At 60.9% G+C, this 56,689-nt stretch carries 48 protein-coding genes and 3 pseudogenes (2 of these 51 running past the window's edge); 32 read left to right on the forward strand and 19 right to left on the reverse strand.

The window, feature by feature from the left end:
* Both egtB and ACSAMW_RS03485 read left to right on the forward strand, forming a co-directional pair.
* On the forward strand, window positions 1-1,185 hold the 3' portion of the coding sequence (gene egtB, locus ACSAMW_RS03480; protein WP_500592684.1) for an ergothioneine biosynthesis protein EgtB. The gene continues 1,032 nt to the left of window position 1, outside the view; only the last 1,185 of its 2,217 coding nucleotides appear in the window; the start codon falls outside the window, past its left edge; the stop codon is at window positions 1,183-1,185.
* Between the two features lie 118 nt (window positions 1,186-1,303).
* Window positions 1,304-1,525, forward strand: coding sequence for a DUF6555 family protein (locus ACSAMW_RS03485; RefSeq protein WP_500592685.1), 222 nt, complete (start codon window positions 1,304-1,306; stop codon window positions 1,523-1,525).
* Between the two features lie 45 nt (window positions 1,526-1,570).
* Here ACSAMW_RS03485 and ACSAMW_RS03490 read toward each other — a convergent pair whose 3' ends face one another.
* Both ACSAMW_RS03490 and ACSAMW_RS03495 read right to left on the reverse strand, forming a co-directional pair.
* Window positions 1,571-2,080 carry a hypothetical protein gene (locus ACSAMW_RS03490; protein ID WP_500592686.1) on the reverse strand — a complete coding sequence of 170 codons (510 nt, stop codon included), beginning with the start codon at window positions 2,078-2,080 and terminating at the stop codon, window positions 1,571-1,573.
* A gap of 166 nt (window positions 2,081-2,246) precedes the next feature.
* The gene (locus ACSAMW_RS03495) at window positions 2,247-2,702 is read right to left on the reverse strand and encodes a hypothetical protein (RefSeq protein WP_500592687.1); all 456 of its coding nucleotides are present in this window, start codon (window positions 2,700-2,702) and stop codon (window positions 2,247-2,249) included.
* Window positions 2,703-2,875: 173 nt separating this feature from the next.
* On the opposite strand from ACSAMW_RS03495, the gene ACSAMW_RS03500 reads away from it, so the two are divergent.
* Window positions 2,876-4,282 carry a hypothetical protein gene (locus ACSAMW_RS03500; RefSeq protein WP_500592688.1) on the forward strand — a complete coding sequence of 469 codons (1,407 nt, stop codon included), beginning with the start codon at window positions 2,876-2,878 and terminating at the stop codon, window positions 4,280-4,282.
* Window positions 4,283-4,290: 8 nt separating this feature from the next.
* Here the strand turns inward: ACSAMW_RS03500 and ACSAMW_RS03505 are convergent.
* Window positions 4,291-4,537 (reverse strand): annotated as a pseudogene (locus ACSAMW_RS03505) (IS91 family transposase); the annotation flags it as partial.
* Between the two features lie 310 nt (window positions 4,538-4,847).
* Between ACSAMW_RS03505 and ACSAMW_RS03510 the strand changes: the two are divergent.
* The 5 genes from ACSAMW_RS03510 to ACSAMW_RS03530 all read left to right on the forward strand — a co-directional run bounded on the left by ACSAMW_RS03510 (window position 4,848) and on the right by ACSAMW_RS03530 (window position 9,913).
* The gene (locus ACSAMW_RS03510) at window positions 4,848-6,554 is read left to right on the forward strand and encodes an amidase (RefSeq protein WP_500592689.1); all 1,707 of its coding nucleotides are present in this window, start codon (window positions 4,848-4,850) and stop codon (window positions 6,552-6,554) included.
* 13 nt (window positions 6,555-6,567) lie between these two features.
* Window positions 6,568-7,188 carry a LysE family translocator gene (locus tag ACSAMW_RS03515; RefSeq protein WP_500592690.1) on the forward strand — a complete coding sequence of 207 codons (621 nt, stop codon included), beginning with the start codon at window positions 6,568-6,570 and terminating at the stop codon, window positions 7,186-7,188.
* Window positions 7,189-7,395: 207 nt separating this feature from the next.
* Window positions 7,396-8,325, forward strand: a complete 930-nt coding sequence (locus ACSAMW_RS03520) for an aliphatic sulfonate ABC transporter substrate-binding protein (protein ID WP_500593961.1) — start codon at window positions 7,396-7,398, stop codon at window positions 8,323-8,325.
* Window positions 8,322-9,152, forward strand: coding sequence for an ABC transporter permease (locus ACSAMW_RS03525; RefSeq protein ID WP_500592691.1), 831 nt, complete (start codon window positions 8,322-8,324; stop codon window positions 9,150-9,152). Before ACSAMW_RS03520 ends, ACSAMW_RS03525 begins: the two co-directional genes overlap by 4 nt.
* Entirely contained in the window at window positions 9,149-9,913 is a 765-nt protein-coding gene (locus tag ACSAMW_RS03530; RefSeq protein WP_500592692.1) for an ABC transporter ATP-binding protein, read from the forward strand. Before ACSAMW_RS03525 ends, ACSAMW_RS03530 begins: the two co-directional genes overlap by 4 nt.
* On the opposite strand, the gene ACSAMW_RS03535 is transcribed toward ACSAMW_RS03530, so the two are convergent.
* The gene (locus ACSAMW_RS03535; RefSeq protein WP_500593962.1) at window positions 9,882-11,003 is read right to left on the reverse strand and encodes a glycoside hydrolase family 5 protein; all 1,122 of its coding nucleotides are present in this window, start codon (window positions 11,001-11,003) and stop codon (window positions 9,882-9,884) included. The two genes, ACSAMW_RS03530 and ACSAMW_RS03535, sit on opposite strands and share 32 nt — an antisense overlap.
* A gap of 318 nt (window positions 11,004-11,321) precedes the next feature.
* Here ACSAMW_RS03535 and ACSAMW_RS03540 point away from each other — a divergent pair, with 318 nt between their 5' ends.
* The 7 genes from ACSAMW_RS03540 (at window position 11,322) to ACSAMW_RS03570 (ending at window position 17,831) form a co-directional block, all read left to right on the forward strand.
* Window positions 11,322-12,311 (forward strand): LacI family DNA-binding transcriptional regulator, encoded by a 990-nt coding sequence (locus ACSAMW_RS03540; protein WP_500593963.1) that lies wholly within the window; start codon window positions 11,322-11,324, stop codon window positions 12,309-12,311.
* 85 nt (window positions 12,312-12,396) lie between these two features.
* On the forward strand, window positions 12,397-13,179 hold the full coding sequence (locus ACSAMW_RS03545; protein WP_500593964.1) for a sugar phosphate isomerase/epimerase family protein: 783 nt from the start codon (window positions 12,397-12,399) through the stop codon (window positions 13,177-13,179).
* Window positions 13,172-14,122, forward strand: coding sequence for a sugar kinase (locus ACSAMW_RS03550; protein WP_500592693.1), 951 nt, complete (start codon window positions 13,172-13,174; stop codon window positions 14,120-14,122). The genes ACSAMW_RS03545 and ACSAMW_RS03550 overlap by 8 nt, the downstream gene beginning before the upstream one ends.
* Before the next feature lie 33 nt (window positions 14,123-14,155).
* Window positions 14,156-15,445: an MFS transporter gene (locus tag ACSAMW_RS03555; RefSeq protein WP_500592694.1), complete on the forward strand. Its 1,290-nt coding sequence runs from the start codon at window positions 14,156-14,158 to the stop codon at window positions 15,443-15,445.
* 13 nt (window positions 15,446-15,458) lie between these two features.
* Window positions 15,459-16,427 carry an NAD(P)-dependent oxidoreductase gene (locus ACSAMW_RS03560; protein ID WP_500592696.1) on the forward strand — a complete coding sequence of 323 codons (969 nt, stop codon included), beginning with the start codon at window positions 15,459-15,461 and terminating at the stop codon, window positions 16,425-16,427.
* Between the two features lie 81 nt (window positions 16,428-16,508).
* Entirely contained in the window at window positions 16,509-17,354 is an 846-nt protein-coding gene (locus ACSAMW_RS03565) for a CopD family protein (protein WP_500592697.1), read from the forward strand.
* Window positions 17,355-17,375: 21 nt separating this feature from the next.
* Entirely contained in the window at window positions 17,376-17,831 is a 456-nt protein-coding gene (locus ACSAMW_RS03570; RefSeq protein WP_500592698.1) for a metallophosphoesterase family protein, read from the forward strand.
* On the opposite strand, the gene ACSAMW_RS03575 is transcribed toward ACSAMW_RS03570, so the two are convergent.
* Together ACSAMW_RS03575 and ACSAMW_RS03580 are read right to left on the reverse strand one after the other, a co-directional pair.
* Window positions 17,755-21,414 carry an ATP-binding protein gene (locus ACSAMW_RS03575; protein ID WP_500592699.1) on the reverse strand — a complete coding sequence of 1,220 codons (3,660 nt, stop codon included), beginning with the start codon at window positions 21,412-21,414 and terminating at the stop codon, window positions 17,755-17,757. The genes ACSAMW_RS03570 and ACSAMW_RS03575 overlap by 77 nt on opposite strands.
* A complete protein-coding gene (locus tag ACSAMW_RS03580; protein ID WP_500592700.1) occupies window positions 21,408-22,034 on the reverse strand; it encodes a response regulator in 627 nt (208 codons plus the stop codon). Before ACSAMW_RS03580 ends, ACSAMW_RS03575 begins: the two co-directional genes overlap by 7 nt.
* Window positions 22,035-22,207: 173 nt before the next feature.
* Here ACSAMW_RS03580 and ACSAMW_RS03585 point away from each other — a divergent pair, with 173 nt between their 5' ends.
* The gene (locus tag ACSAMW_RS03585) at window positions 22,208-23,251 is read left to right on the forward strand and encodes a DNA topoisomerase IB (protein ID WP_500592701.1); all 1,044 of its coding nucleotides are present in this window, start codon (window positions 22,208-22,210) and stop codon (window positions 23,249-23,251) included.
* A 45-nt stretch (window positions 23,252-23,296) separates the two neighbouring features.
* On the opposite strand, the gene ACSAMW_RS03590 is transcribed toward ACSAMW_RS03585, so the two are convergent.
* Window positions 23,297-23,449 carry a hypothetical protein gene (locus tag ACSAMW_RS03590; protein ID WP_500592702.1) on the reverse strand — a complete coding sequence of 51 codons (153 nt, stop codon included), beginning with the start codon at window positions 23,447-23,449 and terminating at the stop codon, window positions 23,297-23,299.
* Window positions 23,450-23,566: 117 nt separating this feature from the next.
* Between ACSAMW_RS03590 and ACSAMW_RS03595 the strand changes: the two genes are divergently transcribed.
* The 5 genes from ACSAMW_RS03595 (at window position 23,567) to ACSAMW_RS03615 (ending at window position 27,468) form a co-directional block, all read left to right on the forward strand.
* Window positions 23,567-24,367: a glucose 1-dehydrogenase gene (locus ACSAMW_RS03595; protein ID WP_500592703.1), complete on the forward strand. Its 801-nt coding sequence runs from the start codon at window positions 23,567-23,569 to the stop codon at window positions 24,365-24,367.
* Entirely contained in the window at window positions 24,360-26,183 is a 1,824-nt protein-coding gene (locus ACSAMW_RS03600; protein ID WP_500592704.1) for a glycoside hydrolase family 15 protein, read from the forward strand. The genes ACSAMW_RS03595 and ACSAMW_RS03600 overlap by 8 nt, the downstream gene beginning before the upstream one ends.
* A 13-nt stretch (window positions 26,184-26,196) precedes the next feature.
* Window positions 26,197-26,427 (forward strand): hypothetical protein, encoded by a 231-nt coding sequence (locus ACSAMW_RS03605; protein WP_500592705.1) that lies wholly within the window; start codon window positions 26,197-26,199, stop codon window positions 26,425-26,427.
* A 270-nt stretch (window positions 26,428-26,697) separates the two neighbouring features.
* Complete coding sequence (gene csrA / locus ACSAMW_RS03610; protein WP_500592706.1) at window positions 26,698-26,889, forward strand: carbon storage regulator CsrA; 192 nt, start codon at window positions 26,698-26,700, stop codon at window positions 26,887-26,889.
* Window positions 26,890-27,084: 195 nt separating this feature from the next.
* On the forward strand, window positions 27,085-27,468 hold the full coding sequence (locus ACSAMW_RS03615) for a hypothetical protein (RefSeq protein WP_500592707.1): 384 nt from the start codon (window positions 27,085-27,087) through the stop codon (window positions 27,466-27,468).
* Between the two features lie 38 nt (window positions 27,469-27,506).
* Here ACSAMW_RS03615 and ACSAMW_RS03620 read toward each other — a convergent pair whose 3' ends face one another.
* The gene (locus ACSAMW_RS03620; RefSeq protein ID WP_500592708.1) at window positions 27,507-28,409 is read right to left on the reverse strand and encodes a polyprenyl synthetase family protein; all 903 of its coding nucleotides are present in this window, start codon (window positions 28,407-28,409) and stop codon (window positions 27,507-27,509) included.
* Between the two features lie 264 nt (window positions 28,410-28,673).
* Between ACSAMW_RS03620 and fni the strand changes: the two genes are divergently transcribed.
* The 5 genes from fni to ACSAMW_RS03645 are packed head-to-tail and all read left to right on the forward strand — an operon-like array spanning window position 28,674 to window position 34,567.
* Window positions 28,674-29,717, forward strand: a complete 1,044-nt coding sequence (gene fni / locus ACSAMW_RS03625) for a type 2 isopentenyl-diphosphate Delta-isomerase (protein WP_500592709.1) — start codon at window positions 28,674-28,676, stop codon at window positions 29,715-29,717.
* Complete coding sequence (locus ACSAMW_RS03630; protein ID WP_500592710.1) at window positions 29,714-30,994, forward strand: glycosyltransferase; 1,281 nt, start codon at window positions 29,714-29,716, stop codon at window positions 30,992-30,994. Before fni ends, ACSAMW_RS03630 begins: the two co-directional genes overlap by 4 nt.
* Entirely contained in the window at window positions 30,991-32,160 is a 1,170-nt protein-coding gene (gene crtY / locus ACSAMW_RS03635) for a lycopene beta-cyclase CrtY (RefSeq protein WP_500592711.1), read from the forward strand. Before ACSAMW_RS03630 ends, crtY begins: the two co-directional genes overlap by 4 nt.
* Entirely contained in the window at window positions 32,157-33,647 is a 1,491-nt protein-coding gene (locus ACSAMW_RS03640) for a phytoene desaturase (RefSeq protein ID WP_500592712.1), read from the forward strand. The genes crtY and ACSAMW_RS03640 overlap by 4 nt, the downstream gene beginning before the upstream one ends.
* Window positions 33,644-34,567 (forward strand): phytoene/squalene synthase family protein, encoded by a 924-nt coding sequence (locus ACSAMW_RS03645; protein ID WP_500592713.1) that lies wholly within the window; start codon window positions 33,644-33,646, stop codon window positions 34,565-34,567. Before ACSAMW_RS03640 ends, ACSAMW_RS03645 begins: the two co-directional genes overlap by 4 nt.
* Here ACSAMW_RS03645 and ACSAMW_RS03650 read toward each other — a convergent pair.
* From ACSAMW_RS03650 to ACSAMW_RS03665, 4 genes are all read right to left on the reverse strand, one after another.
* Window positions 34,521-35,051, reverse strand: coding sequence for a sterol desaturase family protein (locus ACSAMW_RS03650; protein WP_500592714.1), 531 nt, complete (start codon window positions 35,049-35,051; stop codon window positions 34,521-34,523). The genes ACSAMW_RS03645 and ACSAMW_RS03650 overlap by 47 nt on opposite strands.
* 55 nt (window positions 35,052-35,106) lie before the next feature.
* Window positions 35,107-37,905, reverse strand: a complete 2,799-nt coding sequence (locus tag ACSAMW_RS03655; protein ID WP_500592715.1) for a sensor domain-containing phosphodiesterase — start codon at window positions 37,903-37,905, stop codon at window positions 35,107-35,109.
* A gap of 149 nt (window positions 37,906-38,054) precedes the next feature.
* On the reverse strand, window positions 38,055-38,759 hold the full coding sequence (locus ACSAMW_RS03660) for a FadR/GntR family transcriptional regulator (protein WP_500592716.1): 705 nt from the start codon (window positions 38,757-38,759) through the stop codon (window positions 38,055-38,057).
* A 125-nt stretch (window positions 38,760-38,884) separates the two neighbouring features.
* Window positions 38,885-40,681 carry a thiamine pyrophosphate-requiring protein gene (locus ACSAMW_RS03665; protein WP_500592717.1) on the reverse strand — a complete coding sequence of 599 codons (1,797 nt, stop codon included), beginning with the start codon at window positions 40,679-40,681 and terminating at the stop codon, window positions 38,885-38,887.
* Between the two features lie 137 nt (window positions 40,682-40,818).
* On the opposite strand from ACSAMW_RS03665, the gene ACSAMW_RS03670 reads away from it, so the two are divergent.
* Entirely contained in the window at window positions 40,819-41,754 is a 936-nt protein-coding gene (locus ACSAMW_RS03670; protein WP_500592719.1) for a class I SAM-dependent methyltransferase, read from the forward strand.
* 175 nt (window positions 41,755-41,929) lie between these two features.
* Window positions 41,930-44,116, forward strand: coding sequence for a putative bifunctional diguanylate cyclase/phosphodiesterase (locus ACSAMW_RS03675; protein WP_500592720.1), 2,187 nt, complete (start codon window positions 41,930-41,932; stop codon window positions 44,114-44,116).
* Here ACSAMW_RS03675 and ACSAMW_RS03680 read toward each other — a convergent pair.
* Window positions 44,084-44,812, reverse strand: coding sequence for a DUF72 domain-containing protein (locus ACSAMW_RS03680; RefSeq protein WP_500592721.1), 729 nt, complete (start codon window positions 44,810-44,812; stop codon window positions 44,084-44,086). The two genes, ACSAMW_RS03675 and ACSAMW_RS03680, sit on opposite strands and share 33 nt — an antisense overlap.
* Before the next feature lie 110 nt (window positions 44,813-44,922).
* Here ACSAMW_RS03680 and ACSAMW_RS03685 point away from each other — a divergent pair, with 110 nt between their 5' ends.
* Window positions 44,923-45,309 carry a DUF4124 domain-containing protein gene (locus tag ACSAMW_RS03685; protein WP_500592722.1) on the forward strand — a complete coding sequence of 129 codons (387 nt, stop codon included), beginning with the start codon at window positions 44,923-44,925 and terminating at the stop codon, window positions 45,307-45,309.
* A gap of 127 nt (window positions 45,310-45,436) precedes the next feature.
* Here ACSAMW_RS03685 and ACSAMW_RS03690 read toward each other — a convergent pair whose 3' ends face one another.
* From ACSAMW_RS03690 to pvdP, 5 genes and pseudogenes are all read right to left on the reverse strand, one after another.
* Window positions 45,437-46,276 (reverse strand): methyl-accepting chemotaxis protein, encoded by an 840-nt coding sequence (locus ACSAMW_RS03690; RefSeq protein WP_500593965.1) that lies wholly within the window; start codon window positions 46,274-46,276, stop codon window positions 45,437-45,439.
* A 15-nt stretch (window positions 46,277-46,291) separates the two neighbouring features.
* A pseudogene (locus tag ACSAMW_RS03695) lies at window positions 46,292-47,329 on the reverse strand (HAMP domain-containing protein); the annotation flags it as partial.
* Window positions 47,330-47,422: 93 nt separating this feature from the next.
* Window positions 47,423-48,289 carry a TIGR03915 family putative DNA repair protein gene (locus tag ACSAMW_RS03700; RefSeq protein ID WP_500593966.1) on the reverse strand — a complete coding sequence of 289 codons (867 nt, stop codon included), beginning with the start codon at window positions 48,287-48,289 and terminating at the stop codon, window positions 47,423-47,425.
* Complete coding sequence (locus ACSAMW_RS03705) at window positions 48,286-49,506, reverse strand: putative DNA modification/repair radical SAM protein (protein WP_500592723.1); 1,221 nt, start codon at window positions 49,504-49,506, stop codon at window positions 48,286-48,288. The genes ACSAMW_RS03700 and ACSAMW_RS03705 overlap by 4 nt, the downstream gene beginning before the upstream one ends.
* A 308-nt stretch (window positions 49,507-49,814) precedes the next feature.
* A complete protein-coding gene (gene pvdP / locus ACSAMW_RS03710; protein WP_500592724.1) occupies window positions 49,815-51,422 on the reverse strand; it encodes a pyoverdine maturation tyrosinase PvdP in 1,608 nt (535 codons plus the stop codon).
* 408 nt (window positions 51,423-51,830) lie between these two features.
* On the opposite strand from pvdP, the pseudogene ACSAMW_RS03715 reads away from it, so the two are divergent.
* Window positions 51,831-54,290 (forward strand): annotated as a pseudogene (locus ACSAMW_RS03715) (glycosyl hydrolase family 28-related protein); the annotation flags it as partial.
* A 158-nt stretch (window positions 54,291-54,448) separates the two neighbouring features.
* Here the strand turns inward: ACSAMW_RS03715 and ACSAMW_RS03720 are convergent.
* Complete coding sequence (locus ACSAMW_RS03720) at window positions 54,449-55,186, reverse strand: alpha/beta hydrolase (RefSeq protein WP_500592725.1); 738 nt, start codon at window positions 55,184-55,186, stop codon at window positions 54,449-54,451.
* Window positions 55,187-55,369: 183 nt separating this feature from the next.
* On the opposite strand from ACSAMW_RS03720, the gene modA reads away from it, so the two are divergent.
* Entirely contained in the window at window positions 55,370-56,143 is a 774-nt protein-coding gene (gene modA, locus ACSAMW_RS03725; protein ID WP_500592726.1) for a molybdate ABC transporter substrate-binding protein, read from the forward strand.
* A protein-coding gene (gene modB, locus ACSAMW_RS03730; RefSeq protein ID WP_500593967.1) for a molybdate ABC transporter permease subunit crosses the window boundary here: on the forward strand, window positions 56,139-56,689 show its 5' portion. Its footprint extends 130 nt past the window's final position; the window shows 551 of its 681 coding nt (coding positions 1-551); its start codon is at window positions 56,139-56,141; its stop codon lies off the right edge, out of view. Before modA ends, modB begins: the two co-directional genes overlap by 5 nt.

Below are 56,689 nucleotides of genomic sequence, written 5' to 3' on the forward strand. Positions count from 1 at the left end.
CCTTACACCGCTTACCCAGGGTTCCGGGCCGCCAACGGCGCGGTGGGTGAATACAATGGGAAGTTCATGGTGAACCAGCAGGTACTGCGCGGCGGTGCCAGCATTACCCCTACCGGGCATACCCGGCTGACGTACCGCAATTTCTTCCCGGCCAGCGCACGCTGGGCGTTTAGTAGCCTGCGCTTGGCCAGGGATGTGGACAGCACCCCTGGCAGCAAAGGCCGCGACACCCCTACCGAGCCAGCTAGCTCCATACCTGCTGCTGACGCGAATACCACGTTCACTGCAGATGTGCTGGCAGGGCTACGCGCGCATCCTCGCGCGCTTTCGCCGAAATATTTTTATGACGAGGCCGGCTCGCGGCTCTTCGAAGCTATCTGTCAGACAGCGGAGTACTACCCTACCCGTGCGGAAATGGCGCTGTTGAGACAGTGTGCAGGTGAGTTGGCCGCCCTGATGCCCGAAGGAACTGCCTTGGTGGAGTTCGGCAGTGGTGCCAGCGATAAGGTGAGGCTGTTGCTGGATGCAGCGCCTCATATTCAGGCTTACGTTCCTATCGATATCTGCGCGGACGCGTTGCAACGGGCTGGCCAGGCTTTGGGCAATGCCTATCCACAGGTGCAGATCATTCCACTGGTCGACGATTTCACCCAAGCCATGCACCTGCCTTCAGCAGTAGCCCGCGCACCAAAGGTTGGCTTTTTCCCCGGCTCGACCCTGGGCAATTTCACTGCTGACGACGCTGTGACCTTCCTGCGTAACGCACGGCGCCTGCTGGGGGGCGGTGCTCGCTTTATTGTAGGTGTGGACTTGGTCAAAGACCCGGCGGTACTGCGGGCAGCCTATGATGACGCTGCCCAAGCCACCGCAGGTTTTAACAAGAACCTGCTCACGCGGATGAACCGGGAACTGGGCGGTACCTTTGACCTGGACCGTTTCACCCATGAGGCACGTTGGAATGCCGATGCCAAACGTATTGAAATGCACTTGGTTAGTACCGTGCAACAACAGGTAACCGTCGCAGGCGAGACCTTTACCTTCCTGCCGGGGGAGTCTATTCATACCGAGAATTGCCACAAGTTCACGCCGGCTTCCATGATCGGCCTTGCAGCACAGGCCGGGTGGAAAGTGAGTCACCAATGGATCAGCACGTCGCCGGAGGTGGCGCTGTTCTGCCTCGCATAAGGCACTGGGGCTGGCCAACCAGGAGCGCCGGTCCCGTTTTATGTCAGCCGTCCGACAATCCAACTGAATTATTTGCCTAGCTGGCTTTCTGTTGGTCTTAGCGAAGGAGAAAATGACCATGAATGCCAAGCTCTTTGTGATTGATTACACCCAGCACGGGACCGCCAAATCTTTCATCATCCGCGCCAACGCCATGGACAACGCTGAGGCCTGGCATTGGGCCAGCTGTGATGCGGGCGTAGGCCGCATCGGCCGTTTTGGCCGTGAGAAAGTGCGCAAAACCAGTAAGCCGATGGCTGAGAAGTTCGGTATTGCTCAAGTGGCTTGGCGTCAGGCTTGAGAGCAGTAACCCGATTGCGCAAGCCGTTAGGAACCTAGCGGCTGCTCAAGCTAAATACGGGTGGTAGTCCGGCACCTTACCCGTTTCCAAAGCGATCAGTAACTGCTGGGGTTGCAGTACCCAAGCCCGCCGGTCAAACGCCTGCTGTAATTCGCGCCAGCGCGCCTTAGGGCCGCAACAGCAGAACTCCAGACAAGGCACTAGACAAGGCAATACGTGCATCCCTTTCTCAGCGGCCAGAAGCTCGAGGTGATAACGCTCCGTATTGCTAAACCCCTGGAAATAAATACGCGGGCTCGTGCCTCCATGGCACCGGCCAAGCGGGTCTGGCGCTGGGGGCGCCTCGTGGTGCTTGAGCCCCTCCTCCCCTGATACGAACGATACGATCCTGGCTTTGCTGAAACTGGCGAACACCCCTGTGATTTCCCTCCCTTGCACGGCCATGGCATTTTCCTGCCAGTACAGCAGGGTGTGCTGGCTGACCTCGTTCCGGTAGCTGCGGTAGGTGAAGGTAATAGGCGGCGCCTGACGGCGATTCTGATAGCGCATGTCCATGCTTTAGGGCTTTGAATAGGGGCCAGTTTTCAAGGTATAGAAAAGGCACCTTATTTCGCAAAGCCCAAGGAGCTTAAATGTATGTAGGAAACTTTACCGCGCTCGGTGAATCCAGCCAGTTCGCTTCTTTGTACCAGGCTGTGTGTGAAACGTGTTGACGCAAAGGTTAGGCCGTGCCGCGTAGCCAAGGCGAAAACAGCCCATGCCTACGTGGTCCCTCCTCGGCGGTCCCATTTGATTTGTAGCGTTCATGCGACAGCGACTGGCCCAGCAGCCGTTGGCCGTGAACAGATTCTTCGGCGGTTGGGGTGGGTAGGCAGACGGTACGGAAAGCACCTGAGGACGGGAACTCATCATCATCATGGTGAATGAGGGCGGTGATGGCGAACCCGCCTGGCCCTTCCCTCATTGAAATGCTTACGGAAGAAGCGTCGGGCAACAGGTAGTTCAGAGCCGCCGTCTCGCAGCAACTACAAAGGTCGCCATCACCCAAAGGATCGGCATCGAAAAAATAACCGGTATCGGCGACGAAGGATTTTTGCACCGCGCGCAGGAGGCGGGTCTGCTTTGCCTTGGCTTTTGCCCGGCTAGCCCGTTTACGTTTTTTAGTTTCTGACGCCACGGGTAGGGCTGTGTGGATGGGGGATCAACTCCTATTCGGGTTATCGTGACCGATTTCAAAATCCACAATTCAGTTTAAAATTGCCAGCCGCAGGCTGCCAGGCTTATTGGAGAACCCCTGGAACTTTTAATCCAAATGGCCCACTCATTTGGTTTTCCAGAGTATTTTGAATTATGCCCGCTCCTATTTCCAACCTGACGCATTCGCTGCACCCTCAGTTTGAAAACTCTACCAAACCAGTGGAATACGAAGATATTTCTGTTGCTCCGCATCTTGCGACTGGGACCAGGCTACGATTATCTGGTAACTGGTTAAATCAGCAAAAGGCACGTCTGAATGCAAATCAGCAACAACTTTTGAATGTCGCACTCGCTGCGTTGACTGGGCAGAACGCGGTTAACGACATACGCCAGGACCACTTAGGTGGCCAGTTCAATCTGGCCCGCCCCAGTTATACCGCAACAAATGTTTATTTTCAGCGAGATGAACAGGCACCGGATATTCTGGGTTTCATCAATGTGAAGGATCGCCAAGGCAATTCACTACTGAAGATAGGCCGTGAACGCTCGATCGCTTCGGCTCGCGCAGCCCATGCAACACTACAAGGTCGTGCTGATGAATCCAGCATCCTTGCCAACTCTCGTCATGACCCCAAGGCTGCCTGGCAGAGGGATATGTACATAGTGCAGTTTTTCACCGCTGGTGGTGAAAAAGCCAAGGTGGTAGGTGATTATGTGAAAGGGGATAAAATGCGCTTTGAAGTGAAGAACAGTAATAAAGATGGCTACGCTATTCTCAAGCGCTCTCAACTCGATAGCGGCGAGCCTGTATGGATGCTGCCTGAACATGTGTCTATTGCCGGTGGAGCAGAAGCGAGTTCCAGCCTTGGAGAAAGTCACCGTACCCAAAGTAGAGATGCGGTACTGAATGCGCTTGCCTTAATCCAATCCCAGGGGGCTTTGAGACTTAACGCAGTATTGCCGTCGTCGGCCAGGCATGCCATCGAGGTTGTGAATGCCGTGATAGAAATAATCAGGGAGAAAATTTATTTAAAACCGGGTAATTTGCAGTCTAGCAATAAATATAATCCAGGTTTGGCAGGGGATACAGATAGAGTTGATCAGGCAGCAGATGCGCTGGAGATTTCTAACAAAAACCCCGACCCGCTTGCTGCCGCATTAGAGGGGCGGGCCCATAACTGCGGAGCACTCGCGCATATCGCCCAAAAAATTCTCGCAGTGTTGGGCTTTCAGGCGGAGATATATGAGGAGTTTACCTCTGTCAATCATGCGGTAGTCATCTGCAAGGCAGGTCAGTTCTCCTCGAATTCTATGCCGCTTGATATGAAAGAATGGCCTGCTGATGTGTATGTTTGCGATGCGTATTTGTCAATCGGGTGCCCAGCGCCTGATTTTGCCCGTGAAGCTATAACCAAAATGAATACATGGGCCGCTGCTGGAGAAAAACTCTACGTGGAGTGCGACGATGAGTCTCACTCAGGCTGGATGGCAGCGAATGATTCACGCTGGATTAACGGCCTCTTGGCTCCCCGGGAAGATTGGAGCTCTTATGGTGATTGAAGGGTGAATGAGGGCCAGGCCCGGCAGTGACAGGTGTTGCTCAGGTATTTGACGTGGGGACAACGAGCGCTACCGCAGTGGTACTGCTTCATCCTTAGGATGAAGGTACCGCAGGCCGGCGTTTTGCTGACCGATTCCACTTCGATCTCGCGCAGACCGCCAGTCCCCAGCATCCAGCATGTCCGCCCAGCAGCCGTTGGCTGTGAACAGATCCTTCGAGGGTCGAGGTCGATGGGCGCCTGGTACGGCAGCCATGCCAGTACGGTAGCTCTTTCTCGCCTTGGCTTTTGCCCGGCTCGCGCGCTTGCGTATTTTTGTCTCTGACGCTATGGGTAAGCCTTTAAAGATGAGGTATCGACGCCGATGCGCCGATGCGGGCTATCGTAACCGATTTCCACATCCCACCATTTGCACCCGCAGGCTGCCTAGTTTGTTGTACGTTGCAGCCAGGTGAAGTCCCGGCCAGAATAAAGCCCTTCATCTTTCTGCTGTAGGCGTTGGCACTACCGGCACAAGCCGTTGCTGCTTTACGTCGCCTACACACCCTCATGCCACTGGGGCCAGCATGTTCGAAGTTACTGAAGTTTCCATTGCCCAACTGCGCGCTGCGCTCCACGCTGGGCACACCACGGCTGTCGAGTTGGTGCACGCCTACCAGGCGCGCATAGCAACCTACGATGCCCTGGGCACACCTACCGCCTTGAATGCGGTCGTGGTGCACAACCCTGAGGCGCTGGCTGAAGCACAAGCGTCAGATGCCCGCCGGGCCTCGGGAGCAACCCTTGGCCCGCTGGACGGCATTCCCTACACCGCCAAGGACAGTTACCTGGTCAAGGGGCTGACAGCGGCGTCAGGCAGCCCTGCCTTTGCTCATCTGATCGCCTACCGTGATGCGTTCACTATCGAGCGGTTGCGGGCAGCAGGGGCCATTTGCCTGGGCAAGACCAACATGCCCCCCATGGCCAACGGCGGCATGCAGCGTGGGGTCTATGGGCGCGCTGAAAGCCCCTACAACGGGCAGTACCTCACCGCACCGTTCGTCTCCGGGTCCTCCAATGGCGCGGGTACCGCCACCGCTGCCAGCTTTGCAGCCTTCGGGCTGGCCGAGGAAACCTGGTCCAGCGGTCGAGGGCCGGCGTCCAACAATGGCTTGTGTGCCTACACGCCTTCCCGAGGTGTGATTTCGGTCAGGGGCAACTGGCCCTTGACGCCTACCATGGACGTGGTTGTGCCCTTCGCCCGCACCATGGCTGACCTGCTCGATGTACTGGATGTAATCGTGGCCGAAGACCCTGACACCCGCGGCGACCTATGGCGCCTGCAACCCTGGGTGCCGATTCCAGCCGTACAAGATGTACGCCCCCCCTCCTACCCGGCCCTGGCCACCGGGCCCAAAGCGCTTGAGGGTAAGCGGCTGGGCGTGCCGCGCCTGTACATCAATGCGGACCCGGCAGCGGGGACCAGCGCCAACCCAGGTATCGGTGGGCCAACCGGCCAACGCATTCAGACCCGTGCATCAGTGATGGCGCTATGGGAACAGGCACGCCAAGCGCTTGAAGCCGCTGGGGCACAGGTCGTTGAGGTCGACTTTCCGCTGGTGTCCAACTGCGAAGGTGACCGGCCGGGTGCGCCGACGGTGTACAACCGCGGCCTGGTGTCCAAGGACTTTCTGCACCATGAACTCTGGGACCTGACCGCTTGGGCCTTCGACGATTTTCTGCAGGCCAATGGCGACCCGGCACTCAACCGCCTCAAGGACGTTGACGGCCCGCTGATTTTCCCCCACGACCCTGGCACCCTGCCCAACCGCGAAGGCGAGCTGGCAGCCGGCATGGATGAGTATGTGCGCATGGCCGAGCGTGGGATCACCGCCTGGGACCAGATCCCGACTGTACCGGATGGCTTGCGCGGCCTGGAAGCCACACGCCGCATAGACCTGGAGGACTGGATGACACAGCAGGGCCTGGATGCCGTGATCTTCCCCACCGTCGCAGATGTGGCCCCGGCCGATGCGGACGTCAACCCTGCGTCGGCAGACATCGCCTGGAGCAACGGGGTATGGGTGGCCAATGGAAACCTTGCCATTCGCCACCTGGGCGTACCCACGGTCACTGTGCCCATGGGCGTGATGGCGGACATCCATATGCCGGTCGGGCTCACGTTCGCCGGGCGTGCCTATGATGATTCGGGCTTGCTGACGCTTGCGGCAGCATTCGAGGCCACCGGCCAGCGCCGCCAGGTGCCTGGCCGTACACCGCCACTGGCCTCTTGAATCCGGTATCTTTATGACAGCCATGGAAAGCCTCGTCGCCTTTACACTCGCCGCTTCGCTGCTTACGGTCACACCTGGCCTGGACACCGCCTTGATACTGCGCACCGCCGCTGTCGAAGGGCCCCGCCAGGCGCTGCGCGCGGCACTGGGAATCAATGTGGGTTGCCTCCTCTGGGGGGCAGCGGTGGCGTTTGGCTTAGGTGCTGTGCTGCAAGTATCTGAATGGGCCTACAACCTGGTCAGGTACTGCGGGGCGGCCTACTTGTGCTGGCTGGGGATCACACTGCTTCTGCGGCCTCGCACCACGTTGGGTTCGCTTCCGGCAGCCGGCCAGCCACGCACTAATTGGTTTATACGGGGGGTGGTTGGCAACCTGCTCAACCCCAAGGTCGGCATCTTTTATGTTTCGTTTTTGCCACAGTTCATTCCCCAAGGGGCGGCCTTGGTGAGCTGGACCTTTGGGCTAGTGGCGATCCACGTTGCGTTGGGCGTGGTGTGGTCCGGGATACTGATAGCCCTTACAGGGCAGCTGGGTACGCTGCTGCAGCGCTCGGCTATCATTCGCTGGATGGACCGAGCCATGGGCGGGTTATTCCTGTGCTTTGCCGCAAAGCTCGCCCTAAGCAGACGTTGATTGGCAGGTGCTGGGGCGTGAAAGCATTCGTCTGAGCTAATACCCAAACGGTATTTCCGTGTGGGTAGCTAGATCATTTAGTTTTCAGGGCAGTGCCGCTTCGTTACCCCCCTCCCTGCCCTGATCTGGATGCCGATCATGCCTGCCTTGTCACGTTCCCGTATGTTGTCTCATATCGCACACGCCGTTGCAGGGCTGGCCCTTGCCATGGGCCTTGGCGCTGCTGCACAGGCAGACACAACGCCGCCTGAAGTCCGGCTCGACTACGCCTATTATTCACCCGTGAGCCTGGTACTCAAGCATTTGGGGCTGGTAGAAAAAGCCTTTCCGGCAGCCAAGGTGAGCTGGGTGTTCAGCCAAGGCAGCAACCGCTCATTGGAATACTTGAATACTGGCGGTGTGGATTTCGCGTCCTCCGCCAGCCTGGCGGCCGTGCTGGCCCGGGCCAACGGTAGCCCCGTAACGTCCGTGTATGTCTACAGCCGTGCCGAGTGGACTGCACTGGTAGTACCCAAGGATTCGCCGCTGGCTACTTTGGCAGACCTCAAAGGCAAGAAAATCGCCGCCACCAAGGGGACCGACCCTTACCTGTTTACCCTCCGTGCCCTGCAAACCGTGGGCTTGAACAAGAACGATATGGAGCTGGTGCACCTTCAACACCCCGATGGCCGTACCGCGCTTGAAAAGGGCGACGTTGACGCCTGGGCTGGGCTGGACCCGCACATGGCGGCCAGCGAGATCCAGGCAGGCTCACGCCTGCTGTACCGTAACAAGGCCTTCAACAGCTTCGGTGTCGTGAGCGTTACCGATGACTACGCTAAAGCCCATGCTGATACAGTACGTACGGTCCTCAACGCCTATGAACAGGCGCGACAGTGGGCGGTGGCACACCCTGAACAATTTACGCAATTGCTGGCCGAGGAGTCCAAACTGCCCTTGGAGGTAGCCAAGCTCCAATTGTCCCGTACCGACCTGAGCCAACCCTGGCTCACGGCCGCGGACATTGCTGCGTCCAAAGCCGCTGCGCCTGTGCTGGTGTCTGAAGCGTTGGTGCGCAAGGGCGTGGACGTGAACCAGGTGATCGATGGGCTCATCGACACGGGCTTTACACCCTCAGCAGCGCCAGCCAAGCCATGAGTAATGTGGGCACTGACCGGCACGTAGCCGCGCCCAACGTGCAAGCCCTCCGGCGCAGCTGGCGTAGCCGGGCGAAAGGTTGGGCAGTGCCTGCCGCGATTCTTTTGTTGCTGGAGACCGTGGCGCGAGCGGGCGTGCTTCCGGCTTACCAAATGCCGCCCCCTAGCGAAGTGGCCCTGACCTTGGCGGACCTGGCAGCTGGCCCTCTCTGGTCGCACATCGGCAGCAGCGTGGCGCGAGTGGCTGCAGGCTTCACCTTGGGTGCCAGCCTTGCGCTGGTGCTCAGTGCCTGGGTAGGCCTGAGCCGAGAAGCTGAGGCCTATCTTGAGCCCATGCTGTCCGCCCTACGGGCCATCCCCAGCCTGGCCTGGGTCCCTCTGTTACTGCTGTGGCTTGGCATCGGCGAAACGTCCAAGGTGGTGCTGATTGCCATCGGTGCCTTTTTCCCGGTGTACCTCAACGGGGTGGCGGCCCTGCGCAACATTGATCGCAAACTGATAGAGGTCGGGCAACAATATGGTTTCAGCCGTGGGCGATTGCTTCGCCGTATTCTGCTGCCGGCTGCGCTGCCTGGCCTGGTCACGGGGCTGCGTGGCGGCCTGAGCCTGGCCTGGATGTTTCTGGTAGCCGCAGAGTTGATTGCCGCCAGCAAAGGCCTTGGTTACCTGCTCAGTGATGGCCGGGAAACGTCGCGCCCTGACATTGTGCTGGCCGCCATTATCGTACTGGCACTGCTGGGGAAACTCAGCGATGGCCTGCTGGCGAAAGCCGAACGCCACTGGTTGAGCTGGCGCGACACCTTCACTGGGGAGGGCTCTGAGCCATGAGCACATCGTCTACGTTGCTGGATCTGAAACTGGTCGGCAAAGGGTTTGCAAGCGGTCCTGTGTTGGGGCGCCTGCACCTGCAACTGACCGAGGGGGAAATCGTGAGCCTGCTGGGCCAGAGCGGCTGTGGTAAAAGCACGTTGCTGAGGATTGCCGCCGGGCTGGACACCGACTATGAGGGCACCCTGCAACGGGCGCCAGGCCCTTTGGGCTTTGTGTTCCAGGAACCTCGCCTCATGCCATGGCTGAGCGTGGAAGCCAACATAGGGTTTGCCGACGACAAGGCCTACGACCGCATACGCGTGCGGCAATTGATCGCCGAAGTGGGGCTGGCGGGCTTCGAGCAGGCGCTGCCCAAGGCCTTGTCGGGCGGCATGGCCCAGCGTGTCGCCATTGCCCGAAGCCTGTATGGCCAGCCCCGTGTATTGCTGCTGGACGAGCCTTTCAGCGCAGTAGACCCCTTCACCCGGTTCAAACTACAGGACCTGCTACGGCAATTGGCCCGTCGCCACGGGATCACTGTGCTGCTGGTCACCCATGACATTGATGAAGCGCTTTACCTGAGCGACCGCGTGCTGATCATTGGCAACCGCCCCGGTACCCTTCGCCATACTCTGGCAATAGGCTTGCCGCACCCTCGAGAGCGTGGAAGCGAAACGCTGGCATCACTCAAAGCCCAGGCATTGGCTGAGCTGGAGATAGGCCAGGCCCATGCGCGCTCGCCTGTGGTCACGGCGCACCCTGCTGCAAGTAGCGCCTGATGATCTCGAACAGCGGGCTGCCCAGTCGAGGGACGGTGTCTGGCGCCCCGGCCTCCACAGCCTTCCAGTACGCCCAAGGCACCGGCGCCGTGCCCAACTCGTAGTCCATGCCATCCCAGCTGTCTTCCCGGAACGCATAGAACGCCCAGTGGAGGCCTGCCCGCTCTACCGAGCCCAGCACATCTTCAAGGTAGGCGCCACAGCCTGGCCATCGCCGTAGGCAGCCCAGTTCCCCCACTACCCTGCGGTTGGCCGGGATGCCCAAGGTATCGGCCCACCTGGTGAACGTGGCCACATACGTCGCTACCCGTTCTGCGTCCCATTGCTGGATCTCCCCTCCAAAGGGGGCCGGGCCGGGATAAGCCACCAGTGGCCGTTTGAACATGGCCGGGTCGCTGGTGGCTTGCCAGGGTTCGTACAGGTGAACGCTGTACAGCACCCGTGAATCCGGGGCAGGGGAAGGCCAATAGGCGAAGGCGTCGGCTGCCGCATACCAGCCAGCGTCCAGCATCACTGGGGTGTCAGGGTCCACGCTACGAATGGCGGCCAGCAGTTTGTTGTAGAACGCTGGCAGGTCCCGAGCGCTGCCCCGGTTGGCGGCATACCAGGCCTGAGCCACGGCTGGCGGGGCGTGCTCGGTCAGTTCGCTGTTGCGCTCGGGGGCCGGCTCATTGATCAGGTTGTAGGCCGCCACGGCGGGATGGTCCCGCAAGGCCAGGGCCAGTTCCCGCCAGAAGTCCGCTGGCTCACGCCAGGTGCGGAAGTCTGTCCACAGGCGGTCATCAAACCGGCCTTCGTTGTTCTGCGACCAACGCATCAGCGGTAGCGACAGCGGAACGACTACGACTTTCAGGCCTGCCTGGTGGGCACGGTCCAGGGTACCCACCAGGGTGTCCAGGTCGTCGGCCACAAGGCCGTCATAACCGTCCGCATCGCCCATGAGAAAATCGCGTTCTTCGCTGGGCCATTTGTCATAGGCCAGGCGTACCCAAGTTGCCCCGGTGGCTGCCAGTGCATCGAAATACGCCTGGCTTGGGGGCAGCCGATTGAAGCTGTTGGCGCCCCGCTGCGGTGTTGACCAGAAGGCCATCAGGTCTGCCGCCCACGTACTGGGCGTCACCAGCCCGCACAGCATGAGCACTAGAATACGTAGTGTGTACATCACAACCGCCTCCCGTTCTGTGGGCGCTCACCCTAGCCGGGCGCTAAGCCAGGGGATGCAGGGAGTATCTGAAAGCGCTGTAGGAAAGGTGGAATCTTTCCAACGCCTCGCCAGACCTGCTGGCAGCGACCAGTGGCAGCTTGACGAAAAGGCTGGAATGGGGTTTCCTGAAACCGGTTTCAGCTGTCAGATAATCATAAGGAAGACAGGCCCGTGAACAGTCCCTTCCTGGCGCCCCGCGCCACCATGGACGATGTTGCTCGCCACGCCGGGGTCTCAAAGGCCAGCGTGTCCCGCTTCATAGGTGAGGACCGCCACCTGCTGTCTGCAGGTATCGCCCAACGCATTGAAGCCGCCATCACTTCGCTGGGCTACCGCCCCAACCAGATGGCCCGAGGACTCAAGCGCGGGCGCACCCGCCTGATCGGGCTGCTTATGGCGGACATCCGCAACCCCTACTCCATCGCCGTGATGCATGGAATAGAAACCGCCTGCCGGCAGCATGGCTATAGCCTGGTAGTGTGCAATACCGACCGCGATCCGGAACAGGAAGACCGCCAGTTGCAGGCATTGCTGGCGTATAACATCGAAGGGCTGATCGTGAACACGCTAGGCCGGCACCCCGAGCAACTGCGCGCACTGCATGGCAAGGTCCCTGTTGTGCTGCTGGACCGCAAGGTCGAGGCTTTGGGGATGGACCTTGTGGGCCTGGACAACGCTGCTGCGGTAAGCCTGGCCCTAGAGCACCTTATTGCCCGCGGCTACCGAGACCTGGCCCTAATCACAGAGCCGCCGGAGGGCGCCAGTTCCCGAGGCGAGCGGTGTGCCGCCTTCGAGGCCTGTATCGGCCGGGTGCCCGGCATTCGCGGCCAGGTCATTGGCACCGGCGCTGGTCTGCCCGCTGCACTGGCAACCTTTCTGTCCGAGGAAAAACACGGCCCAAGGGCCTTGTTCTGCGCCAATGGTGTAGCTGCCCTCGCCGCGACTCACGCACTGCGAACTTCGGGCTGCCAGCTGTTCACAGACGTGGGCCTGATTGCCTTGGACGATCTGGATTGGTACCCCCTGGTGGGCAGCGGCATCACGGCCCTGGCCCAACCGACAGACGCCATAGGTCGGACGGCGTTCGACTGCCTGCTTCAGCGCTTGCGGGGCGACCTTAGCCCCAGCCGCCAGATTGATTTGCCGGGCGAACTGGTGGTGCGCGGCTCAACGCCGTCTCGCCAACTCGCCTAACACCCGTTAACCCGTTTGCTGCGCTATCACTGCACCAGGCATCTCACGCCACGCATTGAAATGAAACCGGTTTCAAAGGAGAACAATAATGAAGCAACCCGTTGCCATCAGCCTGTCCAGCTTCGGCGCGGACAACGTCCGCCGCCGCGGGCAAGCGTCTTATTTCGAGCAGGTGGCGCAGGCCGGTGCTACCCACATCGAACTGCGCGAAGAATTGCTGGAGCCCTCACCGGACCTGCAGGCCTACGCAGCCCTGGCCACGCGGCATCAGCTCAAGCTGGTGTATTCCTCTCCACTTGAACTCTGGAAGGCAGACACCCCCGGGCTCAACCCCTCGCTGCCAAAGGTCTTGGGCCAGGCCCATGCCGCCGGGGCGATCTGGCTCAAGGTGTCGCTGGGGCACTTCACAGCTGAGGCCGACCTTACGGCATTGGCCGCGCAGCTTGCCGAATCCCAAGTACACCTGTTGGTAGAAAACGACCAGACTCTCCAAGGCGGCCGTATCGAGCCCCTGGTGGCATTCTTCGCGGGTGCGCAGGCCCGCGCCGTGCCCGTGGGTATGACGTTCGACATCGGCAACTGGCTGTGGCAAGGGCAATCTGTACTAGGGGCCGCAGAGCAATTGGGGCACCTCGTGGAATACCTGCACTGCAAGGCCGTTCGGCTCAACGCTGCTGGCAAGCTGATTGCCCTCCCACCGCAGCCCTGTGACCTGGACGCCTGGTCCGACCTGCTTGGCCGCTTTCCCAAGGGTATTACCCGGGCCATCGAGTACCCGCTACAAGGCGATGACCTCAGCACTGAGGTCGGCCGTCGCGTAACAGAGTTGGCCTCTCTGCATACTAAGGAGGCTTGCACCCATGCCTGATTACGACATGCTCGGCTTCGGTGAAACCATGGCCATGTTCGTGGCCGAGGAATACGGCGACCTTGCCAAGGTAGGGCGTTTTCACAAACGCATCGCCGGGGCTGACAACAACGTGGCCATCGGGCTGGCACGCCTGGGCCTGAATGTCGCCTGGCTCAGCCGTGTGGGGGCCGACTCGCTGGGCCGGTTCGTACAGGACAGCCTGATACAGGAAGGGTTGGATTGCCGGTTCGTACGTACTGACCCACAGCGGCCCACCGGCTTTCAGTTGAAGTCCAGCGAAGAGGACGGGCGAGACCCCACGGTGGAATATTTCCGTCGCAACTCCGCCGCCAGCGCCCTGAGCATCAGCGACGTGGACCCTTCCCTGCTCACCGCTCGCCATTTACATGCCACCGGTATTCCGCCGGCGCTATCGGCCAGCGCCAAAGAGGTATCGAGCTACCTAATCGCCCAAATGCGTGCTGCCGGGCACAGTGTGTCCTTCGACCCCAACCTGCGCCCGTCGCTATGGCCCGATTCGCGCACTATGGTTGCCACCGTCAATGAACTCGCGTGCCAGGCCCACTGGGTGCTGCCTGGGCTGGCGGAGGGCCGCCTTCTCACTGGGCAGGAAACACCGGCCGATATTGCGGCCTGGTACCTGGACCATGGCGTGGAAGCGGTCGCCATCAAGTTGGGGCCGGAAGGGGCCTACTTCCGTACTGCCCAGCAAGAGGGCGTGGTCGCAGGCTTTGCGGTCGACCGGGTAGTGGACACCGTGGGCGCCGGTGATGGCTTTGCCGTGGGCGTCATCAGTGCGCTGCTGGAAGGCCAGGGTTTTGCCCAGGCCGTACGCCGAGGCAATTGGGTAGGCAGCCTGGCAGTTCAAAGCCAGGGCGACATGGAGGGCTTGCCGCTCAAGGCACAGCTGGATGCCGCCAGGCCCATACTCGAGTTGTAGACACCGAACGACAATAACAAGCGGAGTGTGATCATGAGTACGTTGAAACTGGCCAGCCGTCGCTGGTGGTACTTGATGCCGGTGGTGTTCATCACTTACAGCCTGGCCTACCTGGACCGCGCCAACTACGGCTTTGCTGCTGCTTCCGGCATGGCCGAAGACCTCAGCATCACGCCAGGTATGTCGTCGTTGCTGGGGGCGTTGTTTTTCCTGGGTTACTTCTTTTTCCAGGTGCCTGGTGCGATCTACGCGGAAAAACGCAGCGTCAAGAAGCTGATTTTCGTGAGCCTGATTTTATGGGGTGGGCTGGCGAGCCTCACCGGCATGGTCACAGACGCCTACTGGCTGGTTGCAATCCGTTTCCTGCTAGGGGTGGTTGAAGCGGTGGTAATGCCTGCCATGCTGGTGTACCTGTGCCACTGGTTCACCCGGGCCGAACGCTCACGGGCCAACACCTTTCTGATTCTAGGCAACCCAGTGACCATGCTGTGGATGTCCGTGGTCTCCGGTTACCTGGTGCAGCACTACTCCTGGCGCTGGATGTTTATCATCGAAGGGCTGCCGGCGGTGATCTGGGCCTTTGTCTGGTGGAAGCTGGCTGACGAGCGCCCGGCCCAGGCGAAGTGGTTAAAAAACGAGGACAGAGCAGCGCTGGAAAGTGCCTTGGCGGCCGAGCAACAAGGCCTCAAGCCCGTGAAAAACTACGCCCAGGCGTTTCGCTCGCCCAAGGTGATCCTGCTGTCGGCACAGTATTTCTGCTGGAGCATCGGGGTGTACGGTTTTGTGATCTGGCTGCCGTCCATTCTGAAAAAAGGCCAGGCCATGGATATGGTGGAGGCAGGTTGGTTGTCTGCCCTGCCCTACCTGGCCGCCGTGGTCGGGATGATCCTGTGCTCATGGGGCTCGGACAGGCTGCAAGTGCGCAAGCACTTCGTATGGCCGCCTCTACTGTTGGCCGCCTTGGCATTTTATGGGTCGTACGCCTTGGGCAACACGCACTTCTGGTGGTCCTACGCCCTGCTTACGCTGGCAGGGGCCTGCATGTACGCACCCTATGGCCCTTTTTTCGCCATCGTGCCGGAAATTCTACCGGGCAATGTAGCGGGTGGCGCCATGGCGCTGATCAACAGCATGGGCGCCCTGGGGTCTTTCGCGGGGTCTTGGATAGTGGGCTATCTCAATGGCAGCACCGGAAGCCCGTCGGCCTCCTACCTGTTCATGAGCGGGGCACTGGCCATCTCGGCGGTGCTTACCCTGTGCCTGCGCACACGCGCCTCCCCCGTGATTGCCGCCCCGGCACCTGCACACACCGCTCACGTTTGAATAAGGTACTGCCATGAAAAAGCACGTTGTGGTCTACAAGGCCCTGTCTGAACCTTTGAAAACGCGCCTGGAAGCGGCTGCCCGAGTAACCTACGTCGATGATGTAAAAGGGGCTGGCCTGGCGGCATTGCGCCAGGCGCTGCCAACGGCCCATGGCCTGTTGGGCGCCAGCCTGCGCATCGACGCAGGCCTGCTAGACCTGGCGCCCCAGCTGGAAGTGATTTCCAGCGTATCGGTAGGCATCGACAACTACGATGTACCAGCGCTTACCGAGCGCGGCATCCAACTGACCCATACACCGAACGTGCTGACCAACACCACGGCAGATACCGGGTTTGCGCTATTGATGGCTACGGCACGCCGCGTAGTGGAGCTGGCGGATTGGGTGAAGGCCGGTGAATGGACCAGTAGCCTGGGACCTGCGCACTTTGGCACCGATGTTCACGGTAAGACCCTAGGCATAGTCGGCATGGGCCGTATCGGGCAGGCACTGGCCCAACGGGGCCACTTCGGGTTTGGCATGCCGGTGGTGTATCACAGCCATCGCGCCCGTGCTGACGTGGACGATCGGTTTGGCGCCCGCCACTGCTCGCTGGATGAGCTGCTGGGGATGGCTGACTTCGTATGCCTCACCCTGCCCTTGACCGACGCCACCCGCGGCCTGATCGGCAAACGGGAACTGGCAACGATGAAGCCCAGCGCCATTTTGATCAATATCGCCCGAGGGCCGGTTGTGGACGAGCAGGCGCTGATCGCTGCATTGCAAGCGGGTGAGATACGAGGTGCCGGGCTGGACGTGTTCATGCGCGAACCTTTGGAAACCGACTCGCCCTTGCTACGCCTGCCTAATGTGGTGGCTACGCCGCACATCGGATCGGCCACCCACGAAACCCGAGAGGCCATGGCAGCTTGCGCCGTGGACAACCTGTTGGCAGTGTTGGCTGGCAACCCACCGCTGGATCCGGCAAACCAAGTGCCCTGACCGCCTGCGCCTGCAGGTGTTTGGCCCTTCAGGCCCTGGCTGGTAGAGTAGCCCGCCCTACCGGCTGGACCTGCCCCTGCCATGACTGCTTTGGTTGTACTTCGTTTTTTCCACTATTTTGCTGTGCTCACACTGTTCGGCATTGCCTTGTTCCGCCCTTTGCTGCTGAGGGGCGCACCTGAATTGCCAGCACTGCGCCGGCGCATGGACCCTGTGCTCTGCCTGGTAGCGCTGGTGGCCTTTCTCACCAGCGTTGGCTGGTTACTGGCCACCAGCGCAAGCTTTACAGGAGGCTGGCACACCGGCATTCAAGGTACGACCTTACGTACCCTGTTGCTGAGTACGAGCTTTGGCCATGTATGGGCCGTTCACGTGGTGATCTGCCTGCTACAACTGGTGTGGTGGCGGCTGCCCGGCCAGCGTTCACCCAGGGTAGCCCTTGGCCTGGCCACGTTGGCCATTGCCACCCTTGCCCCAGTGGGCCATACGGCCATGATCGGTGGCTTTGCAGGGACCTTGCTCTCACTCAATCAATTACTGCACCTAGCTGCGACAGGTGGCTGGCTGGGCGGTTTGGCGTTGCTGTGTTGGGTGGCGGTCAAGCCGGCGGGCTTGAAACCGGCCCAGCTTGCCTTGGCATTCGGCCGCTATGGCGTGTTCATGGTAGGCGTGCTGGCCCTTACCGGGCTGGTGAGCCTGTGGGCCATCACCGGCACACTGCTCCCAGGCATGAACCTTTACTCGACCACGCTGCTGGTAAAGCTGGCCGCAGTTGCCTGTATGCTGGGCCTTGCCTTAAGGCACCGCAGGCATGCCTTGAAGGCAACTCCATCGAACCTGCGGCTGACATTGGTACTCGAATGGGGCTGTGGGGCCGTTGCCCTGCTGGCGGTAGCACTGCTTGGCACGCTGCCACCGACTACCTGATACCTGCACAGGAGCAGCGATGTGCTGATTGGCTTGATTGCAGACACCCATGGCCTGCTACGCGCTGAAGCCCAAGCGGCACTGGCCGGTTGTGACCACCTGATTCACGCAGGCGATATTGGCAAACCGGAGATTCTTGAGCAGTTGAGGCTTATTGCCCCGTTGACTGTGGTGCGCGGCAACAACGACCGGGGCTTGCCGTGGGCCGAGCCACTGCCAGACTACGAACAGTTCACATTGAACGATACCGCCTTCTTCCTCACCCACGAGATGGCTGATGTGCCCGACCCGCTGCCAGCAGGCACTGCCGTCGTGATCACCGGGCACTCGCATAAGCCGCTGGCTGAGCAACGCGGCAACGTGCTCTACATCAACCCTGGCAGCGCGGGCCCCCGGCGCTTCAAGCTGCCGGTTTCGGTCGCGTTGCTGACGCTCGGGCCTCAGGGGGCACAGGTACATCTTCAACGGCTTGATTGAAGCTCATCGCACGCAAGTGGCGTTGCAGGCGTTCGATTTCCGTGAGCAACCTGGCTACAGTACCTTCTCCTCGCTCCATGGCCTCGCAGCATTCCACCAACGGCCTGGCACCTACGATCCTTGCACCGCCTTTCACCCGATGCACCACGTCGTCCACCTCCGGGGAGGCCGTTGGCAACTCTTTCAACCGCTGGTAATCCTGTGAGAGCGCTTGCAACAGGCTGTCGCGCAAACGCCGTGCCGAGGCCGAGCATCCCCCTGCCAGTACCTGCAACGCATCCGGGCCATCGTGCTCCAAGGGGGGGGGCGCCTGTACACTGGCCGTCAATGCAGGTGCCAACGCTGCCGCCAGTGCCTCCAGGCCCAAAGGTTTACCCAGGCACTCATCAATGCCGGCGTCGCGGGTACGTGAACGCTGGTCGCCGCTGGTGTCTGCCGTACACGCCAGCACCCGGCACCGGGGCAAGCCCTTGCGTTGCTCTTCCAGGCGTATGGCCCGTGCCAAGTCGTAACCGTCCAGCCCTGGCATGGCGCAGTCGCAGATCACCACGTCGAAGCCGCCGCGGCTGCACCATTCACGCAGGCCATGGGCACCGTCCACGGCAACCGTCACCCGGTGGCCCAGGTAGTAGAGCTGTTGCGCAAGGAGCAAACGGTTAGGCTCGTGGTCATCCACCACCAGCACGCTCATGGGGGTCTGGGCAACGTTCTGGGCTGGGGCAGGCGTATCCGGGTTGACCGCGTCACACACCGGCAGGCGCAGGCAGGCTTCTACCCGGCTGCCTTTGCCTTCCTGGCTGAACAACTCTAGGCCGCCACCCATGATGCGGCACAGGTGCTGGCTGATGGACAGGCCCAGGCCTGCACCGGAGCGGCCTGACATTTGATGGTTACCCGCCTGCTGGTACGGCTTGCACAGGTGCCGCAGGTCTGCTTGGGGAATACCGATGCCGGTATCTTCCACCACCAGGCGCACCAGCAGCTCGTTGCCCACCGTTTCAGCGCTCAGGCTGACCGTAACGCTACCCTTGCGCGTAAATTTGATGGCATTGCTGAGCAGGTTACCCAGCACCTGCTGGAAACGAAGCGGGTCGAGCAATGCGCTCCAACCGTCACAGGGCTTTATATCCAACGTCAGCGCGAGAGCTTTCTCACGCGCCTTGGCGTCGTATAGCTGCACCACCTGCCGTGCCAGTGCATCCACCTCCACAGGGCGTGGGTTGAGCGTCAGGTGGCCAGACTCCATACGGCTGATGTCCAGAATATCGTTGAGCAACTCCAAAAGACCGCTGGCCGACTCCGAAGCCACCTTGATCGCCAGGGTGTCCAGTTCGCCGGTCTGAGCCTTTCGCAGCGCCAGTTCCAGCATGCCCAGCACGGCATTCATCGGTGTGCGGATTTCATGGCTGGCGGTGGCCAGGAAACGAGACTTGGCGCGGTTAGCCGCATCGGCCTCTTCCTTGGCACTTTCCAGGGCGTCATACAGCCGCTGGCGCTCGGTGATGTCGATCCACCCACCTATCAGCCCCACCATTTCGCCATTGCTGGCCCGGTACGGCAGCATCCAATGAAATACCGTCAGTTGCTCACCATTGCGAAGGCGTAGCTGGCGATCTTCGACAATAGGCTGCCCGTCGGCGATCACCTGACGGTACAAGGCCTCATATTCACGTGCCTGGTCGTCAACCAAGGGAATACGGGTAACCGCCTGGCCGATTACGTCTGCACGCTCTACCCCCAAGGCGGCCAGGTAGCTGGCGTTGCAATCGCGCAGGCGGCCATGCTGGTCACGCACATACACCGGATGTGGCGTACCGTCGATCATGACCTGGGTGAACTCCAGTTGATCGGTCAAGGCCTGCTCGGCCATTTTGCGGCGCCGGATCTGGCGCCGCAGCAGGCGAATCCAGACCACGGCCATCAGCAGCATGGCACCGGCCAGCGTAAACGCGGGCACCAACCAGCGTGCCTGGCTGGGCCACTCCGGCTCAATATGGATCTCGCTGCGCCAGCGCCTTGCCATGTTGGCCAATAGCGTGGGCTCGAAGCCCAGCAAGGCTTGGTCCAGAATGTCCAGCAGGGGCTGCTGGCCTGGACCTGCTGCAAACGCATAGCGGCGAGGCGTGACTGGTACGACAGCCCCCATACGCAGCGCCTTGCCGGAACTGCCTGCCAACATGGCCTGGGCCTGCAGATAAGGCAGTACGGCCCCCGCTGCTCGCCGGCTGATCACCTGTTCAAGTGCATGACGTGCCGAGTCCTGCAGTTGCCAGCGGATACCGGGCCATTGCTGAACAAGGGTGTGGTGAAGGCCCAGTGATGCCGGGACAGCAATGACCTGCCCTTCCCATTCGGCCAGAGGGTCATTGGGTACCGTGGTGTCGGCGGTGACGAGCACAGGTACCGTGCTTATCCAAGAGCGGCCAAGGCGTAGGCCAGACGCGTGCTCCGCGTCGAACGCCATGGTCGCGCCCAGTTCCAGGCTTCCTCCCTCCAGCGCTTCGACAAGGGCGGCGTGTGAGGCCATGGGCACTGGCACGAAATTGATCCCGGTGCGCTGGCCAATGCGTGCCAGCAGATCGGCGGCCAGCCCCTTGAACTGCCCTGCCTCATTTTCGAAACTCAAGGGCGCGAATTCCTTGAGGTAGCCCACACGTACCTGTGGGTGAGCGGCGACCCAATGGCGGGCTGCAGCATCCACTGTCAACGGTTGCGCCTCGCTAAGCCTGGCAGCGCCACGGCTCCACGTTTCTATCACCTGACGTTTCCAGGTGTCGCTGGCCGCCGCCAGGGCAGTATTGATGAGTCTGAGCAGGCGGTGTTCGCCGTCACGTACAAGAAAGGCCACACCCGCAGGCCTTGGTGGGAGAAAACTGACTTGCTCTCGCCCGGCCAGTGGGCTCTGGGCCAGCTGCGCGGCCACTGTCGAGGCATTGGCGATCACGGCATCCGCCTGGCCCAATGCGACAGCGGCGAGGCCGGTGAGCAATGACGGCGTAGCCTGGGCCTGATACTCCGGTGCCAGCCCGGCGGCGGCAGCGACCGATAGGTAGTCGTCTGGAACGACCAGTATAGGCATGCGTTCCCTGGCGTCCATGCCTGCTGCATCTACGCGCTGTACCAGAACCGGCTCATCAACAGCGTAGGGCTGGCTGCATAGCACCCCCTCCGTTACCTCGTCTGTGCCGCTGCCCCCCGCTAGCAGGTCGATATCACCGGCGCGTAGCGCCCCTAGTGCCTCATCGCGCGTGTCAAAAGGTATGACGGCCACCTGCAGGCGAAACGCCTCGGACAGCATGTTCACGTATTCGGCACTGATGCCTTCATAGTGCTGGCCGTTGCCGAGCATAGCCAGCGGGGGCGAGTCTATTCGGGTTATTCCCAGCCTTAACGTGCGCCGGCGCCATAGCCAGCGACGATCGTCATCGGGCAGCTCAAGCTGCACCACATCGGCCTTGGCAACTGAAAGGCGGGAATGTAGCAAAGGGCTCTGAGCGCACGCCAGGGGCGAGGCCAGGCCTGCAACCAGGGCCAGTATCAGTAGTACAAAGCGCGCGTTCAAGCGCTGCGTTCGGGTCAACACAGGTGATGCCTCCGGGCGATCTCCGCCAGCGCCACCACGGAGGGTACGCCCAGCTTCTCCATGAGACGGTACTTGTAACTGCTCACTGTCTTGGCGCTCAGGGCGAGGTGTTCACCTATCAGTCGATTGGTGTATCCCCTGGCCAGGTGGTGCAACACCAGAATCTCCCGGTCACTGAGTTCTGCCAGGCACTCCCGCTCGCTTCGCAGCGCATCTTCGCGGCGTACGCTGCTGAACGTCACATCCGGGAAGTAGCTATAGCCGGCGCGTACAGCGCGCACGGCCTTGCGTAGCTCCATTAGTTCGTTGTTCTTGGCCACGAACCCATAGGCACCCGCCTTCATGCAGCGAAGCGAATAGAACTCAGCCGGCATGGAGCTTAGGACCAGCACCTTGGTAGGGAGGCGCAGGCTATGCAGCCGCTGAATGACCGTGAGGCCATCGAGCAAGGGCATGGAGATATCTACTATGGCCAGGTCCGGGGTGTGCTCCCGGGCGATCTGCAGCGCCTCACGGCCGTTGTCTGTTTCACCCGCCACTTCAATGCCGTCCTGGCCGAGCAACAACCCCACGCTTGCCCGAATGAAGGGGTGATCATCGACGATCATGGCCCGGTACATGTCCACCTCCTTGGCGCTGTCGTCTATTTTTCAGGAGCGGATTATCAAGGCTGCGTACCAGGAGCGTCTGTAGGAAGCATCCGAGTGATTTGTAGGAAAGGAGGAAATTTTCGGCCAGGGAGCATTGAGGGCAACGGCGCGGTCCATCTATCAAGCCCTGAAGGACACTCGCCATGCCGGATATCGCTTTACCCGACCTGCCCCCAGACCTGCACTATGTGGACGACAGCCAGCCGGGCATCCGGCGGCGCAAGCTCAGGGGCAAGTTCGTCTACGCTCGCCCGGATGGCGAACGCATCACCAACCCTGAAGACGTGCAGCGCATCAACGCCTTGGCCATTCCGCCGGCGTATGAGGACGTGTGGATCTGCCCGGACCCACGCGGCCACCTTCAGGCGACCGGCCGTGACGCCAGAGGGCGTAAGCAGTACCGCTATCATGAGCGCTGGCGGGAGGTGCGTGACGAAAACAAGTATGCGCGCATGCTGGCGTTCGGCAAAAGCCTGCCCAGGGTGCGCCGCCAGCTGGAAGAGCACTTGGCCACGCCTGGGCTGTCTCGCAACAAAGTCATGGCAACTGTGATTTCGCTGCTGGATGCTACCTTGATTCGCGTCGGCAACAGCCAATATGCCCGCGATAACCATTCCTACGGGTTGACTACCATGCTCAACGAGCACGTAGCGGTAAAAGGCAGTGCGATCGCCTTCCAGTTTCGAGGAAAAAGTGGCGTTGAGCATCAGATCAGCCTGAAGGACAAGCGGCTGGCCCGTATCATCAAGCGCTGCATGGATTTGCCCGGCCAGCACCTGTTTCAGTACCTGGACGACGAAGGGGAGCGCCACCACGTCAGCTCCCACGATGTAAACGAGTACCTTAAGGGGCTGCACGGCAGTGACTTTACCGCCAAGGACTACCGTACCTGGGCCGGCAGTGCGCTGGCCTTGGCCATGCTACGAGAGCTTCATTGGCAACCCGAACCAGACGCCAAGAAACATATTGTGGACATGGTCAAGCAGGTGTCTCGGCAATTAGGCAACACGCCGGCCGTCTGCCGCCGTTGTTACATTCACCCAGCGGTGCTCGAACGCTTTGTGCTCGGCGAATTAGCCAAGCTACCCAAGCCAAGGCAGCGCAAAGGCTTGAGGCTGGAAGAAGTCGCACTGGCGACCTTTTTAGAGAACCTGGTCGAAGTCACCAGCGCGCCTGAAGCCGTTTAGAGGGAGGCGATACCTTGCCTGAAAAAGCCAGGTATCACAGCCCGCTTACTGGGTTGGGACCGGTGCGTTCCCGGGTTCATTCTTGTTTTCGGGACGCTGTGCCTCCCCTTGTTCGTTGAGCTTCTTGTGGGTTTCACCCACTTTGGAAGCGTCGTCGGGATTGTGGTTAAGGTCTTCTCGCTCGGAGTGTTCAGTCATGGTCTTTCTCCATCGGGGTTTAAGGTTGGGCAACGCAAACATGAAGAAAGTTTGAGGTGAACTCATCAGCGTGCTTGCCAGTCCCCATAGAAGTGACTTTTGAAAGGCAATGTTCACATGCAGATCTCCCTTGATAAACAAGTGGCCTTGGTCACAGGCGCAAGCTCCGGGCTGGGCTATGCCGCGGCCAAGGCACTTGCAGAAGCCGGCGCTGCAGTAGTTATCAACTACAACCGCCATGCCGAGCCCGCCGAGGCCCTGGCACACTCTATTCGTGAGCAAGGTGGCCAGGCCATCGCTGTTGGCGGGGATGTGAGCCAGGAAGCGGACGTAGAGCGGCTGTTCGAGGCCGCTGTTTCAGCATTCGGCGCGCTGGATATTCTGGTTGCCAACTCCGGCTTGCAAAAAGACGCTCCTATCACTGAAATGAGCCTAGAAGATTGGCGCGCCGTAATCGATGTGAACCTGACGGGGCAGTTTCTGTGCGCACGTGCAGCGTTGCGCCAGTTCAAGAAACAGGGCCAGACCAGGACCGTGTCCAGGGCGCTGGGCAAGATTATTCACATGAGTTCGGTGCACCAAGTCATTCCCTGGGCTGGGCACGCTAACTACGCCGCGTCCAAAGGTGGTGTAGACCTGCTGATGCGTACCCTGGCCCAGGAAGTCGGTGAACTGCGTATCCGCGTCAATGGCATCGCACCGGGTGCGATCCGCACCGCTATCAATGAAAAGGCGACTCAGGGCGAGGCTGAGAAAAAACTGCTGACCCTGGTGCCTTATGGGCGCGTGGGTGAACCGGAAGACGTGGCCAATGCCATTGTATGGCTGGCCTCGGACCTGTCCGACTATGTGCACGGGGCCACGTTGTTCGTGGATGGGGGCATGAGCCTGTATCCGGAGTTCCGCAACAATGGATGACGCCCGTAAAACTGCCCAGGTCCCGATACAACGCCATGGCGTAATTGGCAACATGCGCGCTATCGCACTGGTAGCCGACACCGGTAGCATTGATTACCTGTGCTGGCCAGAGTTTGACAGCCCATCGCTTTTCACCGCCCTGCTGGATACCCCTGCTGCTGGCGTATTCGATCTTGCTCCACGGCTGCCAGATGCCCGGCGCCTGCAGATCTACCTGCCCGGCAGCAACGTCCTGCGCACCCGTTGGCTGAGCCGCGATGCGGTGGTGGAAGTTACCGACTTGATGCCTGTGGTCGCGGACCCAGCCCTGCCACCTCTGCTGTTGCGCCGGGTCAAAATGATTACGGGTGCATCGCTTATCCGCATGCGTTGCAGGGTGCGCCACGACTATAGCCGTGCGGACACCCATGCTGAAGCGGATGGCAATGGCATTGTCTTCAGTGCGGCAGGTCAGCCTTCGGTCCGTATTACAGGCAACGTGCCGCTCGAACTGGACGATCACACGGCCATCGCCGAATTCGAACTCCAGGCCGGGCAAACGGTGGATTTCGTATTCGGTAACGCTGACGACGCTCGGGTCGAGCCTGGCAACCTGGATTGCCTGCTGGATGAGACGCTTACCTTCTGGCGACACTGGCTGCGCAAAAGCAATTACCGGGGCCGCTGGCGTGAAAGCGTGGAGCGTTCTGCACTGGTGCTCAAGCTGCTAACCTCTCGCACCGAAGGCGGTATTCTTGCAGCAGCCACCTACGGCCTGCCCGAGTTACCTGGAGGCGAGCGCAACTGGGACTACCGCTACTGCTGGATTCGTGATGCCTCTTTCACCGTATACGCCTTTATGCGCTTGGGCTTCAGCGATGAAGCGAACGCTTTCGTACAATGGGTGCGCAGGCGGGTGAGTTCCTGCTCCGGAGAGCCTTCGCCCTTGCGCATTGTGTATGGCATTGGCGGTGAAAAAGAATTTCCCGAAGAACACCTCGACCACCTGGCTGGCCATTTGGGATCTCGGCCCGTGCGCATCGGCAATCAGGCCTATGAGCAGAAGCAGTTGGATATCTATGGCGAGCTGATGGACGCCGTGTACTTGGCCAATAAGTACGGCGAGGCGATTTCTCACGAGGGCTGGGAAAACTGCCAAGTGCTTGTAAATCGCCTGTGCGAGCAGTGGAACACAACCGATGTAGGCATTTGGGAAATGCGCGGGCCGCCTCAGCACTTCCTGCACTCACGGCTCATGTGTTGGGTGGCCGTGGACCGTGCCATACGGCTTGCCTACAAGCGCTCATTGCCTGCCCCCTTTGAACAGTGGGATCAGGTCCGACAAGCCATACATAAAGATATCTGGAAAAATTTCTGGAACGCGGACGCCGGCCATTTCGTTCAAAGGCTCGGCAGCACGGAAGTAGACGCAGCCATGTTGCTGATGCCGCTGTTCCGTTTCGTAGGCGCTACCGATCCGCGATGGCTCGCCACCCTGGAAGTGATCGAACGCGACCTGGTTCGGGATGGGATGGTTTACCGCTACCGTAACACCGAGGGCACCGATGGCCTTAGCGGGGAAGAAGGTGCCTTTACAGCCTGTTCCTTTTGGTACATCGAATGCTTGGCCCGGGCCGGGCAACTGGATAAGGCGCACTTGGAATTCGAGCAGTTACTGCGCTACGCCAACCCCCTGAACCTGTATGCCGAGGAGTTCGACCGTAACGGTCGCCACTTGGGCAACACGCCACAGGCGCTCAGCCACCTGGCATTGATCAGTGCCGCAACGTTCCTGGATCGAAAGCTCACTGGCGACAGCAGCACTTGGCAACCTTGACGAGGACCTCACTATGCAAAGCGAACTTGAAAAAGTAATACTGACACGCCTGCTACACGCTCACCCCAAAGGCTTGGGAAAGGAGATTCTGGATGACTACCGAGGTGCCGAACAGGTCGAACTCTGCGTGCAAACGCTTCGGGATAAAGGGCTGATCCATACCCCTGAGGAGGATAAGATGGTTTATCCGGTCAAGCTTAGTGCATCGGGCGTTGAGGCTGCAAAAGCGTGCGAGCTACCGTAGCGCTGCTGCCCCCCATGCATTTGGGCCGCACTGCGGCACAAAAGCCTACCGTTTTATCAAGTTTTCATGTTTTAGCGCCGTACCCGTCTAGGCGCAGCGGCGGGTTACAGGCGATACTCCACGTCCGTTATCACGCCCGCTCTTGTAGTACTTTTCTTCACGGGGCGAAGGATTAATACGGAATTAAACTGTCCAACCCGCGTCTTTACAGTTCAAGCGTCGCATGTGCGTCGACAGACCGGATATTTAGCAAGAATCAAGGAGCATTAAATGCTGATACTCACCCGAAAGGTCGGCGAAAGCATCGTCATCAATGACGACATCAAAATTACCATCCTCGGCGTAAAGGGTATGCAAGTCCGCATCGGCATCGATGCCCCCAAGGATGTACAGGTTCACCGTGAAGAAATTTTCAAGCGGATTCAAGCCGGCACGCCCGCGCCAGGCAAAGCCGACCACTGATTCCTCAACACGATAACTTTCCGGGCCAGGTATTCTGCGGCTTGCTGTCAACGTCGCCTCTCTAGGCCGGGCACCCGCCCGGCCAGGCCCATGACGCTCATGCCAGGTCTGCTCATGCTCAAGCGCGTTGCCCTCGCCCTTCTTCTTACCTGTGCCAGTGGTTCCGTTCTTGCGGTGCAGCCAGGCGACCCCATTATGCCCTGGACCCTGCTCGACCAGTTCGACCAGCCTTTCACCCTGACCAGCGATACCCGCGTATTGCTGATCGCTCGCAGCATGTCAGCGGCACGGTTGGTCAACGCAGCCTTGGACGCTTCATCAAAGGGTTACCTGGAAGGGCGACATACTGCCTACATCGCTGACATCGAGCGCATGCCGGCTGTTGCCCGAGCATTCGCAGTGCCGGCCATGCGATCTGCCCAATACCGCATTCTACTGGACGCTGAGGGCCGCGTAGCGCCCCGCTACGAGGGTTCACGCGAGGGTGTGCAGTGGCTGGAACTGCGCGATGGAAAGCTGGCTGCCCAGCGCCAGTTCAGTGACCCGGCGGAGCTGCGAAAGGCCCTTGAAGCGCTCTAGGCACGGTACCCGGTGTTAAAGCGCGAATACGCATAGTGTTAGCTAAAGCGTGCAAACAACTCGCCCACGAATACGCGCACCCCTTGCTCAGGCGCGTACACCTTGCCTAAGAGCTGGTCAGCATTACGCACATGCTGACGCAGGCGGGCCTTGACCCCTTGACAGCCCAGCACCGCTACCAGCGTGGATTTGCCAGCATCCTTGCCCACGTCCTTGCCGATCACAGTGTCGCTTTTTGCACCGTCCTGAAGGTCATCCAGGAGCTGGAAGGCCTGACCGAGTTCCAGCGCGAACGCACCCAATGCTTGCCGCGTTTCGGCATTGGCGCCTGCAGCGATAGCCGCCATTTGCAACGTGGCATCGAACAACACTGCGGTCTTGAGTTCGTTTGTACGAGCGATGGCGTCAGCGCTGCGCGCGCCCCGGCCTTCGCGCAGGTCCTCGTATTGCCCCCTCACCAAGCCTTGGCTACCCACAGCACGAGACAACTCGGCCACTAGCGCTGCACGGCGGTCAGGCTCGATGTCCAGGCTGGCGAGCAGGCCAAACGCGCGGCTGAGCAACGCAATAGCCGCCAGGATGGCAACGTCCTCACCAAAGCTCAAATGCAGTGTGGGCTTGCCACGGCGCAACTTGGCGTCGTCCATGCAGGGCAGGTCGTCCAGTACCAGTGAGGCGGCATGGACCATTTCCACCGCACATGCCATGTCCACCACAGCAGGCCGAGACTCCCCAAGCCCTTGGGCAGCCAGTAGCAGGAGCAAGGGCCGAATGCGTTTGCCAGGCGCCAGCGTGCTTTCCCGCATGGCGGCTGTCAGCAACTCATGATGGTCGCCTGGCTCAGGCAAGAGCACTTGGAGGCGCGCGTCCACAGCCTCACGCATTTCGCCCCACGCGCAGGAAGATCGTTCGTCGAGCTGTGCGAGTAGGTTCAGGCTCATTCGGGCAATCCTTTTGGGCTGTAGCAGCTATGTTATAGGCAAGGCGGTGATGTACATGCCCTGATGTAGATCTGGCGCGCTACCCTGTCGGGCCTTGCGCAAGCCGAGTATCGACCACAAAAATTTCAAGGTTACTGCATCCTGGGGGGAACGCATTCTGTCGGCCGCTGCCTTAACAGCGCGCGGACACTATACCAACCTTCTACAAAATAGCTGACCCTGCATAACTGACAGTGGAAAACCTGGAACGCTCCCGGAGCCGCGATGAACCCTGGCGATTTGCTAGACCGAAAGAACGACCACCTGGAAATTGTGCTCGACCCCACCCGTGCCATCAGCCAGGGGCGTACCGGTTTCGCACAATGGCGCTTCGAGCACTGCGCCCTCCCTGAGCTGGACCTGGAGGCTATCGACCTAGGCACTACCTTCCTGGGCAAGCCACTGAAGGCGCCGGTGTTGATCAGCTCGATGACAGGTGGCGCAGCCCGCGCCCAGGACATCAACCTGAACCTGGCCGAAGCTGCCCAGCATTTGGGCGTTGCCATGGCCGTGGGCTCCCAACGGGTCGCCTTGCAAACAGGCTTCGACCATGGGCTCACCCGCGCACTTCGCCAGCGTGCGCCTGACATTGTGCTACTGGGCAACCTGGGCGGCGCGCAACTTCGAACACCTCAAGGCCTGGACCTAGCCCGGCGGGCCGTGGACATGATCGAGGCTGATGGTTTGATCATCCACCTCAACCCGCTCCAAGAGGCTGTACAGCCAGGCGGCGACACGGACTGGCGCGGTACGGTCGATGCCATTGCACAGGCCGCAGTGCAGCTGGAGGTGCCTTTGGTTATCAAGGAAGTAGGCAGTGGGCTGAGCGCAGCCGTGGCCAGCCAATTGGCCCAAGCCGGGGCCGCGTGCCTGGATATTGCTGGCCTTGGCGGAACCCACTGGGCGGCGGTAGAAGCCGAGCGCGCAAAGACGCCAGCGCAACGGGCCATAGCGGCTGCGTTCAGCAACTGGGGCGTTCCTACGGCTGAGGCGTTGCAGGCAGTACGCCAGCGCCTGCCTCACATGCCGCTCATTGCGTCAGGTGGTATCAGCAACGGTGTAGACATGGCCAAGGCCATTGCCTTGGGCGCTGACATCGTAGGCCAGGCAGCGGCCGTACTGGAGGCCGCGACCCAGTCTCCAGCAGCGGTTATCGAACACTTCGAGGTCGCCCTTCGCCAGTTGCAGATTGCCTGCTTCTGTACCGGCTCAGCCAACCTGGCACAGCTACGCCAGGCGCACCTGGTACGGGAGGTCGCGTTTCTGTGAGCCACTTTGGCGTGATCGCGCCGCCTTTGTTCAGCCATTTTCAGGCCATGCAAGCCCTCGCGGCCTCGCTGATCCAACGTGGGCATCAGGTGACCTTTTTTCAGCAGGCCGAAGCGGGCGCGCTTATCCACGACAGCACCATCGGGTTTCACCCCTTGGGCTTGACCACCCACCCCTTGGGCAGCCTGGCCAAAACGTTGCACCATGCCGCCCGGCCTTCGGGGCTCTCCATACACCGCGTGATCCGTGACCTGGCTGCGAGCACAGCCATGCTCTGTGACGAGTTGCCTGAAGCGATTACGGCACTGGGCATAGACGCACTGATCTGTGACCAGATGGAGGCCGCCGGTGGGCTGGTGGCCGAGGCGCTTGGCCTGCCTTTCGTATCTGTAGCCTGTGCCCTGCCCGTTAACAGGGAACTTGGGGTGCCCTTGGCCGTGATGCCCTTCAAGTGGGGCGAAGACCCGCGCACGCGCACGATGTACGACACCTCCACGCGGGTCTACGACGCCCTGATGGCCCCCCATAGGCGTGTAGTAGCAGCCAAAGCGAAGGCCTTCGGCCTACCGTCACGGGAAGGCCTTCACGAGTGCCTGTCAGGCCTCGTGCAGGTGAGCCAGACGCTACCTGGCCTGGAATTCCCCCGTAAAGCGTTACCCGCGTGTTTCCACCACGTAGGCCCATTGCGTTCATCCGATCACGGCACCGAAGCCCCTCGTTGGCCTATAGACCCTGGCCAGCCCTTCGTGTTTGCCTCGCTCGGAACGCTGCAAGGGGATCGGTATGGCCTGTTCAAGCGCATTACCAAGGCCTGCAGGGCGCTAGATGTACAACTGCTGGTCGCCCACTGCGGCGGGTTGACACACAGCCAGGCTCAACGCCTTCAATATCTGGGTGCCACCTGGGTGACCGACTTCGCTGACCAGCCCGCCGTGCTGCGCCAGGCCACCGCCGTGATCAGCCACGGCGGGCTCAATACCGTGATGGACGCTATTGCTGCAGGCACACCTATTCTTGCGCTGCCCATTGCCTTCGACCAGCCTGGCGTTGCCGCCCGTGTGCAACATGCGGGCGTGGGCGTGCAGGCGTGGCACCGTAGCCCTTGGCAGGTCCTGGCCCGTCGGCTTACCACTGTGCTGGACGTCTCCCGTTATCAAGGCGCCCTTGCGGTGCTAGAGGCCCAACGTCAGGCGGCCGGTGGGGCCGCGCGTGCAGCCACCCTTATCGAGCGCGCGGTGACAGGCCGCCGCCCCGTGTATAGCGAGGCAACGCCATGAAGCCCACATGGGACCTTATCCTGGTCGGTGCCGGGCTTGCCAATGGCCTGCTGGCCTGGCGGCTGCGCCAAGTGCGCCCTGACCTGAATGTACTGGTGATCGAGCAGGCGCCAGCACTTGGCGTGAACCATACCTGGTCCTTTCACAAAAGCGACCTGAGCACGCATCAGTGGCAGTGGGTCGAACCCTTGGTCAGCCATAGCTGGCCAGGGTACGAAGTAAGATTCCCGGCCCTTCAACGGGCGTTCGAGGGCCACTACTGCACCGTCAGTGGGAATAAGTTTGCCCAGGTTCTGACACAGGGCCTGGGGCGTCAGCTCATCACGGGCGCCGTTGTCAGGCGGCTGACCCCTGATACGGTACAACTGGAGACGGGCGAAACCCTGTATGCCCGCGCCGTGTTCGACGGCCGGGGCCTGGCCCCTAGCGACCACCTGTGGCTGGGCTATCAGAGTTTCCTGGGCCAGGAAGTGCTATTGGCTGCGCCACATGGCCTCACACGGCCCATTGTGATGGATGCCACGGTCCCCCAGCACGACGGCTACCGATTCGTGTATGTACTGCCGCTGGCTGAAGACCGCCTGCTGATCGAAGACACCTACTACAGTGACAGCGGCAACGTGAACCCCGCCCTGTTGCGCCAACGCATCGAGGTGTACGCGCGCCAACAGGGGTGGACAGTGACCCAGGTGGTCCGAGAGGAACAAGGTCGCCTGCCTATCACGCTAGGTGGCCATTTCGATGCCTTCTACGGCCAAGGGCATGGCGTAGCCCGGAGTGGCCTGCGCGCTGGCCTGTTCCACCCGGTTACCGGCTACTCATTGCCTGAGGCCGTGCGCCTGGCTGAATGGCTGGCAGCAGTACCTGACATTGGCGCAGACAACCTTCAACCCCTGCTCTATCGCTATCGGCGTACCCTCTGGCAGCGCCAGCGTTTTTTGCGGCTGCTCAATCGTATGCTTTTCCTTGCCGGCAGGCCTGAAGACCGCTGGCGGGTACTGGAGCGCTTCCACCGCTTGGCGCCTGGCCTGATCCAACGCTTCTATGCCGGCCAACTGCGGGCTACGGACAAAGCGCGCCTACTGATGGGCAAGCCTCCCGTCCCACTGATACCCGCTGTCAAAGCCATGCTTGCTAATGCTCCCTCCGTACAGGAAAACCGATGACAGACACTCCAGTGACCGTGGTAACAGGTGCCGGCTTTGGTGGCCTGGCCCTGGCCATCCGCCTTCAAGCCGCTGGGCAGCAGACCCTGCTACTCGAAGCACGGGACAAACCCGGTGGGCGCGCTTACGTCTACGAAGACCAAGGCTTTGTGTTCGATGCGGGGCCCACGGTGATCACCGACCCCACGGCCATCGAAGAACTGTTTACCCTCAGTGGCAAGCGCATGGCCGATTATGTGGAGCTGCTCCCCGTCACGCCCTTCTATCGCCTGTGCTGGGAGGACGGCAGTCGCTTCAACTATGCCAACGATCAGGTAGCCTTGGAGCAGCAGATTCATCGCTTCAACCCTGCTGACGTGGCTGGCTACCGGCGTTTTCTGGACTATTCACGGGCGGTGTTCGAAGAGGGTTACCTCAAGCTTGGCACCGTGCCGTTCCTATCCTTCAGAGACATGCTTCGTGCAGGCCCGGCCTTGGCCAAGCTTCAGGCTTGGCGAAGCGTGTACAGCATGGTGTCGAAATTCATTCAGGACGAACGCCTGCGCCAGGCGTTTTCGTTTCATGCACTGCTGGTGGGCGGCAACCCGTTCGCAGCGTCCTCCATCTACACGCTTATTCACGCACTGGAGCGAGAATGGGGCGTGTGGTTTCCAAAGGGCGGCACCGGCGCGCTGGTACAGGCCATGGTCCGCTTGTTCAAGGACCTTGGTGGGCAGTTGGAACTCAACGCCAAGGTGAGCGAGATCGAAACCCGTGACGGGCGGGTAAGCGGTGTGCGCCTGGCCGATGGCCGCCAGATCCCTGCTGTTGCACTGGCGTCCAATGCCGATGTAGTGAACACCTACAAAGACCTGCTGGCTGGGCATCCTCGCGGTAGGCGCCATGGCAGGACGTTGGAAGGAAAGCGGGCCAGCAACTCACTGTTTGTGCTCTATTTTGGCCTGAACACGCTGGAGCCAGGCCAGGCGCATCATACGGTTTGCTTTGGCGCACGTTACCAAGCACTCATCCAGGAGATCTTCCACGGCAAGCAACTGGCCGATGACTTTTCCCTCTACCTACACGCACCGTGCGTAACAGACCCCTCCCTCGCCCCGCCTGGCTGCAGCGCCCATTACGTGTTGGCGCCCGTACCTCACTTGGGTAATGCGCCTCTGGATTGGCAAGTGGAAGGCCCGCGACTGCGCGAGCGCATTTTCGACTACCTGGAAGCGCGCTACCTGCCGGGCCTGCGCAGCCACCTGGTCACCAGCCGGATGTTTACCCCAGAAGATTTTCGCGATGAATTAGGCGCGCACCTGGGCTCGGCCTTCTCCCTGGAACCCCTGCTTCGTCAAAGTGCATGGTTCCGCCCGCACAACCGCGATGCGGAGATTCCCAACCTGTACCTGGTCGGGGCGGGTACACACCCAGGGGCGGGCGTACCGGGGGTGATCGGTTCGGCTAAAGCCACGGCGCGTTTGATGCTAGAGGACCTGCGTTCATGAACCAAGCATTGCTGGACCATGCCAGCACTACCATGAAGCAGGGGTCCAAAAGCTTTGCGGCGGCGTCCAGGTTGTTTGACCCAGCCACCCAACGCAGTGCATTGCTGTTGTACACCTGGTGCCGGCACTGTGACGATGTGATCGATGGCCAGGCACTGGGACACAATGGCCATGCGCCGTCTGCGGCCGAAGCCCTGGCCAGGCTCGAAGGTCTTAAAGACGCCACCGCCGCCGCCTACCGCGGCGAGCCCATGAGCGACCCTGCTTTTGCAGCGTTCCAGGCCGTGGCCCAGGCCCATGGCATAGAACAGCGCCATGCGTTTGCTCATTTGGAGGGCTTTGCCATGGACGTGGCAGGCCGCCGTTATGAAACCCTGGACGATACCTTGGAATACTGCTACCACGTGGCCGGGGTAGTAGGCCTGATGATGGCTCAAGTGATGGGCGTGACCGCGCCCGCGACGCTGGCCCGTGCCTGCGACCTGGGCCTGGCCTTCCAGTTGACCAATATTGCCCGGGACCTCGTCGAAGACGCACGTGTGGGGCGGTGCTACCTGCCGGCACAGTGGCTCAGGGAAATGAACCTGTGCGCTGACACACTGGCCGCGCCTGCCCACCGCCCTGCCCTGGCCGTACTTGCCAAGCGCCTGGTAGACGCTGCAGAGCCCTACTATGCCTCAGCCATTGCCGGCATTGGAGCCTTGCCGCCTCGCAGCGCCTGGGCGGTGGCGACTGCGCTGGAAGTGTACCGGGCCATTGGCTTGAAAGTACGTGCCGCTGGTGCTGCGGCCTGGGACCGGCGCCAAGGGACCCATACAGCCGAAAAAGTGGTGTTGTTAGGCAAGGCGGCCTACGTGGCAGGCAGGGCGCGGGTTACTGAGCATCCGCCTCGCCCTGAGCACCTGGCGCGCTTTGTGTAGCCAAAGGAGGCTTGCCGCCGGTCGCACCTGGCCTTGCGCGCTTCAACTGCTGCTTAAGTACTGCCACCGGTGGCGCATACAGGAAGCCAAAGGATACACATCCGTCCTTGCTACCCACGGCGTGGTGAAGCCGGTGCGCCTGGTACAGGCGCTTGAAATAGCCCTTGCGTGGCAGGTAGCGCAAAGGCCAGCGGCGGTGAACGAGGCCGTCGTGGGCGATGAAATACAAGGCGCCATACGCGGTCATGCCGGCGCCTATCCATTGCAAAGGCCATAGGCCACGGGTGCCCAGCGCGATCAGCACGATCGCCAGCCCGGCAAATACGATGGCATACAGGTCATTGCGCTCGAACCAACCGGTCCGCGGCTCATGGTGGGACCGGTGCCAGCCCCATCCCCAGCCGTGCATGATGTACTTGTGGGCATACACGGAGAACACCTCCATTGCCACTACGGTAACCAGCACTATCAGTGTCTCGACCATCTGCTTACTCCTCCACAGGCCTTGGGCAGCGTGCTGGCGTGCAGGTTCCCACCCGTTACAACCAGCCCTGTTGCAAGGCTTCCACGGCCATGGGCCGAGCGAAATGGTAACCCTGGGCCTGGCCTGTACCCATCTCCCGCAGCAGCGTCAGCGCCTCGGCGTCTTCGACCCCTTCGGCGACTACAGACAGTCCCAGGGATTCGGCCATACGCACAATGGCCCTTACGATCGCACGGCTACGGCTGCTGCTGGTGAGTTCGAGGATAAAGGATTTGTCGATCTTAAGGCCGGTGAAGCGAAACTGATGGACGTAACTCAGCGAGGAAAAGCCTGCGCCGAAGTCGTCCAGCACCACAGACATGCCTTGGTCGGACAACTTCTGCATGCTTTGGCGGGCCAGCTCGGGCTCCGCCACCAGTGCCCCTTCGGTCAGCTCCAGGCAAATACGCCGGGGGCTGACGCCAAACGTCTCCAGTAGCTCAAGCACTTCTTCGGCGAACTCCGGGCGTGTAATGCTGTAGCTGGAGCAGTTCACATGCACCGGTGGCCAATGGCCGTTCTCGGGTCGGGCCAGGATGGACGCCACACATCGCAGCATGTACAAGTCCAACCGGCCGATGAGCCGAAGGCCTTCCAACGCAGGAAGAAAGGCCCCAGGCGCCAGCACTTTGCCGTCTGGCTGTTGCCACCGAATCAATGCCTCCAGCGCCACGAGCTGGCCGGTGGCAACATCTACGATGGGCTGGAAATAAGGCACCAGCTCATCATTGACCTTCATTGCATTACGCAAAGCGCCTTCCCGCGCCACCTGATCGGAAAATTCCCGGCGTAGCTCCTGGTTGAAGACCGCGTAGCTGTCCCTCCCAGCATTCTTGACCCGGTACATAGCCGTGTCAGCGTCACGCAGCAAATCGGCAGGCTTTTGGTGAAACTGCTCGTCGGCGCTCACAATGCCGATACTGCAACTAGAAAACACTGCCTGCCCGTCGATATGAAACGGACGGTCAAAGGCAGCCAGAATACATTCCGCAATGCTTACAGCCGTGTCCACCGGGGCGTCGGGTGCCAGCACTGCAAACTCGTCACCGCCCAGCCTGGCCAGCAGGTCGGTGTCTCGCAGGCAGCTACGCAGGCGGGCTGCCGCTTCCATCAGCAAATGGTCGCCAAAGTGGTGGCCACGGCTGTCATTGATCAGTTTGAAACGGTCCAGGTCCAAGAACATGACCACCAGTTGACGGCCCTGGTCACGAAACTCATTCCAGGCCTGGCCCAGGCGTTCCTGCAAATGGCTGCGGTTAGGCAGGCCAGTGAGGGCGTCATGGGTATTTTCGTGGTGCAGCTGTGCGTTGGCCTGGTCCAGCTCACGGGTACGGTCCTGTACCCTGGCCTCCAGCTTGAGGTTGGCGGCGTGCACGGCTTCAGCGGCGCTGCGCCGAGTTAGCGCGGTATCGATGTGGCGCGACACGAAGGTGAGCAGTTCCTGGTCGCGCAACGTGTAGCGAATCTGGGGAATGTAACTTTGCACCACCAGCACGCCCCGTACCTGATCGTCATCGAACAGGGGAATGCCCAGCCAGGACTGGGAACGTACAGGTTCATTGCTGCTCGCGATCTCGCCAGCCTCAGTCAGGCGGCTGGTGTCATCGAAGTCGATCAGGCAAGGGCGGCGCTGGCGGATGACATATTCGGTCAGGCCGCGGCGCCCCTGACGGGGTGGCGGGCGGTTGCTCAGCACTTCGTCGATGTAATAGGGAAACGTGACCTCTCCCTGTGCAACGTCGTAGAGCGCTATGTAGAAGTTTCGGGCATACAACAGCTCACCCACGATGGCGTGCAACCTTGAAAACAGCTCTGCCATGTCCCCTTGCTGGCTGGACAGCTCGGCGATCTGGAACAGGGCGTTTTGAAGGTGCTCTGCCCGCTCCCGCTCCGAAACCTGCTGGCGCAGGGCATCGTTGAGCTGAGACAGCTCGCGGGTGCGCTCGGCCACTGTCCGCTCCAGGTGGGCCCGGTGCAGGATACGGTCAAGGGCCATGGCCACGTGGCGCGCCACCACCAGGAACAGTGCCCGGTCTTCCTGGCTGTATACACGGTCCACGTCGTAGACCTGCATAGCTATCATGCCAAACACTTGGTCAGAGGCGTTCTTGAGGGGCGCTCCCATCCAGAATTCGGGGCGGTGGCCAACGCAGTAGAACCGGTGCTCGGCGCTGGCCCGGGCGATGCCAGCGGCATCGATAAGCATGGGCTGGCCCGAGGTGAGCACGGCACCGGTCAATGACAGGCGGTCAGGGTCCAGGTATTCATTGGCGTCGGCCTCTACCGCCTCGATGTCGGTCGTGTCCACATAGTACGGGTAGGTAACCTGGCCCGAACGCTGGTCATACAGGGCCAGGTAGAAATTTTCGGCATCGATCAGGTCGGCCAGCTGACGGTGTACACCGACCATGAAGGTGGCGCGGTCATGAATGGAACTGGCCAGGTTGGTGATGTTGTACAGCACCCGCTGGGTATGCTGGGCACGAATCAAGGCATCGCTTTGCAGCCGTAACCCAAGGCGCATGGCCAGGTCCGCGCAAGGCGAAGCCTCGGTGCCATCGTCCGCCGCCAGCAGCCAACCCAATACGTTCTCGCCCCGGCCAGTGGGCCAGCGGCGCAGTTTTGCCTGCTGGCAATACTCATCAAGCCCCTGTTCGTCCAGGGTCGGAGGCCAATCGATGGCCGCCTCGCTTTGCCCGGTAAGCTGCAAATGCTCGCCGGCGCGGTAGAACGCCCACGCCGGGTCAGGAATTTCTTCACGTGCTCCGGCCAATAACCGGGCAAGGCTGGGCAACGTCGACTCCTGCGAACTCATGCATGCTCCAAGCTAAAACACGGATCCTGTTCACCGCGCCCGTAGCTTATAGCACCGGGCCACCACTTTGCTTCAAATAGTTTCAGGCAATGATCGTCTTAAGGGCAAGGGCCCTGACCATTGGATGGCAGCAGCCGGTACGCCACGCCTCAATACGACTTGATCACCCGGGCCCGGCTATTGGCCAAGTGCACCCGCATGGCCGCGCGCGAGGCTTCGAAATCCTGGCGGGCAATGGCGTTGTAAATATGTTCATGCTCGCCGACCAAGCGGCTGTGGGCCTGCTGGCGGTCTAGACGCGCAATCGCCACGGTGTTAAGGCGCGCACGAGGAAACATACTGGTACCGAAATGCGTCACTATTTCGACAAAATAGCGGTTATTGGTGGCATTTGCGATCTGCAGGTGAAATTGAAAATCCGACACCAGCGAACTACCGGTGTCGCTCGCGCGTTCGAAGCGCTCCAATGCCTGAGCCATGTCTGCCAACTGCCCGTCGGTGCGCCGGAGCGCTGCTAGGCCAGCGGCTTCCACTTCAAAGCTCATTCGCACATCCAGAATAGCGATAACGTCCTGGAGGGTGACCACTGTAGAGGGGTCCAGGCGTGGGGTGGCGCTGCCCAGGGCATTGAGCACAAAGGTGCCAATGCCCCGACGGGTTTCTACCAGGCCGGCCACTTGTAACCGGGACAGCGCTTCACGCACCACCGAACGGCTGACCCCGCCAGCTTCCATCAGCTCCACTTCACTGGGGAGCTTGTCGCCAGGCTTTAGAACCCCCTCACCTATTCGTCGGGAAAAGTCGTCCACCAGGGCTTGAGCGAGGTTGCGGGGCCGGCCAAGCAGGCCGGGCATAGCAGAGGGTTCAGTTGCCAAGGCGTTCTGTCTTTGCCGAAAAAGTGGCACTAGCATATAGGAATGCCGAGCAAAGTGGCTAAATGGCAATGCACAGAAGGCCTGTACATTGCCATCGTTCTCTATTAATCCTTTTTATGCCCAGGCAACACCGCCCCGAGCACTTGCCGAGCGGTCTGCACCAGAATGCCCGCCTCATCGGGATCGCCTTTGAGCAGGGCCGTTGCGAACTTCTTCGCTTGCTCCAACTTGATATGAGGCGGTAGAGGTGGCACGTCAGGGTCCGTCTTGAACTCGATGACCACAGGCACCTCGCTGGCCAGCGCCTGCTCCCATGCCCCTGCCACCTTATCGTCGCTGTCCACGAAAATGCCCTTGAGGCCGATGGCCTCGGCAAACCGGTGGTAAGGCACGTCTGGTATGGATTGGGAGGCTTCGAACTTGGGGTCGCCTTCCATCACACGCTGCTCCCAGGTCACTTGGTTCAGGTCTTCGTTGTTGAACACCGCGCACACCCAGCGGCCATTGCCCCATTGGCGCCAGTATTTAGCCACGGTGATCAACTCGGCCATGTTGTTCATTTGCATGGCGCCGTCACCCACCAAGGCGATCACTGGGCGGTCAGGCCAGGCAAACTTCGCGGCTATGGCGTAGGGCACAGCGGCGCCCATGGACGCCAGCCCGCCAGAGAGCGAACACTGCATGCCTTTGCGGATTTTCAGGTCGCGGGCGAACCAATTGGCGCATGAACCTGAATCGCAAGTGATGATTGCCTCATCTGGCAACTGCGGTGACAGTTCGTACACTACACGCTGCGGGTTGATAGGGTTGGCGGTCACCAGCGCTCGCTTGGCGAGGGTTTTTTCCCAGCTTTCGCGCCAACCTTCTACCCGCTTGCGCCATGCACTGCGGTCTTTGTCCAAGAGCAGGGGCAGCAGCGCTGAAAGGGTTTCTGCAGCATCGCCGGTCAGGTTCACCTCCATGGGGTATCGCAAGCTGAGCATGTCGGGCGCCAGGTCGATCTGTACCCCTCGGGCCTTGCCTTCTTCGGGCAGGTATTCCGAATAGGGGAAGCCGGAGCCAATCATTAGCAAGGTGTCGCATTCGGTCATGAGCTTGTAGCTCGGCTCTGTCCCCAGTAGCCCGATCGAGCCTGTCACCCACGGCAGATCATCGGGCAGCACGGCCTTGCCCAGCAACGCCTTGGCCACGCCTGCACCCAGTTGCTGCGCCACCTGAACCACTTCATCTGCAGCGCCCAGTGCGCCCGCCCCCACCAGAATGGCCACCCGCTCGCCACTGTTAAGTACGTCCGCCGCACGCTGCAGGTCCTGTTCGTAAGGCACCACCTTGGGCTTGCTGAACCCTATTCCTGAGTGGACAGTGCCATGGGCACGGGCAGGTTCGCTGTAGGCTTCTTCTTGGAGGTCGTTGGGCAGGATCAGTGCCGTAACCTGCCGCTCGCCCACTGCAGTACGTACCGCACGGTCCAAGAGGTGCCGTACTTGGGACGGTGCGCTGGCCTGGTTCACGAACGCACCGGCCACGTCCTTGAACAGGGACACCAGGTCCAGCTCCTGTTGATAGTGGCCACCGAGGGCGGTGCGTGCCTGCTGCCCCACAATGGCCAGCACGGGCATGTGGTCCAGGCGCGCATCGTAGAGGCCTGTCAGCAAATGGCTGGCCCCCGGCCCAGAGGTCGCAATGCATACGCCCAGCTCGCCTGTGAACTTGGCGTGTGCGCTGGCCATAAAGGCCGCCATTTCTTCATGACGGGCCTGCACGAACTCAATCTTGCCCTGTGCGCGGGCCAGGGCACCGAACACGCCATTGATGCCGTCGCCGGGGTAGCCAAATATCCGGCGAACACCCCACTGGTACAGCCGCTCAATCAGGAAGTCGCCAACGGTTATGCTGCTCATGCCTTCGCCTCTCAGCCAACGGGTACGTGTCACGTCTAGACTGCGGCCCGGCGCCTGGGGGTTCCATTTTTTTCCGAAAACCGAGGCTGTGTCCGCTACACTCCCCGCCCCTTCGCCACTGCCGAGCCCCGTTTACTATGCATGCCACTGCCCTCGCCCACTTGCACAAGGCCCTATTGGACGCGCTGGCAGCGCCCCCTGCCGAAGCGCGGCGCGTGCTCCATGGCCGCGGCCGGTGCTGGCCCGGCCTGGAGCAAGTAACGGTGGACTGGTTGGAAGGCGTCATCCAGGTCACTGTGTTCAAGTCACTGGAAGGTGATGGGCGGGCGCAGTTGATTGCCTTGTTGCAGGCCGTTATTCAAGGCCCCGAGTGGGCAGCATGCGGCGCCACTGGGCTACTGCTGCAAGAGCGTTACCTGGAAGGCAGCCCGAGCCTGTGGCTCGCCGGTAGTGCCCAAGGGCCATTGCGTATCCATGAGCAGGGCCTAGCGTACGGGATCGAGCCGGGGCGCGCGCAGAACAGCGGCTTCTTTCTGGACATGAGCGAAGGCCACCGCTGGGTGCGAGAGCAAGCCGCTGGCAAGCGTGTGCTGAACCTGTTCGCCTACACCTGCGCCTTCTCGGTAGCGGCCCTGGCAGGTGGTGCCAGCGCTGTGGTCAACCTTGACATGTCCAGCCCGGCGCTGGCCCGTGGCCGAGAGAATCACCGTGCCAATGGCCAGGACCTGGCCAAGGTCAGCTTTCTGGCCCACGACCTGTTCAAGTCCTGGGGAAAGGTCAGCCGCCAAGGCCCCTATGACTTGATCATCGCAGACCCGCCTTCCTTCCAGCGTGGCAGCTTTATTCTTGCCCGAGACTACCCCAAGGTGCTGCGCAAGCTGCCAGGCCTGTTGAATGCCGGGGGCAAGGTGCTCGCCTGCCTGAACGACCCTGCCCTGCCCACGGCGTTTCTGCGGCAGGCCATGGCTGAGCATGCCCCTGAGCTTCGTTTTGTGGAGCGCTTGGCCAACCCTGCGCAATTTCCAGAACGTGACCCCGAGGCGGGCTTGAAGGTACTGGTGTTCAGCCGTTAGCCGAGCAGCGCCTGGCCTTCATTTTTTTCGCCTTAAGCCGATAAGCAGGGCATCAGCAACTTGCCCACCTGCCTGCCTTATGACGCTCTTGAACCTTCCCGTCCCCCCTTCAGCACATTCAATCAGGCGCGCCATTGCTCTGTTGCCAGTGGGCATACTGGTGGTGGCGTTGATCATGGCCTTGTGCATCGGCCAACTGGATGTTCGCCACGCGAAACGGGAAATGCGGGCGGACGTTCGCCTTAGGCTTGCAGCGATCGGCGCGCAGGCACAAAGCCACGTTCGCTCAGCGTTCAGCGAATCAGAAGGGCTGGCCCAATTGATTGCCGTAGACGGTGACATCAGCGCCCCGCGGTTCAGTGGCATGGTGCGACAGCTCACCTCCACCATTCCGTACCTGAGCCATATCGCGCTGGCGCCTGGGGACGTGGTCCGTGACGTTTACCCTCGGGAAGGCAATGAGGGCCTTATTGGGGTGGATTTAAGTACCTTGTCTGCGCAGGCGGCACTGCTGGCGCGATCACGGCAGGAACGTCGCAGCGTACTGGCCGGTCCCCTAAGGCTGCATCAGGGGGACAATGGGCTGATTTTCCGTCGGCCCGTGTTTACGTCTGGGCACCTGGGCCAGGCGCAATATTGGGGCACTCTGTCCATTGTGGCGGGGGTTAAAGGGTTGCTGGATGCCGCTGGCATCACTGCCCAGGCTGGCCTGGAAATCGCCCTGCGGGGGTGCGACGGGCGCGGTGGCGAAGGCGCCATGATCTGGGGCGATCCGGCCCTGTTCGAGGCTCATAATGTGGTGGCCGACATTGATGTGCCGGGTGGGCAATGGCAACTGGCCGCACGGCCGGTCGGTGGCTGGCCGGCCATCGGCCTGATGAATTCCCAACTGTTCGAGCTGTGCCTGATTGGGGGCCTGCTACTGGCCCTGTTCTGCGCCCTGCTGGCCAGAGGGCAGTTGCTGCTGGCGCGCCGCAACATCGACCTCAAGCATGAAGTCGCCGAGCGCCAGCAGGCTGAAGCGGAGCTGGCCCGCATCGCTCACTACGACAACGTCACTCAGTTGCCCAATCGAGTGTTGTTCCGGCAACACCTGGACCACCATGTACAAGACACCACGCCAGGTAATCGCTTCGCCGTGCTGCTGCTGGACATCGACGGCTTCAAGGTCATTAACGACACCTTGGGCCATGTGATGGGCGACCTGCTGTTGCAACAGGCCGCCCAACGCCTGGGGCAGCACCTTGTGCCGGGTGACAGCCTGGCCCGGCTCGGCGGCGACGAGTTCGGTTTTATATTTCTTCAGGCTGAGGGCGCTATACCGGCGGCTGCTCGGGTAGAGCGCCTGGTGCAAGCGATGCAACAACCTTTTGACCTGCAAGGCAACGCTGCGCTGGTATCGGCCAGCATAGGCGTGGCCCTTTACCCCACAGACGGTGCCTGTGCCGCAGACCTGCTACGCCATGCGGACACGGCCATGTACAGTGCCAAGGAAGCCGGCCGCAATGGCCTGTGCTTCTATCAACCGGCCATGACCTCGGCCATCCGAGCGCGTGTGGTGCTGGAGCATGCCTTGCGCCGTGCGCTGAACAACGAGGAGTTCGAGGTGTGGTACCAGCCCAAGGTCCACCTGGCCACAGGCGCTGTGGTCGGTGCGGAAGCCTTGCTGCGCTGGCGCGACCCGACCCAGGGCATAGTGTACCCGGATGTCTTCATCCCTATAGCAGAGCGCACGGGGCTGATCATTCCCATCGGCCAGTGGGTGGTCAACGAAGTCTGCCGCCAGCAACAGGCCTGGCGGCAGCAAGGCGTATTCGATGGCCGCGTGGCCATCAACGTCGCTGCGCCTCAGATAGACCGCAGCGATCTTGTCGCCTGCGTGCTAGCTGCCTTGGCCCAGTATCAATTGCCCGCTGCGGCGTTAGAGGTGGAAGTGACTGAAAGCCTGCTGATGGAAAGCCCGGAGCGAGCCCGCGAAGCCCTGGCCCACTTGCAGGCCGAAGGTGTGAGCACGGCCATCGATGACTTTGGTACCGGTCATTCTTCATTGGCGTACCTGAAGCTGTTGCCTGTGAACCACTTGAAGATCGACCGGGCCTTTGTGCGAGACCTGCCCCATGATGCCACCTATGGTGCTATCACCGAAGCGATCATCTCCCTAGGCCAGGCCCTGGCCTTTGACGTCACCGCGGAGGGCGTAGAAACCGCCGAGCAGTGCGCCTTCCTGCAACAGTCAGGCTGCGCCTACGGCCAAGGCTATTATTTTGGCCGGCCCATGCCGGCGCCCGCATTCGAGGGCTGGCTGGCAGAACGCGCCGTTGGCCATGCGTCAGCAGCAGGCCAGCCGCTCCAGCACCCCTAGGCCATCTGCAACAGCGGCACCTGCTGCGGTGTTGTCAAAGATGCACCACACCGGTTGTGCCGCTTGGCTAAGCCTGGCGGCCAATGCATCCAGCGCGGCGGGAGAATAGGCCGAATAATAGCGCTTTGGGGACCCGTGGAGGCGAAGGTAGGCTACACCGGGCCAGCCCTGTGGGGCGCGCTCGGCCAGGGGTGACGGGTCGGCCTCTACCCACACCACCTGCAGCGACCGCAGCAACGGCCCCGCCTCAAGCCAACTGTGATGCCGGGGCTCCAGCACAACCAAACCGTGGTAATGATCGCGCAGCGCCCCGAAGAATGCGTGGGCGATGGCCGGTTCATAGGCCAATGAAGGGGGTAGTTGTACCAACAGGCCACCGAGCCGGTCTTCAAGCGCGGTGCATTGAGCCAGAAAGTCGGTCAGCAAGCCTTCACAGCCCACCAGCCGGTGCTCGTGGGTGATCTGCTTGGGCATTTTGACTAAGAAGCGAAAGCCGTCAGGCACTGAGGCCGCCCATTTGGCATAGGTAGCCGGCCGGTGAGGCCTATAGAACGAGGAGTTGATTTCGGTGGCATTGAAGCGGCTGGCGTAACGCTGCAGGTGCGTGCCGGTCGCGTCAAAACACGCCCATTGCGCACGCGGCAGGCTCCAACCGGCGCAGCCCAGGTACAGTAAGGAGGAGGATAAAGGCGTCATGCAGGTACGACTGGCTTGACAGTACGAGCGTTCCGTCGGCTCGGATTGTGCCCCTCCTAAGGGTGCTTTAACCTGCCGCTAATGACGTTTTGCCACTATGGATGACCTTGATGCGCTTTGGAATGCTGCTGTCCCTTGCCGTGCTGTGTGTAGCCCCTTGCGCGTGGGCGGACGCCTATAAATGCAACAGCCCGGACGGCCGCGTGAGCTTTAGCTTCGTTCCTTGCCCCATCACCCATGGAGATACCCAATGGGCCCGCAAGGTGCAGCAAGCCCGCTGGGTGAGCGTGAATCCCGAGGACGCCAAGCCAGATGTGATCAACAAGCGCGCTACTGACATCCTTCGCACCAGCTACCGCACTAAGGTGCGCTATACCGTGCACTACCTTCCCGGCAACGCGCCCCCCCAGGTAAAAGCGCCCAAGGTCAAACCCAAGCCACTGCGCTGTCAGCAGCAGGCCGGCCATACCGCCTGTGACGGCCTGGCACGGCCCTGATGGCCTCTTCTTGGGCCTGTCGTGGGGCTTGGAGTCCCTTCGCAGGCTGGCGCCTGCTCCCACAGGGGTCACGGGGGGTCGGTTATTGGACCCTCGCAGAGGCCGGGAAACGATAGGCGACGCTGTTTCAGATCCTGAAGCTGCCCACCAGCTGTTTCAGCCGGCCGGCCTGTTGTTCCAGGTCGGTGCAGGCACGTAGCGTAGCTTGCAGGTTTTCAACACCTTCCTGGTTCAGCGTGTTGATTTCGGTGATGTCCACGTTAATGGCTTCCACCACAGAGGTCTGCTCCTCGGTAGCGGCTGCCACGGACTGGTTCATCCCTTCGATTTCGCTGATGCGCTGCGTCACGCTGCCCAGCCGCTCGCCTGCCTGGTTGGCAATGCTCACACTCTGGTCACTTTCATGCTGGCTGTCGTTCATGATCGCCACCGCTTCCTTGGCGCCTACCTGCAGCTCTTCGATCATGCCTTGCACCTGCTGGGCTGACTCCTGAGTGCGGTGTGCCAGGTTGCGCACTTCGTCGGCAACCACGGCAAACCCACGGCCGGCCTCGCCTGCGCGGGCTGCTTCGATGGCGGCGTTAAGCGCCAACAGGTTGGTTTGCTGGGAAATACCGGTGATCACTTCAAGAATCTGCCCGATATTGCCAGTCTTGAGGTTCAGCTGTTCGATTTTCTCGCAGGCGCCACTGATCTTCGAACCCAGGCGATCCATGGCGCTGATGCTTTGTTGCACCACCGCTTGCCCATGGGTAGCCAGGTTGCTCGCATCGCTGGAATGGCCGGAAGCCAGGGCCGCGTTCTGAGCGATCTCCTGAGCAGCAGCGCCCAATTCATTGATGGCCGCCGCTACGCTGTTAGTGCGGTTGGCCTGCTGGTCCGAATTGACCATTGACGAGTTCGACGCACTCACCACCCGCGCGGCCACCTCATTGAGCTGCACGGTAGAGGACGACACCTCACGCATGGAGTCGTGGATACGTTGCACGAAGCGGTTGAAGGCCAAGCCCAGTTGCCCGAATTCATCGTGGTTATGAATGTCCAGGCGGCGAGTAAGGTCGCCTTCGCCAGCTGCAATGTCCTGCATGGCACGGCCCATTACGTTCAAGGGGCGCATCAGGAAGGTGATCAGCATGCTCAGCAGCGCCATGATCACGACCACAGCGACCGTAGTAGCGACCACAGCAGAAGCACGGAAATCGCTCAGGCTGGCATAGGCTTTTTCCTTATCTACCGCCAGGCCGATGTACCAGTCTACCGAGGGCAGCCCGTCCACGTGTGTAAAGGTCACCACCTCGGTGCGGCCCTTGTGATCGCTTTCACTGATATCACTGCTCAGGCGCGGGGTGGCCTGAGGGTAGGCATCCTTGAGGGTTTTGTTCACCAGCCCTTGGTCAGGGTGCACAAGAATCTGACCACTGGCGTCGGCCAGGAAGGCATAGCCGTTACCGTGGAAGTCCAGGCTGTTAAGTGTCTTGACCAGTGCATCCAATGCAAGGTCACCCCCTGCCACGCCAACGATCTGGCCATTGGCGCCCTTCACCGGCGTTGCAATGGTGATCAGTAAGGACTTGGTCACTGCATCGGTGTAAGGCTCGGTCAGCGTGGTCTTGCCCGCCGCTACCGCCCCTTTGTACCAAGGTCGAGTTCGTGCGTCGTAATCGGCCGGCATGTCTTCAGGCGGTTGCAGCACGTACGCCCCGTTGTCCCGGCCCAAGTACACGCTCAGGAAGGTGGAAATAAGGGTGTTCTGCTTCATCCACTTCGAGGCGGCGTCATCATCAGGCACTGTGGCCAGGCCCTCGGCCATGCCTTCCACCAACAGGATGCGCCCGGACAGCCAGTTGCGCACGTTGGCAGCCGCGCTTTCACCGGTTTCGGTCAGGTAGCTGTCGAGCTCAGACTCAATAGCGTGGCGTTGCAAGTAATCGTTATAGAGTGAGAACAAGGTAAACGCGACCACCACCACAAGGGAGGCGGCCAGCAATATCTTGTGGCTGAATTTTAGGGTACGGGTCATGGTTGCTGGCAATCCGCTATTAGTCACTGATACCGGTGTTATCGGCTCGTGACAGCGCGGATTAAGGGCATATGACAAAAATATGTACAAAAATCAGTGACTTTTTGGATCACCTTTCTGATTGTCTTGCGCGCCTTCTACCCCTTTGGCAATCGTCTTGCCACGCCGCTCGCCCACCGCTTGAGCCTGCCCGTCCCGCTGTTTGCCATGGCGCGCCTGCACCACCAACCGGGGAATCAGGTCACCCTCGGGCAACAACTTCCAGAACCGTGTTGGCATGTGGCCTTGCATGATGGCGGGGTTGACCCGCGCCGGGTTAAAGATATGGGTGTAGTAAGCCCGCCACAGCGCGTGGGTATCGTCCCCCTGCCCTTTGGCAAGCTCTCGCCACTGAGGCGGGCACGGGCGTTCGTAATGCAAGGTGCTGCCGTCATAGAACACGCCATCGCGCGGCGTGGCGATCAACCACCGCTGGCGCCCCATGCGCCCAATGAAATGCTCCGAGGCGCGTTGAAGAATGTCGTGGGCCGGCTCATGCCAGGCCACGTAAGCCGGGCCTTCATCCTCGGCCGGGCGCTCCACGAACCTGAGAAAGGCATGCAGGTGGTGTGCCTCACGGCTTACCTGCTTGATGCGGCGGTGCAGCTCACTGCCAACCGCATCCCCCGCCAGCATGGCTGTACGGTCACCCTGGCTCACGCGCCACAGCACTTCGTACAAAAGGCTCCAGCGCTGGTCCCCCAAGTACTGAGACGCCGCTTCGAGCAGCGGGGGCAGCGCCTGGGGGATACGGGCCTCAAAAGGCCCCGGCTCGGCGGGCAACCCATGGGGCGCGGCAAACAGGTCAGCCTCGCGCTCGCCGTTCCAGCTTACCTGGCTGGGGTCTATGCCATGGCTGAGCAACCAGCGCGCCTGGGGGCGCCACTGACTGAACAACCCTTCGCATTCCAGACAGATCAACCCCACAACCCCAACTGCTGGGGCTGAGGGCGCTCAACCATGGCCATACGCAAGGCCTGGCTGCTGCTGTCCCCCTGGGGAGGATGATAATCGGCGGTCACCACAAAGGGTTTGGCCTTAGCTAATACGCAGCGCAAGCGGGCCAGGTCCGCATAGCGGATACGGCGCTGGCGACGCAATTCCACGATGCGTTTGGTGGTACGAATGCCAATACCGGGAATGCGGGCAATCATGGCAGGCTCGGCGCGGTTCAGGTCCAGTGGGAACAGGTCACGGTGTTCCAGCGCCCAGGCCAGCTTGGGGTCGATATCCAGCGCCAGGTTGCCAGGGCCTTTCAATAGTTCATCCGCCTGGTAGCCATAGCCTCGCAAGAGGAAGTCCGCTTGGTACAGCCGGTGCTCACGCAACAACGGGGGCGGCGCTAGGGGAACGCTGTTGGGGCTGTCCGGGATAGGGCTGAAAGCCGAGTAATACACCCGCCGCAGCTTGAAGTTGCCATAGAGGGATTCGGCGCTACGCAAGATAGTGCTGTCGTCTGTGGTATCGGCGCCGATGATCATCTGGGTGCTTTGCCCTGCCGGCGTAAATTTGGGCGCCCTGGCCTCCCCGGCCACCGCCTGCTGGCCCTGGTGGATAGTGTCCATGGCCTGGTGAATGGTGATGAGTTGTTTCTCTGGCGCCAGCACCTTCAGGCTTTCGCCGGTGGGCAGCTCCACGTTTACGCTCAGCCGGTCGGCATATTGCCCCGCCTGCTCGATCAACCTCGGATCGGCATCCGGGATGGTTTTGAGGTGGATATAGCCACGGAATTCGTGATCCTCCCGCAAGCTGCGGGCCACTGCCACCAGTTGCTCCATGGTGTAGTCGGCCGAGCGAATGATCCCAGAACTCAGGAAGAGTCCGCTAACGTAGTTGCGCCGGTAGAAGTCCAGCGTGAGCCGTACCACTTCCTCCGGGTTGAACCGGGCGCGCGGCACATTGCTGGACCGACGGTTCACGCAGTACTGGCAGTCGTACAGGCAGAAATTGGTGAGCAGGATCTTGAGCAGCGATACACAACGGCCGTCCGGTGTATAGCTATGGCAAATGCCCATGCCATTGGTGGAACCCAGCCCGCCCTTGCCCTCGGAACTGCGCTTGGGCGCACCGCTGCTGGCGCAGGACGCGTCATACTTGGCCGCGTCGGCCAAAATGCTCAGCTTGTCGATCAGCTCCATAATGCACTCAGCTACTGGTTTTTTGTACAGTAACGGGTTGCTTGTACAACCTCAAGTGCCCTTGGTCGCCTGCTAATGCGTAAATCGCAGGCAACAAAAAACCCGCCGAAGCGGGTTTTCTTTCACTGCCATTCCAGCGTCCTGCCGGCAGCCGTCCAGGCCATGGCTAATCATCCTTGATCCCTGAAGCAATTCCTTCGCTTCAGTTGATGGGTTCAGAATACGGGGCGCCGGCTTTCAAGGCGAGAGCGAAACGCTGCGTTGTTGTGTAGGACATCGGCTATACCTGCCTGGGGCAAAAGCTGACATCAGGTACGTTGCAAGGGCGTTGAAGGCAGGTTGCGCGCATACCAGGGCCGTTCCTGTGCGCGTTCGAGGGCATCCCCCAACGTGCTGCGGGGCTCCACAGCCAGGCGAAGAGCAATCTTCATAACCTCCAGGTCATTTTCCATAGCGGTTCCCATCCAGATACCCGGCCCATCGGCGCACCCATGGCTTACAGGACCCATCCAGGGATTGTCCTGTTCCACCCATTTGCCTTGTTCGAACCAACGTACACCGCGAACCTGCACCACGTTCACTTCGCCAGGGTGGGACCGCTCATGGGCGGCGTGCCAGTCGTCGATACGGGCGTCGATCCAGCCATGGAAGCCCCAGAACAGCGGATGAACGTGAGAGGAAAAGGGATCACCGAGAAAATCGTTGCCCGCCTGGAACCAGCCCTCTGCGAAGTCCGTAGGCTGTCGCGCCATCGGCAGCGGTTGGCCATTGAGGGGTGCCCGGGCCACGCTGGCCCAGCACATGTGAAGCCAATCGTGCAGGCTCAATTCGAGTTCCGAACCGAACTGGCCCAGCGTCATATTGGCCAGGTACTCAGGGTCCCGGTAGCGAGACTCCCACACCTGAAAATTGCCGTCGTAGACATCCCGGCTTTTGATAGAGGCCATGCCCTGGCTGTAGGTTTCGTCGCCCGGCGCCAGCCAGGTGGGCGGGATGGAGCGGCCGTCCTGGTTCTCGAAATAGCGGATAAACGCGACACGGTCGGTGTCCACGGCCGGCCGCGGCAATGGAAAAAACGCCCACGGTTCAGGGGCACCTAGCTTAGCGGCTTCACTGAGCATGAAGCGGTGCATGTAGAGAAAATCCACACCCGAGCCGTTCTTGTCCTTGTAGCGGCCGCGCGAATCCCGCTCCTCGCCTCTGGGGCCCGGCTGCCAGCCCAGCCCCCGCAAGGCTTGGCGGCGGTCATCGCCGATCAGGTGCCACTTGTCCCGCACGGTATGCCAGAGCTGGTGTGCCAGGCGGTGCTGGGGCGTGATTAACCACTGCATGAAAGCGGGCTCAAGGGCGATTCGTTCACGGGCTTCAGGAAACGCCAGCTTGCGGGCGGAGAACCCCACCGTGGCGTGGCTCCCTTCACCTGATGTTTGAGCCACAGTCCCGGTCAGCAGGTCGTTGTCCGCCACGCCCACGCCGCCCCACAAGTCGGTAAGGGTGGCGGTCAAGGCATAGGCTGTTGCACGGTTGCCGGCGCTTTGATCCATCAGCCGCCAGCGCACCTGCCGGGCATTGGCACCTACCAAGTCCCCTATCACCTTGAACCGGGGAATAGCACCACTGGCCAACCGCTCATAGGTGTCCAGGTAGCCCCGTAGGCCCCGGCCGCGTTCGCCGGCATCGAGTAGCAATGTGGTGCCGTGCAAATCGCTGGTGTCGGGTGCAGTGACGCGCCATATACCACGCAGCAGATCGGCAAGGCGTTGGGTAGGTACGTCTGCCAGCTCCACGCGTGCTTCGCTAGGGGTGCCTCCTTCGGCCCACCACTTCTTGGCCCGCCGGGCACCTTCGTAACTGGCTGGCACCATCAGGCCGCTCAGTGCTGCACCTGCGAGAAGTGTGCGCCTTGACATTCGCATCGCGTGGTATCCGTTCTAAACTTTGCTAATTAAATGTTATTAATCAACAAGTTACCTATGCATGTACCATTTTTTCGGAAAAAGGGCCGGTCGATTGACATTAACAGTAACAGATTGTGTGATAGCAGTGTGGAACTATTTGGCACTTGGCCATCACTTATAGAGCGACGTCAATTTTGGCTACAAGCCTTGTATCACGGGCGTTACAGCCTATGAGCGGTGTGATGGCAAAATTATATTTCACTCAATTAGGGGTTATGGGAAAACTTCCTCTCACCGGCTTGGTCACAGCTGGCGAGGTGCCCCATGCCCCTCTCATTTTCCCGAAACGACAAACTATTGACACATCAGGATTGACAGCGAGCCCCTCCCGGCGCCCGCCGTCTAGCGATGGACCAGGAGCAGGCAATGATCTTCAACGTTAAAGATTACGGTGCAGTAGGCGACGGCGTGACAGACGACACCGCAGCCATCCAGGCGGCCGTGGACGCTGCTTCGGCTGCTGGCGGTGGCCAGGTATATGTGCCGAGCGGCACCTACATCGTGACTGGCGGTGAAGAGCCTTCAGACGGCTGCATCATGCTTAAAAGCAACGTTTACATGTCTGGCGACGGCATGGGCGCCACTACGCTCAAGCTTGCTGATGGCTGGAACCAAGCAGTTACGGGCATCGTGCGCTCGGCCTATGCTGAGGAAACCCATGATTTCGGCCTGAGCAACCTCACCATCGACGGCAACCGCGCCAACACCAGCGGCAAGATCGACGGCTGGTTCAACGGCTATGCCCCTGGCCAGGAAGGCCAGGACAGCAACGTGACCCTGGACGGCGTGGAAATCAAGGACTGTGAGGGCTATGGCTTTGACCCGCACGAGCAGACCGTGAACATGGTGATCCAGAACTGTGTCTCCCATGGCAACGGCCTGGACGGTTTCGTAGCGGATTACCTGATTGACAGTACGTTCAAGAACAACGTGGCCTACGGCAACGACCGCCATGGTTTCAACGTGGTCACCAGTACCAACAGCTTCAGCCTGGTGGACAACGTAGCCTACGGCAACGGGAGCACCGGGATCGTTGTGCAGCGTGGTAGCGAGAACATTCCGTCACCCCACGACATCACTATTACGGGTGGCGCCGTTTATGGCAACGGTGCCGAAGGCATCCTGGTCAAGATGTCTTCTGACGTGACCGTCAGTGGCGTGGACATCCATGACAACGGCAGTGCTGGTGTTCGCCTGTACGGTTCCAATGGCGTGACTGTGGTGGACAACACCCTTACGTCCAACGGCCAGACCAACCCGGTGCCTGAGATCATCATCCAGTCCTATGACGACACCACCGGGGTGTCTGGCAGCTTCTATGCTGGCAACAATAACACCATCGAAAGCAACACTATCACCGGCGGCATGGGGTCGACCTACGGCGTTGCCGAGCGTAACGAAGACGGCACCGACGGCAACGCCATCGTAGGCAACACCATCACTGGCACCACCAAGGGCAGCACCCTGGTGTACGGCGACGGCAGCTATGCGAGCGCTACGGTACCGCTGCACGAAATCGACGGCACCGCCGGCCGTGACACTTTGGACGGCACTGCCGTTGCGGACCTGATCCTGGGCGGCGCCGGTAACGACACCCTCAATGGCGCCGGTGGTAATGATGTGATCGTGGGCGGTGCTGGCAAGGACACCCTCACCGGTGGCGACGGCGCCGACACCTTCCGTTTCGATGCCATTACCGACAGCTACCATACCAGCACCACCTCCAACACCGACCTGATCACCGACTTCAATGCCAGCCAGGACAAGATCGACCTGGGCCAGTTGGGCTTCACCGGCTTGGGTAACGGTTACAACGGTACCCTGTCCGTGGTGTACAACAGCACTACCGACCGCACCTACGTGAAAAGCCTTGAGGCCGATGCCAACGGCAACCGTTTCGAGCTGGGCCTGGCCGGCAACCTGGTTGCCAGCCTCACCGCTGACAACTTTGTGTTCAAGTACGTGGTTCAGGGCACCGACAGTGCCGACACCTTGACCGGCACTGCCATGAGCGAGACGCTGTACGGCCTGGGCGGCTCGGACACCATCAACGCTGGCGCCGGCAATGACGTGATCTACGGTGGCGCAGGTGCCGACACCCTGACCGGTGGCGACGGCGCCGACACCTTTGTGTATACCGCTGTCAGCGACAGCTTCCGCAGCTATGCCACAGGCGGTACGGACCAAGGCGACCGCATCACCGACTTCAACGTGACCACTGACAAGATCGACCTGTCGGCCCTGGGCATCACGGGTATTGGTTCTGGCTACAGCGACACGATCCAAATCGTGCTCAACGATGCCGGCACCCGGACCTACATCAAGAGCCGCGACATGGATGCCAACGGCAACCGTTTCGAGCTGTCGATCCAGGGCAACCACGTCAACGACCTGACCGCGTCCAGCTTTGTGTTCGCAGCACCGTCCACCGGCACTACGGTTCAGGGCACCGATGGCAATGACGTGCTCAATGGCACGTCGGGCAATGACATCCTGATCGGCGGCGCGGGCGTGGACAAGCTGAGCGGCGGTTCGGGCGCGGATACCTTCCGCTTCGATCACCTGACCGACAGCTATCGCACCGCCAGCACCAGCGCGACCGACCTGATCCTTGACTTCAATGCAGCCGAAGACAAGATCGACGTATCGGCACTGGGCTTCACCGGCCTGGGCGATGGGCACAACGACACCTTGTCCGTGGTCTACAACGCAGCCAGCAACCGCACCTACCTCAAGGACCTGGACGCGGACGCCAGCGGCAACCGTTTCGAAGTGTCCCTGTCGGGTAACCATAGCACCGACCTGACGGCAGCCAACTTTGTGTTCGCCACCACCACGCCGGCCAGCACCGCCACCTCCAGCACAACAACGGCGGATGCGGGCACCCACACCGATGTGGTAGTGCTGGGTACCACCCCTGACACCGAGCACCACACCACCACCGCGTAACCCTGCTGGTAACCCTGCTGCCTCGTGTGGCAGGGTTACTGCACGCCGGCGCCCTTCCCCATCACCTGCGTCAGCCAGGTGCGCACGTCATCCACCTCTGTGTCACTCACACCATGGCCCATGCCCGGATAGGCATGAAAGCTGGGGTGTATGCCCGCTTTTATCAGTTGCTCATTGGCCTGTGTCGCATCACTGTAAGGCAATACGCTGTCTGCCGTTCCGTGCCCGATAAACACGGGCAGAGGCGAATGCGCTGTGGCCTTGGTGAGGTCCTGGCGGAGATCGGCATTCAACTTGCCGCTCAATGCCACAATGCCGCCAACGGCCTGCGGGTCTCGCAACGCCACTTCATAGCTCATCATGGCCCCTTGGCTGAACCCCACCAAGTACGTACGGCCAGGTGTTACGTGGTATTTGGCCTGGGCCTGGGCAATGAAGGCGCGCAGATCAGCAAGGCTACGCTTTACGTCCTCTTCGACACCCTCGTAGGGCCCATCGCCTGGCGTTTTGCTGAACCATTGGTAGCGCGCGTCACCTACGTTCAAAGGCGCACGCAACGATAGGCACGTGGCATCGGGCACCAGTTCGTCACACAACGAGAACAGGTCCTGTTCGTTCGATCCAGAACCATGCAGGAGAATGAGCAGGGGTTGAGCAGGTGGGTGTGTGCCCGGCCGGGCCAGGTAGCCCAGTGGCAAGTCCTGCTCCACCACGAGTTGCGCTTGGGCAGTGGCAGCGATGAAAGGAAACAGCAATACGGCTAACCGCTTCATGGGGTGCAGGCTCCTGCGTGCAAGGGGGAGGCAGAGGGTATCATTGCTGCCTGTCATCACCCCCGGCGAGTTGCCCTTGAGGCTTTAGCGCGGCCAATACGCCATTACACGCTGGCTGTCGGTGGCAGATAGGCCCGTTGCGTTATATAGTTCGCTGCATAACGCCATATCACCGGATACCCTATGCCTTTTGCCCGCCTGTTTCCTCTTTCGCTGTTAAGCCTTGCCAGCCTGCTGAGCGCGCCTGTTTTTGCAGACGATGTGCAAGTCGCCGTGGCCGCCAACTTCACGGCCCCGCTGCAGGCCATTGCCGCTGCCTTCGAACAGGATACAGGGCACCACGTGGTGGCCTCCCCTGGGGCCACAGGCCAGCTGTATGCGCAGATCAACAATGGCGCCCCGTACGAAGTATTCCTGTCCGCCGATGACACCACGCCGGCCAAGTTGGAAAGCGAAGGCGCAACGGTCAAGGGGTCGCGCTTTACCTATGCCATTGGCACCCTGGCCCTGTGGTCGCCCAAGGACGGTTACGTGGATGACAAGGGGGAAGTGCTCAAAGGCGACACCTACCAGCACCTGGCAATCGCCAACCCCAAGACGGCGCCCTACGGCCTGGCAGCTACCCAAGTGCTGGACCACCTGAAGCTGACGCAGGCCACACAATCGAAGCGGGTGGAGGGGCAGAACATCACCCAGACGTTCCAGTTCGTCCAGACCGGCAATGCCGAACTGGGCTTCGTGGCCCTGAGCCAGGTGTACAAGGATGGCAAGATCACCTCCGGCTCTGCCTGGCAAGTGCCACAGGCGTTGTACGACCCTATCCGCCAGGATGCGGTGGTGCTGAACAAGGGTAAAGACAATGCTGCGGCCAAGGCATTTGTCGAGTACCTGCGTGGCGCGAAGGCGGCACAGGTGATTCGCTCGTACGGCTATGCTCTCGATGCCGCCACTCATTGACCTGAGCCCCAGCGACTTGGCGGCCCTCTGGCTGACCCTGAAGCTGGCGAGCGTGACCACCCTGCTGCTGTTGCTGGTGGGTGTACCTATGGCATGGTGGCTGGCCTTCACACGTTCGCGCTGGCGCTCGGTGGCCAGCGCCGTGGTGGCCCTGCCGTTGGTGCTGCCGCCGACTGTGATGGGGTTTTACCTGCTGCTGTTGATGGGGCCTCATGGCTGGGTGGGGCAGTTCACCACGTGGTTGGGCTTGGGTACGCTGGTGTTCACCTTTGCAGGGCTGGTGGTGGGCTCTGCGCTGTATTCCCTTCCCTTTGTGGTGCAGCCCCTGCAGAACGCTTTCCAGGCCATGGGGCAGCGCCCTTTGGAAGCGGCTGCCACCCTCGGCGCCTCACCTATGGACCGGTTTTTCACCGTGGCACTGCCCTTGGCCAAGCCAGGGCTGCTGACCGCCACCGTGCTGGGCTTTGCCCACACCGTGGGTGAGTTTGGTGTGGTGCTGATGATCGGCGGCAACATTCCCGACAAGACCCGCGTGGTGTCCGTTCA

This window comes from Pseudomonas sp. AB39(2026), from assembly GCF_059831485.1.

What these genes read in the sequence shown, in the direction of transcription:
- ACSAMW_RS03615 (WP_500592707.1), top strand. Translation starts at nt 27,085, where the DNA reads ATGCCCTGGACCCTGCTCGACCAGTTCGACCAGCCTTTCACCCTGACC.
- ACSAMW_RS03590 (WP_500592702.1), bottom strand. Translation starts at nt 23,449, where the DNA reads ATGACTGAACACTCCGAGCGAGAAGACCTTAACCACAATCCCGACGAC.
- ACSAMW_RS03665 (WP_500592717.1), bottom strand. Translation starts at nt 40,681, where the DNA reads ATGAGCAGCATAACCGTTGGCGACTTCCTGATTGAGCGGCTGTACCAG.
- ACSAMW_RS03605 (WP_500592705.1), top strand. Translation starts at nt 26,197, where the DNA reads ATGCAAAGCGAACTTGAAAAAGTAATACTGACACGCCTGCTACACGCT.
- ACSAMW_RS03680 (WP_500592721.1), bottom strand. Translation starts at nt 44,812, where the DNA reads ATGACGCCTTTATCCTCCTCCTTACTGTACCTGGGCTGCGCCGGTTGG.
- ACSAMW_RS03675 (WP_500592720.1), top strand. Translation starts at nt 41,930, where the DNA reads ATGGCCTTGTGCATCGGCCAACTGGATGTTCGCCACGCGAAACGGGAA.
- ACSAMW_RS03595 (WP_500592703.1), top strand. Translation starts at nt 23,567, where the DNA reads ATGCAGATCTCCCTTGATAAACAAGTGGCCTTGGTCACAGGCGCAAGC.
- modA (WP_500592726.1), top strand. Translation starts at nt 55,370, where the DNA reads ATGCCTTTTGCCCGCCTGTTTCCTCTTTCGCTGTTAAGCCTTGCCAGC.
- ACSAMW_RS03565 (WP_500592697.1), top strand. Translation starts at nt 16,509, where the DNA reads ATGACTGCTTTGGTTGTACTTCGTTTTTTCCACTATTTTGCTGTGCTC.
- ACSAMW_RS03550 (WP_500592693.1), top strand. Translation starts at nt 13,172, where the DNA reads ATGCCTGATTACGACATGCTCGGCTTCGGTGAAACCATGGCCATGTTC.
- ACSAMW_RS03585 (WP_500592701.1), top strand. Translation starts at nt 22,208, where the DNA reads ATGCCGGATATCGCTTTACCCGACCTGCCCCCAGACCTGCACTATGTG.
- ACSAMW_RS03515 (WP_500592690.1), top strand. Translation starts at nt 6,568, where the DNA reads ATGACAGCCATGGAAAGCCTCGTCGCCTTTACACTCGCCGCTTCGCTG.
- ACSAMW_RS03525 (WP_500592691.1), top strand. Translation starts at nt 8,322, where the DNA reads ATGAGTAATGTGGGCACTGACCGGCACGTAGCCGCGCCCAACGTGCAA.
- ACSAMW_RS03670 (WP_500592719.1), top strand. Translation starts at nt 40,819, where the DNA reads ATGCATGCCACTGCCCTCGCCCACTTGCACAAGGCCCTATTGGACGCG.
- ACSAMW_RS03555 (WP_500592694.1), top strand. Translation starts at nt 14,156, where the DNA reads ATGAGTACGTTGAAACTGGCCAGCCGTCGCTGGTGGTACTTGATGCCG.
- ACSAMW_RS03645 (WP_500592713.1), top strand. Translation starts at nt 33,644, where the DNA reads ATGAACCAAGCATTGCTGGACCATGCCAGCACTACCATGAAGCAGGGG.
- ACSAMW_RS03640 (WP_500592712.1), top strand. Translation starts at nt 32,157, where the DNA reads ATGACAGACACTCCAGTGACCGTGGTAACAGGTGCCGGCTTTGGTGGC.
- ACSAMW_RS03655 (WP_500592715.1), bottom strand. Translation starts at nt 37,905, where the DNA reads ATGAGTTCGCAGGAGTCGACGTTGCCCAGCCTTGCCCGGTTATTGGCC.
- ACSAMW_RS03530 (WP_500592692.1), top strand. Translation starts at nt 9,149, where the DNA reads ATGAGCACATCGTCTACGTTGCTGGATCTGAAACTGGTCGGCAAAGGG.
- ACSAMW_RS03705 (WP_500592723.1), bottom strand. Translation starts at nt 49,506, where the DNA reads ATGGAGCTGATCGACAAGCTGAGCATTTTGGCCGACGCGGCCAAGTAT.
- ACSAMW_RS03535 (WP_500593962.1), bottom strand. Translation starts at nt 11,003, where the DNA reads ATGGCCTTCTGGTCAACACCGCAGCGGGGCGCCAACAGCTTCAATCGG.
- ACSAMW_RS03690 (WP_500593965.1), bottom strand. Translation starts at nt 46,276, where the DNA reads ATGCGTGAGGTGTCGTCCTCTACCGTGCAGCTCAATGAGGTGGCCGCG.
- ACSAMW_RS03500 (WP_500592688.1), top strand. Translation starts at nt 2,876, where the DNA reads ATGCCCGCTCCTATTTCCAACCTGACGCATTCGCTGCACCCTCAGTTT.
- ACSAMW_RS03510 (WP_500592689.1), top strand. Translation starts at nt 4,848, where the DNA reads ATGTTCGAAGTTACTGAAGTTTCCATTGCCCAACTGCGCGCTGCGCTC.
- ACSAMW_RS03520 (WP_500593961.1), top strand. Translation starts at nt 7,396, where the DNA reads ATGGGCCTTGGCGCTGCTGCACAGGCAGACACAACGCCGCCTGAAGTC.
- ACSAMW_RS03660 (WP_500592716.1), bottom strand. Translation starts at nt 38,759, where the DNA reads ATGCCCGGCCTGCTTGGCCGGCCCCGCAACCTCGCTCAAGCCCTGGTG.
- ACSAMW_RS03685 (WP_500592722.1), top strand. Translation starts at nt 44,923, where the DNA reads ATGCGCTTTGGAATGCTGCTGTCCCTTGCCGTGCTGTGTGTAGCCCCT.
- ACSAMW_RS03560 (WP_500592696.1), top strand. Translation starts at nt 15,459, where the DNA reads ATGAAAAAGCACGTTGTGGTCTACAAGGCCCTGTCTGAACCTTTGAAA.
- ACSAMW_RS03600 (WP_500592704.1), top strand. Translation starts at nt 24,360, where the DNA reads ATGGATGACGCCCGTAAAACTGCCCAGGTCCCGATACAACGCCATGGC.
- crtY (WP_500592711.1), top strand. Translation starts at nt 30,991, where the DNA reads ATGAAGCCCACATGGGACCTTATCCTGGTCGGTGCCGGGCTTGCCAAT.
- ACSAMW_RS03720 (WP_500592725.1), bottom strand. Translation starts at nt 55,186, where the DNA reads ATGAAGCGGTTAGCCGTATTGCTGTTTCCTTTCATCGCTGCCACTGCC.
- ACSAMW_RS03485 (WP_500592685.1), top strand. Translation starts at nt 1,304, where the DNA reads ATGAATGCCAAGCTCTTTGTGATTGATTACACCCAGCACGGGACCGCC.
- fni (WP_500592709.1), top strand. Translation starts at nt 28,674, where the DNA reads ATGAACCCTGGCGATTTGCTAGACCGAAAGAACGACCACCTGGAAATT.
- ACSAMW_RS03650 (WP_500592714.1), bottom strand. Translation starts at nt 35,051, where the DNA reads ATGGTCGAGACACTGATAGTGCTGGTTACCGTAGTGGCAATGGAGGTG.
- ACSAMW_RS03540 (WP_500593963.1), top strand. Translation starts at nt 11,322, where the DNA reads ATGGACGATGTTGCTCGCCACGCCGGGGTCTCAAAGGCCAGCGTGTCC.
- ACSAMW_RS03580 (WP_500592700.1), bottom strand. Translation starts at nt 22,034, where the DNA reads ATGTACCGGGCCATGATCGTCGATGATCACCCCTTCATTCGGGCAAGC.
- csrA (WP_500592706.1), top strand. Translation starts at nt 26,698, where the DNA reads ATGCTGATACTCACCCGAAAGGTCGGCGAAAGCATCGTCATCAATGAC.
- ACSAMW_RS03490 (WP_500592686.1), bottom strand. Translation starts at nt 2,080, where the DNA reads ATGGACATGCGCTATCAGAATCGCCGTCAGGCGCCGCCTATTACCTTC.
- ACSAMW_RS03620 (WP_500592708.1), bottom strand. Translation starts at nt 28,409, where the DNA reads ATGAGCCTGAACCTACTCGCACAGCTCGACGAACGATCTTCCTGCGCG.
- pvdP (WP_500592724.1), bottom strand. Translation starts at nt 51,422, where the DNA reads ATGCGAATGTCAAGGCGCACACTTCTCGCAGGTGCAGCACTGAGCGGC.